This window comes from Acidimicrobiales bacterium (genome assembly GCA_016794585.1).
Taxonomy (GTDB): domain Bacteria; phylum Actinomycetota; class Acidimicrobiia; order Acidimicrobiales; family DATDAH01; genus JAEUJM01.
Genome location: JAEUJM010000014.1, coordinates 1 through 57671 on the forward strand (window position 1 = coordinate 1; position 57671 = coordinate 57671).

The 57671-nt window shown below is 72.0% G+C and carries 53 protein-coding genes (1 of these 53 running past the window's edge); 28 read left to right on the forward strand and 25 right to left on the reverse strand.

Annotated features, from left to right (window positions below; genetic code table 11):
* Positions 1 to 164: 164 nt before the first annotated feature.
* Positions 165 to 1097, forward strand: coding sequence for a DUF559 domain-containing protein (locus JNK12_07420; GenBank protein MBL8775742.1), 933 nt, complete (start codon positions 165 to 167; stop codon positions 1095 to 1097).
* A gap of 117 nt (positions 1098 to 1214) precedes the next feature.
* Here JNK12_07420 and JNK12_07425 read toward each other — a convergent pair whose 3' ends face one another.
* The 4 genes from JNK12_07425 to JNK12_07440 form a co-directional block, all read right to left on the reverse strand.
* Complete coding sequence (locus JNK12_07425) at positions 1215 to 2282, reverse strand: hypothetical protein (GenBank protein ID MBL8775743.1); 1068 nt, start codon at positions 2280 to 2282, stop codon at positions 1215 to 1217.
* On the reverse strand, positions 2279 to 2752 hold the full coding sequence (locus JNK12_07430) for a sigma-70 family RNA polymerase sigma factor (GenBank protein ID MBL8775744.1): 474 nt from the start codon (positions 2750 to 2752) through the stop codon (positions 2279 to 2281). The genes JNK12_07425 and JNK12_07430 overlap by 4 nt, the downstream gene beginning before the upstream one ends.
* Positions 2753 to 2827: 75 nt before the next feature.
* Positions 2828 to 3574, reverse strand: coding sequence for an alpha/beta hydrolase (locus JNK12_07435; GenBank protein ID MBL8775745.1), 747 nt, complete (start codon positions 3572 to 3574; stop codon positions 2828 to 2830).
* A gap of 317 nt (positions 3575 to 3891) precedes the next feature.
* Complete coding sequence (locus tag JNK12_07440) at positions 3892 to 6465, reverse strand: hypothetical protein (protein ID MBL8775746.1); 2574 nt, start codon at positions 6463 to 6465, stop codon at positions 3892 to 3894.
* A 19-nt stretch (positions 6466 to 6484) separates the two neighbouring features.
* Here JNK12_07440 and JNK12_07445 point away from each other — a divergent pair, with 19 nt between their 5' ends.
* Positions 6485 to 8578, forward strand: a complete 2094-nt coding sequence (locus JNK12_07445; protein ID MBL8775747.1) for a S9 family peptidase — start codon at positions 6485 to 6487, stop codon at positions 8576 to 8578.
* A gap of 133 nt (positions 8579 to 8711) precedes the next feature.
* Here JNK12_07445 and JNK12_07450 read toward each other — a convergent pair whose 3' ends face one another.
* On the reverse strand, positions 8712 to 10358 hold the full coding sequence (locus JNK12_07450) for an NAD(P)/FAD-dependent oxidoreductase (protein MBL8775748.1): 1647 nt from the start codon (positions 10356 to 10358) through the stop codon (positions 8712 to 8714).
* Positions 10359 to 10438: 80 nt separating this feature from the next.
* Here JNK12_07450 and JNK12_07455 point away from each other — a divergent pair, with 80 nt between their 5' ends.
* The 8 genes from JNK12_07455 to JNK12_07490 all read left to right on the forward strand — a co-directional run bounded on the left by JNK12_07455 (position 10439) and on the right by JNK12_07490 (position 17150).
* Positions 10439 to 11134, forward strand: coding sequence for a queuosine precursor transporter (locus JNK12_07455; protein MBL8775749.1), 696 nt, complete (start codon positions 10439 to 10441; stop codon positions 11132 to 11134).
* Positions 11135 to 11251: 117 nt separating this feature from the next.
* Positions 11252 to 11944: a LysM peptidoglycan-binding domain-containing protein gene (locus JNK12_07460; protein MBL8775750.1), complete on the forward strand. Its 693-nt coding sequence runs from the start codon at positions 11252 to 11254 to the stop codon at positions 11942 to 11944.
* 1 nt (position 11945) lies between these two features.
* Entirely contained in the window at positions 11946 to 12311 is a 366-nt protein-coding gene (locus tag JNK12_07465; GenBank protein MBL8775751.1) for a DUF4157 domain-containing protein, read from the forward strand.
* A complete protein-coding gene (locus JNK12_07470; protein MBL8775752.1) occupies positions 12290 to 12976 on the forward strand; it encodes a VOC family protein in 687 nt (228 codons plus the stop codon). The genes JNK12_07465 and JNK12_07470 overlap by 22 nt, the downstream gene beginning before the upstream one ends.
* Positions 12973 to 15030, forward strand: coding sequence for a sulfatase-like hydrolase/transferase (locus tag JNK12_07475; protein ID MBL8775753.1), 2058 nt, complete (start codon positions 12973 to 12975; stop codon positions 15028 to 15030). The genes JNK12_07470 and JNK12_07475 overlap by 4 nt, the downstream gene beginning before the upstream one ends.
* 9 nt (positions 15031 to 15039) lie before the next feature.
* On the forward strand, positions 15040 to 15648 hold the full coding sequence (locus JNK12_07480; GenBank protein MBL8775754.1) for a hypothetical protein: 609 nt from the start codon (positions 15040 to 15042) through the stop codon (positions 15646 to 15648).
* Between the two features lie 72 nt (positions 15649 to 15720).
* Positions 15721 to 16215, forward strand: coding sequence for a nuclear transport factor 2 family protein (locus tag JNK12_07485; protein ID MBL8775755.1), 495 nt, complete (start codon positions 15721 to 15723; stop codon positions 16213 to 16215).
* A gap of 140 nt (positions 16216 to 16355) precedes the next feature.
* On the forward strand, positions 16356 to 17150 hold the full coding sequence (locus JNK12_07490; GenBank protein ID MBL8775756.1) for a hypothetical protein: 795 nt from the start codon (positions 16356 to 16358) through the stop codon (positions 17148 to 17150).
* Positions 17151 to 17171: 21 nt separating this feature from the next.
* Here the strand turns inward: JNK12_07490 and JNK12_07495 are convergent, their stop codons facing one another.
* Both JNK12_07495 and JNK12_07500 read right to left on the reverse strand, forming a co-directional pair.
* Positions 17172 to 18026 carry a crotonase/enoyl-CoA hydratase family protein gene (locus JNK12_07495; GenBank protein MBL8775757.1) on the reverse strand — a complete coding sequence of 285 codons (855 nt, stop codon included), beginning with the start codon at positions 18024 to 18026 and terminating at the stop codon, positions 17172 to 17174.
* A 122-nt stretch (positions 18027 to 18148) separates the two neighbouring features.
* Positions 18149 to 19117 carry an adenosine kinase gene (locus tag JNK12_07500; protein ID MBL8775758.1) on the reverse strand — a complete coding sequence of 323 codons (969 nt, stop codon included), beginning with the start codon at positions 19115 to 19117 and terminating at the stop codon, positions 18149 to 18151.
* Between the two features lie 89 nt (positions 19118 to 19206).
* On the opposite strand from JNK12_07500, the gene JNK12_07505 reads away from it, so the two are divergent.
* The gene (locus JNK12_07505) at positions 19207 to 21807 is read left to right on the forward strand and encodes an ERAP1-like C-terminal domain-containing protein (protein MBL8775759.1); all 2601 of its coding nucleotides are present in this window, start codon (positions 19207 to 19209) and stop codon (positions 21805 to 21807) included.
* Between the two features lies 1 nt (position 21808).
* Positions 21809 to 22945 carry a metallophosphoesterase gene (locus JNK12_07510; GenBank protein MBL8775760.1) on the forward strand — a complete coding sequence of 379 codons (1137 nt, stop codon included), beginning with the start codon at positions 21809 to 21811 and terminating at the stop codon, positions 22943 to 22945.
* 42 nt (positions 22946 to 22987) lie between these two features.
* On the opposite strand, the gene JNK12_07515 is transcribed toward JNK12_07510, so the two are convergent.
* From JNK12_07515 to JNK12_07560, 10 genes are all read right to left on the reverse strand, one after another.
* The gene (locus JNK12_07515) at positions 22988 to 23977 is read right to left on the reverse strand and encodes a hypothetical protein (protein ID MBL8775761.1); all 990 of its coding nucleotides are present in this window, start codon (positions 23975 to 23977) and stop codon (positions 22988 to 22990) included.
* A 52-nt stretch (positions 23978 to 24029) separates the two neighbouring features.
* Positions 24030 to 24707, reverse strand: a complete 678-nt coding sequence (locus tag JNK12_07520; GenBank protein ID MBL8775762.1) for a lysoplasmalogenase — start codon at positions 24705 to 24707, stop codon at positions 24030 to 24032.
* A gap of 22 nt (positions 24708 to 24729) precedes the next feature.
* Positions 24730 to 25965: an NAD(P)/FAD-dependent oxidoreductase gene (locus tag JNK12_07525; GenBank protein ID MBL8775763.1), complete on the reverse strand. Its 1236-nt coding sequence runs from the start codon at positions 25963 to 25965 to the stop codon at positions 24730 to 24732.
* Positions 25966 to 26028: 63 nt separating this feature from the next.
* Positions 26029 to 26220, reverse strand: coding sequence for a ferredoxin (locus tag JNK12_07530; protein MBL8775764.1), 192 nt, complete (start codon positions 26218 to 26220; stop codon positions 26029 to 26031).
* 93 nt (positions 26221 to 26313) lie between these two features.
* Complete coding sequence (locus JNK12_07535; protein ID MBL8775765.1) at positions 26314 to 27951, reverse strand: alkaline phosphatase D family protein; 1638 nt, start codon at positions 27949 to 27951, stop codon at positions 26314 to 26316.
* A 57-nt stretch (positions 27952 to 28008) separates the two neighbouring features.
* A complete protein-coding gene (locus JNK12_07540) occupies positions 28009 to 29169 on the reverse strand; it encodes a thiolase domain-containing protein (protein MBL8775766.1) in 1161 nt (386 codons plus the stop codon).
* Positions 29169 to 30227, reverse strand: coding sequence for a thiolase domain-containing protein (locus tag JNK12_07545; GenBank protein MBL8775767.1), 1059 nt, complete (start codon positions 30225 to 30227; stop codon positions 29169 to 29171). The genes JNK12_07540 and JNK12_07545 overlap by 1 nt, the downstream gene beginning before the upstream one ends.
* 88 nt (positions 30228 to 30315) lie before the next feature.
* Positions 30316 to 30840 carry a Zn-ribbon domain-containing OB-fold protein gene (locus tag JNK12_07550; protein ID MBL8775768.1) on the reverse strand — a complete coding sequence of 175 codons (525 nt, stop codon included), beginning with the start codon at positions 30838 to 30840 and terminating at the stop codon, positions 30316 to 30318.
* Complete coding sequence (locus JNK12_07555; GenBank protein MBL8775769.1) at positions 30840 to 31283, reverse strand: OB-fold domain-containing protein; 444 nt, start codon at positions 31281 to 31283, stop codon at positions 30840 to 30842. The genes JNK12_07550 and JNK12_07555 overlap by 1 nt, the downstream gene beginning before the upstream one ends.
* A gap of 33 nt (positions 31284 to 31316) precedes the next feature.
* Positions 31317 to 32399, reverse strand: coding sequence for a zinc-binding dehydrogenase (locus JNK12_07560; GenBank protein ID MBL8775770.1), 1083 nt, complete (start codon positions 32397 to 32399; stop codon positions 31317 to 31319).
* 124 nt (positions 32400 to 32523) lie between these two features.
* Between JNK12_07560 and JNK12_07565 the strand changes: the two genes are divergently transcribed.
* The 3 genes from JNK12_07565 to JNK12_07575 all read left to right on the forward strand — a co-directional run bounded on the left by JNK12_07565 (position 32524) and on the right by JNK12_07575 (position 36685).
* Positions 32524 to 34077 carry an acyl-CoA synthetase gene (locus JNK12_07565; protein ID MBL8775771.1) on the forward strand — a complete coding sequence of 518 codons (1554 nt, stop codon included), beginning with the start codon at positions 32524 to 32526 and terminating at the stop codon, positions 34075 to 34077.
* Positions 34078 to 34164: 87 nt separating this feature from the next.
* On the forward strand, positions 34165 to 35532 hold the full coding sequence (locus tag JNK12_07570; protein ID MBL8775772.1) for a PD40 domain-containing protein: 1368 nt from the start codon (positions 34165 to 34167) through the stop codon (positions 35530 to 35532).
* Positions 35533 to 35719: 187 nt separating this feature from the next.
* Entirely contained in the window at positions 35720 to 36685 is a 966-nt protein-coding gene (locus JNK12_07575; GenBank protein MBL8775773.1) for a TIGR03557 family F420-dependent LLM class oxidoreductase, read from the forward strand.
* 9 nt (positions 36686 to 36694) lie between these two features.
* On the opposite strand, the gene JNK12_07580 is transcribed toward JNK12_07575, so the two are convergent.
* The gene (locus tag JNK12_07580; GenBank protein ID MBL8775774.1) at positions 36695 to 37003 is read right to left on the reverse strand and encodes a type II toxin-antitoxin system Phd/YefM family antitoxin; all 309 of its coding nucleotides are present in this window, start codon (positions 37001 to 37003) and stop codon (positions 36695 to 36697) included.
* Between the two features lie 72 nt (positions 37004 to 37075).
* Between JNK12_07580 and JNK12_07585 the strand changes: the two genes are divergently transcribed.
* On the forward strand, positions 37076 to 37363 hold the full coding sequence (locus JNK12_07585; GenBank protein MBL8775775.1) for an antibiotic biosynthesis monooxygenase: 288 nt from the start codon (positions 37076 to 37078) through the stop codon (positions 37361 to 37363).
* A gap of 48 nt (positions 37364 to 37411) precedes the next feature.
* On the forward strand, positions 37412 to 38449 hold the full coding sequence (locus JNK12_07590; protein ID MBL8775776.1) for a hypothetical protein: 1038 nt from the start codon (positions 37412 to 37414) through the stop codon (positions 38447 to 38449).
* Here the strand turns inward: JNK12_07590 and JNK12_07595 are convergent.
* The 3 genes from JNK12_07595 to JNK12_07605 form a co-directional block, all read right to left on the reverse strand.
* Complete coding sequence (locus JNK12_07595) at positions 38446 to 39042, reverse strand: TetR family transcriptional regulator (protein ID MBL8775777.1); 597 nt, start codon at positions 39040 to 39042, stop codon at positions 38446 to 38448. The two genes, JNK12_07590 and JNK12_07595, sit on opposite strands and share 4 nt — an antisense overlap.
* Before the next feature lie 30 nt (positions 39043 to 39072).
* Positions 39073 to 39357 (reverse strand): hypothetical protein, encoded by a 285-nt coding sequence (locus tag JNK12_07600; GenBank protein ID MBL8775778.1) that lies wholly within the window; start codon positions 39355 to 39357, stop codon positions 39073 to 39075.
* A gap of 133 nt (positions 39358 to 39490) precedes the next feature.
* A complete protein-coding gene (locus JNK12_07605; protein ID MBL8775779.1) occupies positions 39491 to 40807 on the reverse strand; it encodes an alpha/beta hydrolase in 1317 nt (438 codons plus the stop codon).
* Between the two features lie 17 nt (positions 40808 to 40824).
* Here JNK12_07605 and JNK12_07610 point away from each other — a divergent pair, with 17 nt between their 5' ends.
* The 4 genes from JNK12_07610 to JNK12_07625 all read left to right on the forward strand — a co-directional run bounded on the left by JNK12_07610 (position 40825) and on the right by JNK12_07625 (position 44676).
* On the forward strand, positions 40825 to 42225 hold the full coding sequence (locus JNK12_07610) for a wax ester/triacylglycerol synthase family O-acyltransferase (protein ID MBL8775780.1): 1401 nt from the start codon (positions 40825 to 40827) through the stop codon (positions 42223 to 42225).
* Between the two features lie 149 nt (positions 42226 to 42374).
* A complete protein-coding gene (locus JNK12_07615) occupies positions 42375 to 42989 on the forward strand; it encodes a TetR/AcrR family transcriptional regulator (protein ID MBL8775781.1) in 615 nt (204 codons plus the stop codon).
* Positions 42986 to 43744: a maleylpyruvate isomerase family mycothiol-dependent enzyme gene (locus JNK12_07620; protein ID MBL8775782.1), complete on the forward strand. Its 759-nt coding sequence runs from the start codon at positions 42986 to 42988 to the stop codon at positions 43742 to 43744. Before JNK12_07615 ends, JNK12_07620 begins: the two co-directional genes overlap by 4 nt.
* Before the next feature lie 65 nt (positions 43745 to 43809).
* Positions 43810 to 44676: a hypothetical protein gene (locus tag JNK12_07625; GenBank protein MBL8775783.1), complete on the forward strand. Its 867-nt coding sequence runs from the start codon at positions 43810 to 43812 to the stop codon at positions 44674 to 44676.
* A gap of 16 nt (positions 44677 to 44692) precedes the next feature.
* Here the strand turns inward: JNK12_07625 and JNK12_07630 are convergent, their stop codons facing one another.
* The gene (locus tag JNK12_07630; GenBank protein ID MBL8775784.1) at positions 44693 to 45787 is read right to left on the reverse strand and encodes an acyl-CoA dehydrogenase family protein; all 1095 of its coding nucleotides are present in this window, start codon (positions 45785 to 45787) and stop codon (positions 44693 to 44695) included.
* A gap of 256 nt (positions 45788 to 46043) precedes the next feature.
* Here JNK12_07630 and JNK12_07635 point away from each other — a divergent pair, with 256 nt between their 5' ends.
* Positions 46044 to 48524 carry an RND family transporter gene (locus tag JNK12_07635; protein ID MBL8775785.1) on the forward strand — a complete coding sequence of 827 codons (2481 nt, stop codon included), beginning with the start codon at positions 46044 to 46046 and terminating at the stop codon, positions 48522 to 48524.
* 98 nt (positions 48525 to 48622) lie between these two features.
* Here the strand turns inward: JNK12_07635 and JNK12_07640 are convergent, their stop codons facing one another.
* Complete coding sequence (locus tag JNK12_07640) at positions 48623 to 49186, reverse strand: hypothetical protein (protein MBL8775786.1); 564 nt, start codon at positions 49184 to 49186, stop codon at positions 48623 to 48625.
* A 129-nt stretch (positions 49187 to 49315) separates the two neighbouring features.
* On the opposite strand from JNK12_07640, the gene aqpZ reads away from it, so the two are divergent.
* On the forward strand, positions 49316 to 50059 hold the full coding sequence (gene aqpZ, locus JNK12_07645) for an aquaporin Z (protein ID MBL8775787.1): 744 nt from the start codon (positions 49316 to 49318) through the stop codon (positions 50057 to 50059).
* Between the two features lie 27 nt (positions 50060 to 50086).
* Here the strand turns inward: aqpZ and JNK12_07650 are convergent, their stop codons facing one another.
* Complete coding sequence (locus JNK12_07650; protein ID MBL8775788.1) at positions 50087 to 51574, reverse strand: acetyl-CoA acetyltransferase; 1488 nt, start codon at positions 51572 to 51574, stop codon at positions 50087 to 50089.
* A 7-nt stretch (positions 51575 to 51581) separates the two neighbouring features.
* Positions 51582 to 52391 carry an enoyl-CoA hydratase/isomerase family protein gene (locus JNK12_07655; GenBank protein MBL8775789.1) on the reverse strand — a complete coding sequence of 270 codons (810 nt, stop codon included), beginning with the start codon at positions 52389 to 52391 and terminating at the stop codon, positions 51582 to 51584.
* A 143-nt stretch (positions 52392 to 52534) separates the two neighbouring features.
* Between JNK12_07655 and JNK12_07660 the strand changes: the two genes are divergently transcribed.
* The 5 genes from JNK12_07660 to JNK12_07680 form a co-directional block, all read left to right on the forward strand.
* Complete coding sequence (locus tag JNK12_07660; GenBank protein MBL8775790.1) at positions 52535 to 53845, forward strand: MFS transporter; 1311 nt, start codon at positions 52535 to 52537, stop codon at positions 53843 to 53845.
* Between the two features lie 11 nt (positions 53846 to 53856).
* A complete protein-coding gene (locus JNK12_07665; GenBank protein MBL8775791.1) occupies positions 53857 to 55326 on the forward strand; it encodes an aldehyde dehydrogenase family protein in 1470 nt (489 codons plus the stop codon).
* A gap of 22 nt (positions 55327 to 55348) precedes the next feature.
* Positions 55349 to 56299: an LLM class flavin-dependent oxidoreductase gene (locus JNK12_07670; GenBank protein ID MBL8775792.1), complete on the forward strand. Its 951-nt coding sequence runs from the start codon at positions 55349 to 55351 to the stop codon at positions 56297 to 56299.
* A gap of 138 nt (positions 56300 to 56437) precedes the next feature.
* Positions 56438 to 56860, forward strand: coding sequence for a hypothetical protein (locus JNK12_07675; GenBank protein MBL8775793.1), 423 nt, complete (start codon positions 56438 to 56440; stop codon positions 56858 to 56860).
* 84 nt (positions 56861 to 56944) lie between these two features.
* Positions 56945 to 57671: the 5' portion of a phosphotransferase gene (locus JNK12_07680; GenBank protein ID MBL8775794.1), read on the forward strand. The gene runs 203 nt beyond the window's last position; 727 of the gene's 930 nt are visible here — the first part of the coding sequence; its start codon is at positions 56945 to 56947; its stop codon lies off the right edge, out of view.

Below are 57671 nucleotides of genomic sequence, written 5' to 3' on the forward strand. Positions count from 1 at the left end.
CACGTCCCCCCGACTGGTTGGTGCGCGCCGAGGACACGGCCACGAGCCGACAGATCAACTGTCAGGCAACAAGGCCAGTCACACCGAGGGTCAGAACTCGAGCCGGTCCCCGACGAGCACGAGTCCATCATGAGTGTCACACCCCGCTGGTGGACTGGGCGGCCATGGACGAACACCAGCGAGCCCTCCACCGCCTCGGGGCCACCCAGCATGCACTGGTCACCCGGCGACAGCTCGGCACCCACGGGTGGAGCCGGAGTCAGATCGACCGAGCCGTTGCCGCAGAGCGCCTACACGTCGAGTACTCGGGCGTCTACAGGATTCCAGGCGCACCAGTCACCTCACATCAGCGCATCCTCGCCGCCGCCTTGGCTGCCCGAGCGCCCGGATCGCACCGCGCCGCGGCCTCGCTCTGGGGTGCGGACCTCGGGCCGACACCACCGTTGGAGGTCCTCGCCGACGGGTCCCGGCACCCGCGTCCGCCGGGCGTCGTGGTGCACCGATCGGCGACCCTCGATCCGAGGGACGTGACCCGCCGCCACGGCATCCCGGTCACCAACCCGCTGCGGACCCTGGTCGACCTCGGCGCCGTCGCCACCCACGAGCAGGTGGAACTGGCGCTCGACTCGTTCACGTCCCGCAAGCTGATCACTGTCGCCGGCGCCCGGGCCTATCGGGACAAGCTCGCCGGCAGCGGCCAGCGGGGCGTCGGCGTCCTCAGCGAGGTGCTCGACGGGCGGGTGCTCGGCGACCGGGCGCCCGACAGCGTCCTCGAGCCGGTGATGGCCCGGCTCTGCAAGCGGTTCGGGCTGCCGATACCGGCGTTCCAGGTGTGGGTGCTCATCGACGGCGTCTGGCGCCGGCTCGACTTCGCCTATCTCGACGAGCTGGTCAACCTCGAGGTCGACGGCTACGAGCACCACGGCGGCAACTACGAGCGATGGGAGAGCGACCTCGACCGCGACGCCGCGCTGACCGCCGACGGCTGGCGGGTCCTCCGGGTCTCCAAGGCCGGCGTCACCCGCCGCCCCGCAAAGACCGCCGCCCGAATCCGCGCCACTCTCGACCACCGCCGCCGCGAGCTCGAGGCGGCGTGATCGCCCAATCTCGACCCATCGACGCGCGCGTCGCTGCGGCGGCGGTCCATCAGAGAGCGAACCATCGGGTCCTTCGACCGTCGACCGAGCCACCGTGGCGGCCGCGCTGTCTTCTCCTCACGGTTGGCCCTGCGCCAACAAGGCCTCCCAGACCGCTGCATCGATCTCCAGCGACCGGACCAGGTCGAGCGCGTCTTCGTCGGTCACGAACTCGGCCTGCATGATCCCCACGACGTTGTCACCCTCCATCCAGAAGAGTCGGGGACCATCGCTCGACCCAGCAAGGGCTACGACCCGATCCCCGATCTGGTGGATCGTCACGGGATGCTCCGGGTTGTCGAGGGCGAAGCTCAGGAGCTCGTCATAGGCGGTCAGGGCCGTCCCGGACTGCAAGCTGAGCTCGACCTCGCCCGGGCCGGCGAATGAGATCTCCGCCTCGCGGTCTCCGATGATGAACTCGCCGCTCGCCCAGCCCGCTCCGAGCGACTCCCACCCTGCAGGCACTTCCTGGCAACACGGCGCCGCATCCGGGTTGAAGAGCGCGATGCCCCCGATGTCGTCCACGAACGCCCGCACCTCGTCCGGCGACACGTTCAGTCCCTCGACGTCGGCGACCGTGCCGCCGAACCCCACCTCGAATCGCGTCTGGTCGCCCGAGAATTCGCATACTTCAGTCACGACCACGTCCGCCATCGAGTCGACCGTGCACGTGCCCTGGGCCTGGTCGTCGTCCGTCGTCCACGTCTCGACCTCGATGATCGACCAGGGGTCATCGACACTGCGGTAGATGCGCAGGTACCCGGGAACCGAGGATTCGCCGGTGGAGGCCGCACCTGTGGATGGAGGCCCCCCGAAATCGGCCGACTCGTTCGCACTCGTCGCGGTGTAGCCCGGAGCGGTGATCACGAGCGGTGGCAGGCCTTGGGGGGAGATCGCGCCGTCGCGAGGGTCGGGCCAGGTCGGCGTCGTCGGCGCGCTGTCGATTGTGTCGAGACGGTCGTGGTCGCGGACGGCGATCCAGAGCAGCGTGCCGAGCACCGCCGCGAACGCAACAAGGGCGAGTCGCAGGACGTAGCGGGGGCGGCGACTCACCCGGGCCGAGGCGTGGTCAGGGCGTCGCAGTGCGATGCCCTCGACCCCGGAGGCGGCGAGGCCGTCGAGGCGATCGCGCAGGGGCGTAGTCATCGAGATACCTCCTCTTCGTCACCAGGGGCGAGCAAGGTGCCCAACGTCGCACGTGCCCTGCTCAGGTGCTGCTTCACACTGCCGCCTGACACGCCCATGGCGTCTGCGCATCCAGCGACGTCGAGATCGAGCCAGTAGAAGAGGATCACCGCTTCGCGCTGTCGCCGCGAGAGGCGACGCAACGCTTCCAAGAGATCCTGATCACTCACCGAGAACACAACGGGAACGTCGGGCACCACCGCGTCCAGTCGCTGACGCCGCACGCGGCGCCACCGGTTCCGGCACAGGTTGAGTGCCACGGTCCTGGTCCACGCCGCCGGGTCCGTTGATTCGAGGTCGTCCCACCGCTGCCACGCCCGCGTCAGCGCCTCCTGTGCTGCGTCGGCGGCATCGCCCCGGTCGAGCGTCGCGAGCCAGCACAGGCGGAGGATCTGGTCCCGCTGCTCGCTGTAGAAGTCGCCGAAGTCCATCGCCCCTGTTGAACCCCCGACTCCCCCGACTGGTTGACGCGCCGCCGAGCTTTCTCGACTGCAGCGCCGCTGCCGCTACAGCTCTTCGCCGGCGGAGGCCCAGAAGCTGCCGAGGATGGCGGCGACCTCTTCCGGGCGTTGTGCCGGCCACCAGTGGCCGCAGCCCTCGAGGAGCACGAGGCGGCCGTCGACACGGGTGGCGAGGCGCTCCCCGTAGCGGGCGTCGACATAGGGGTCGTCGGTGGCCCACAGCGCCAGCGCGGGCCGGGTGTTGGCCTCCACCGCCTCCTGCCAGTCGTCGCCCACGGTGACGGCCGAGCGGTAGAGGGCGAGGATGGACGAGCGCATGGTGTCGTCGATGCGGCCGGCGGCGGCCAGGGCCTCGTCGGCGGGCACGCCGGCATCGATCAGCACCGGGGCCATCGTCTCGGCGGTCATGGCGGCGACCACCTGCTCCCCCACGTCGGGCGTCTGGAACAGCTGGGCGGCGTCGTGCCACGTGTACTCCACGTCGACCGGCCCGTTGCCGGCCACCCAGGTGCGCACGAGGTCGGGTCGGCTCGAGCCCACGTACTGCACGAGCAGCGACCCCCAGTCGTGGCCGACGAGGTCGACGGGGGCGCCGGTCGACTCGACCACACCTTCGAGCTCGTCCACCAGCCAGGCGGCGTAGGCCTCCTTCGAGCAGTCGAACCCGTCCGGCACCGGGCACCCGAACCCGGGCAGCGCCGGCGTCTCCACGTCGGTGCGGGACAGGTGCGAGCGCACCGCGTCCCACACGTGGAACGTGTCGGGCACGCCATGGACGAGGACCGCGGTCATTGCGACGGTCTACCGCACCAGCGCCGACCCGACGCCCGAACGGTGCCCCGGGCTGCCCGACGATCGGTCTCGACCGGCCGTCGCCCGCCCCCCGGGGCGCCCGCACGGCCCGACGCCGGACCCGGGGACGCCGGCGCCGAGCCGTGATCGCCGCCGGTGAGCGACCGGCGCCGGGTCGCGGCACCCGCCCCACCGGCCGATTGAAGACGCCACCGTTCCGGGGCCGGAACGCGAGCGCGCGGGGGCGCGGACCGATGCACCAGCCGCCCGCCGGCGCGCCGCCGACTGTCGGGGAGCGGGCCCCAGCCGGTAGCGTCCTACCTCTTATGTCGAAGAAGACGGACAAGCGCAAGACCAACGCCCGCCGCAAGAAGGCCAACCACGGCCGCAAGCCCAACGCGGGGCGGTAGCCCCACCCGCCGCATCGCCAGCACCCACTGACGGGCGGCCTGTCGCTTCAGGCCCAAGCCCCGGTTCTTCTGGCGGGCGGCGAAGCGCACGGGCGCGGTGCGCTTGAGACGCACCTCGAGCGGCACCTTGGGCTCGGGCTCGGGCGGCGGTGCCGGGATCTCGAGGCCGGCGGGGCGCCAGCGGCGGCACGGCTGACGACGCAGCGCGTCGAGCGGGGGCAGCTCGGGCGACGGCTGGCCGTCGCGGGGCACCCAAGAGCGCACGACGGGCAGGACCACCGATGACGGCAACAGGTCGTCGACCGCGACGTCCACGACGACCTTGCGACCGTGGTCGTCGACCCCCTCGGGCCAGAGCGCCCCGAGCTCCCAATGGGGCTGGTTGCCGCCGGCGGCGGTGACGGTGATGCCGAGGGACGAACCGGCCCGCACCAGGTGCGCCGCCGAGGGCACCGGCACCCGCACGAGGGCGAACTCCCCGTCGGGCAGCGGCGTGACGTCGTCCCGTCGATAGCTGAGCCACGGCAGCAGCTCGGTGGAGCGCTCGTCGTCGAGGGCCCGGGAGCTGGCCCGGATGGCCCCGACCTGGACGAAGGTCTCCCAGCCGTCGGGGCGGACCTCGCTCACCACCACCTCGAGGTCGATGTCCGGCGCCGTGCTGCGGACCCAGAGGTCGATGCTGCACGTGCCGGCGAGCAGGACGTCGCGGTCGAACGGCGGCGTGGCGAACTGGAGCCCTCGTCCGCCGGCGGGGGGCCGCCAGTCGTACTCGACGACGGGGAAGTTCACGTCGGGGGCGTCACCCTTGGAGGTGCGCGGCCGGGCCGAGGGGTCGTAGTGGAAGCCGAGGGGTCGGGCGCCGGCGCGTGGAGGCGAGGACGAGAGCCGGTGGTCGGGGGCGAGGTACCAGCGCTCGGGACGGGCATCCGCCGGGGGCCAGCGGTCGAACGCCACCGAGAACGCGGCGTAGGGGTACCCCGGCGGCCGACCCGGTGCGGCGCCGTTGTCGAACCAGACGAGGTAGGGCGGCGCCGCCAGGTAGGCCGCGAGGGCGTCGTCGAAGGAGCGCCCGGCAGCGTGGCGGAACTCGACGGGGAGCCCCTCGGGGAACATGTACTCGGTGACCGTGTCCAGGTAGCGGCCGGCGGCCTCGGGCCACGTGGGCAGCTCCTCGCGGACGAAGAACGCCAGGAACTCGAGCCACTGGACCGCCGCCAGCGGGAAGCGGGTCTCCTCGTGGGTGCCGTTGTACGCGGCGAGCCGCACGACGGTGTCTTCCGGATACTTGTCCAGCAGGTCGGTGAACCACGGGCCGGACTCCTGGTCCTGCCACGCGCCCAGGATCAGTGTCGGCACCCGGGTGCGGGCGGCCCACTCCTCGCCGTCGGCGTGGGCGAGGACGCCGCCCTCCTCCTGGTCGACGAACGCCCAGGCCGGCACGGCGTCGACGGCCTGCCCCCGCAACAGCTGGTTGTGCTCGCAGACCTCGTCACCCGCCGCGATGCGGGCCGCGACCCAGTCGTCCCACCCTCCGGGCTCGTAACGGGGCGGCTGCACCTGCGGGACCCCGCCCGGCGGGTCGACGGGGTCGACCTGCCACCCGGCGATGCCGCGGGCGAGGGCCACGTTCAGCACGCCGCCCGGGCGCCCGGCGGCGCCGTAGGGCCGGCCGCCGACCGCGGCGGGGGTGACGGCGGCGAGCGACGGCGGGTTGTACGACGCGACGAGGAGTTGCTCGTAGCCGGGCATCGACCGGCCGATCATCCCGACCTTGGGTGAGCCGTCGCGCTTGCGGGCCACCCACGGCTGCGCCGCCACGGCCTCGATGACGTCGTGGCCGTCGGTGCCCTGGATGGGCTCGAGCAGGAGGAACGAGCCCTCGGAGCCGGCGGACCCCCGGATCGCGGCACCGACCACGGCGTAGCCGCACAAAAGAGCCAGGTTGGCCTCGGTGTTCAGGACGTTCTCGTTGGCGGGGTCACCGGTGGCGAAGTCCGGCTTCGAGTCCTTGTAGCCCGAGTACTGCACGAGGGTGGGGTACGGACCGTCCCCCCACTCGGCGGCGTCGGGCAGGCTCACGTTGATGCTGAGGAGGGCGCCGTCGCGGACCTCGACGTAGCCGTAGCCCGGCTCGAGGCGCTGGCCCCGGACCCGTTCGTCGAAGTCGTCGGGAAGGACGAAGGGGTCCAGCACCGTGACCGGCACGGCCTCCCGGCCGGCACCACCGTCGCCGTCGGTCCCCTCCCCCAGTACGAGCGTGTACGGGCCCGGGTCCAGGTGGCGGAACACCAGACCGCCGAGGCCCTTCAGGCCGTCGGTGACCCCGAGGTCGGCCAGCGTGAGGCGGTCGCCGAAGTGGTCGATGGCCCCGGCGCGCACGACCTCGCCGGTCGCGTCGCGCAGCTCGACGGGCGTGCCCGCCGGCCCGGTCACCGAGACCTGCCGGACGCTGCCCCGGACCGAGAAGGGAGATTCCGTCACGGTGGGGCAAGGTAGTGCCGTGGCGCCCGTCGAACCGACCCCCGCCGGACCGGCGTCCGAGCCGGCCGTCCCGGCACCACCTCCCACCCGCCGCCTCGACCTCGTCGAGACGCTGCACGGCATCGAGGTCGCCGACCCGTACCGGTGGCTCGAAGCCGACGACGACCCGGAGGTGACGGACTGGGTCGCGGCCCAGAACGCCCGTAGCCGAGCGCTCCTCGACGCGCTGCCCGGCCGGGACGCCATCCGGGCCCGACTCCTCCCGCTGTTGCAGGCGCCGGTCACCTCCGCCCCCCGGGTCAAGGGCGACCGCGTGTTCACCGTCGACCGGGGCGGCGACCGGGAACAGGCGGTGCTGTGCGTCCGCCCGGCCCTCGGCGCGACCCCCGAGGACCCGAGGGTGCTGGTCGATCCCGCCGCCCTCCTCGGCGACGCCACCGCCGCCCTCGACTGGTACCACCCCTCCCCGGACGGCCGACTCGTGGCCTTCGGCCTGTCCACCGGCGGAGACGAGCAGAGCACCCTGCACCTCCTCGACGTCGACGAGGGCGAGCTCCTCGCCGACGTGATCCCCCACGCCCGCGCCGCGTCCGTGGCCTGGCTGCCCGACGGGTCGGCGTTCGCGTACGCCCGCTACCCGGACCCTGCCACCGTCGCCGAGGGCGAGGAGGGCTACGGCCGCCACCTGTGCTGGCACGTGGTCGGCACCGACCCGACCCTCGACCCGGTCGTGTTCCCCGCTCCCGAGGACCGCACCGCTTGGCCAGACGGGTCGCTCTCCGACGACGGGCGCTGGCTGCTGGTGCACGTCGCCTACGGCTGGAGCCGGGTCGACGTGCACCTCCACGACCGCGAGGCAGGCACGTGGCGCGTGGTCAGCGAGGGCGTGGAGGCCGTCAACGGATTCGCCGTGGTCGGCGACCGGCTGGTGGGCAGCACCACCGTCGACGCCGACCGGGGCCGGATCGTCGCCGCGGCGCTCGACCAGCCCGGGGTCGAGGACTGGACGACCCTCGTGCCCGAGGGTGATGCCGTGATCGAGGGCTTCGTGGCCACCCCGGCGTCGCTCCTCGTGGCCTCGACCCGCCACGCCGAGGCCTTGCTCACCCGGTACGACCTCGACGGCTCGGGCGGCGAGCCCGTCACCCTGCCCGAAACCGGATCCCTGGCCGGCCTCTCCGGCTCGAGCGAACGCGACGAGGCGTTCTTCGCCTTCACGTCGTTCACCCGCCCTGCGCAGCTGTTCCGTTGGTCCCGGGCCGCGGGCGTGGCGCCTTGGAGCGAGCCGGCCGCCGGTCTGGAGCCGGACGCGTTCACGGTCGAGCGGCTCGAGTACCCGTCCACCGACGGCGCCGCCATCTCGATGTTCGTGGTGCGCCGCCAGGACACCGTGCCCTCCCCCGACACCCGCACCGCGCTGACCGGCTACGGGGGGTTCGGCGTCACCATGAGCCCCGTCTACTCCCCCGCAGCGGTCGAGGTGGCCGGCCAGGGCGGCTGCTTCGCGGTCGCCTGCCTCCGCGGCGGGGCCGAGGAGGGCGAGGCCTGGCACCAGGCGGGCACCCGCGAGCGCAAGCAGCAGGTTTTCGACGACTTCCACGCCGCCGCCGACTGGTTGGTCGAGCAGGGGCGCACCTCCCGCGAGCGACTGGCCATCCGCGGCGGCAGCAACGGCGGGTTGCTCGTCGGTGCCGCGCTGACCCAACGCCCCGACCTGTGCGCCGCCGTCCACTGCGCGGTGCCGCTCCTGGACATGGTGCGCTTCCACCGGTTCCTCATCGCCCGCCTCTGGATCCCCGAGTACGGCGATCCCGACGAGGCCGACGACCTGGCCTGGCTCCACGCCTACTCCCCTTACCACCGGGTCGTGGACGGCACCTGCTATCCCGCCGTCCTGCTCACCTCCGGTGAGGGGGACTCACGGGTCCACCCGATGCACGCCCGCAAGATGGCGGCCCGGCTCCAGCGCGCCACCAGCTGCGGCGAGGCCCACCCCGTCCTGCTCCAGATCGAGGCCCGGGCCGGCCACGGCCAGGGCAAGCCCGTGGGCATGCAGGCCGACGAGCTCGCCGACGTGCTCGCCTTCTTCGGCCACCAGCTGGCCGGGGAGTGACGGCGCACCGCTGACGAGCAGCGGGAGACCCGGGGCGACCCGTCGGCGGCGAGGTCCGCCCCTCTGGCGGCTGGGCGCAGGGTGCTGAGGACTGGGGGCTGAGGGGCTGGGGCTCGGGGCTGGGGTGGGAGACCTACCGCGAGCCAGCGCCTCGGCGGCGCACGGCGCGGGCGGCACCCGCCCCCAGTGCGAGGGAGGCGCCGGCGGCCACCAGGCGCCGGCGGCGCCGGTCGCGCCCGATCGCGGCGTGGGCGGCGTTGGCCCCGCAGGCCCCGTGGACGCCGCCTCCCGGATGGGCCGAGGCCGACGCGAGGAAGAGCCGGTCGATCGGGGTCTCCGGGCGGCCCAGGCCCGGCACCGGCCGGAAGACCAGCTGCTGGTGGAGCTGGGCGGTACCCCCGTTGAGGTCGCCGCCGACGAGGTTGGCGTCGGCCGCCTCGAAGGTGGGCGGGGTGAACACGTGCCGGGCGAGGATGCGCTCGCTGAAGCCCGGCGCCATGCGCTCGATGCGGGCTTCCATACGGGCCACGAAGCGACCCGTCTCCGCTTCGTCCCACCTCCCGGCCAATCCGTCGCCGCCGGCGTCTCCCTTCGCCTCGCGCGGGACGTGGGCGTAGGCCCAGGCCGACTCGGTGCCCGCCGGCGAGCGGCTGGGGTCGGTCGTGGTCATCTGGCCCATGACGAGAAAAGGTTGCGCGGGGAGCAGACCACGGGTGAGCTGCGCGGACATCTCGGAGAGCTCGTCGAGCGAGTCGGCGAGGTGCACGGTTCCGGCCCGCCCGACGTCGGGGTCGAGCCACGGGATGGGACCGTCGAGGGCCCAGTCGACCTTCACCGTGCCCGAGCCGTACTCGAACCGTCGAACGTCCTCCAGCAAGCGCCCCGGCAGGTGCTCGGCGGCCACGAGGTGCGAGTAGAGGGCGGGCGCGCCCACGTCGGCGAGGACCGCCCGGCGGGCGTCGTAGCGGGTGCCGTCGGCGTCGACGGCGGCCACGGCCCGGCCGCCCCGCACCTCGATCCCGGTCACCCGCACGCCGCACTCGATGCGCCCACCCCGTTCGACGAGTCGGCGCACGAGGGCGTCGGTCAGCGACTGGGCCCCGCCCGCGGGCACGGGAAAACCGAGCTGCTGGCCGAGGCCACCCAGCAGCCACCCGAAGAGTCCGCCGCCGGTCGATTCGGGGCTCAAGTCGGTGTGGAGCGCGCAGCCCGCGAGCAGGAGCCCCCCTCCGTCGCCGCGGAACTCTTCGGCGGCGAGCCCACGCACCGACTGGAGGGCGAGGCGGGCGAAGGGCAGTGCGCGGGTGGGCCCCAGCGCAGCCGCCAGGCGGGCCCCCGGCAGGATCGGCGGGAAGGGGCGCAGCAACGCGTCGAGCAGTTCGGCGCCGACCTGCTCCCACAGCGTGTACAGGCGGCGCCAGCCGTCGCCGTCGCCCTCGGCGAAGCGGTCCAGGGATGCCGCCGTCGCGTCCACGTGGGTGGAGAGGAGGGCCGCCGGGCCGTCGGGCGTGGGGTGGGCGACCACCAGCGGGGCCCGGCGCCACTCGAGCCCGTGTCGCTCGAGCGCGAGGTCCCGAAGGACCGGCGACGCCACGCCGAGCGGGTAGAAGGCGCTGAAGAGGTCGTTGCGGAAGCCGGGAGCGGTGACCTCGGCGGTCCGCACGGCGCCACCGGGCCCGTCGTTGGCCTCGAGCACCACCACGTCCCATCCGGCGTCGGCGAGGACGTTGGCGGCGACGAGCCCGTTGGGGCCCGCGCCCACCACCACGGCGTCGCTCACGACGGGACCCCGGCGCTCACGACACCCTCGGCCGCGCGGCGCATGGTCCGGTCGGCGCCCACCACGGCAGGATAGGCGCCATGGCCTTGCGCACCGACGACCTCGCCGCCCCCGCCGGGGGCACACTCACGGCGTTCACGAAGGTGGCCATCGTCGCGGTGGCGGCGTACGCCGGGGCCCAGGTGATCGCCGACGTGGCCAGCCTGAAGATCGGCATCGTCGCAGGGCGGGCGGTGGACATGGGCACGTTCATCTACCCCATCACGTTCACGTTGCGCGATGTCGTGCACAAGGTGCTCGGTCGCAGCGCCGCCCGGACCCTCGTGATCACCTGTGGCGGGGTCAACCTGTTCATGGGTGCCTACTTCGCCTGGACGGCGAGTGTGGCGAGCGACCCCTCCTGGGGGCTCGGCGCCGAGTACTCGGCCATCCTGGGCCCGGTCTGGCGAATCGTCGTCGCCTCGATCGTGGCCGAGGTGGTCAGCGGCCTCGTCGACACCGAGGTGTACCACTGGTTCGTCACCCGGGTCACCACCCGCCACCAGTGGGCCCGGGTGCTCACGAGCAACGCGGTCAGCGTGCCCCTCGACAGCCTGCTGTTCAGCGTGCTCGCCTTCGGCGCCCTCCCCTTCCTGGCCGATGACGCGCTGACCCTGCCATGGAGCGCGGTGTGGGACATCGTCCTCGTCAACATCGCGGTCAAGGGCCTCGTGACCCTCGCCAGCGTCCCCCTCATCTACGTCGCGCCCGACCGCAATCGGGACGCGATCGACTAGACACGACCCGTGGCTCCCCGAAACGCGCCGACTGGCCGACCGGCCACGCCCCGCCCGGGGTCCCCCAGCGGCGAGCCGCCCGCGCACCACCACCGGCTCCATCGGCCATCGCGCCTGGTGATCCTGGTCGCGGCCTCGGTCACCGTCCTGGCCGTCGCCCTCGTCGTCGTGCCCCGCGTGCGCAGCGAAGACGCCGCTCCCGCCGACCGCACGGTGGACACCTACACCGTGCGTCTGGGCGACACGATCTCGTCGGTGGCGCAGCTGCACGGCACCACGAAGGAGGCGGTGCAAGAGGCCAACGGGCTGACCGACTCCTCGTCGATCGATCCGGGCAGCCAGATCGAGATCCCCCACCCCGGCTCGGCCGAGAGCGAGCTCCCCACCTTCCTCGCCGCCGATCCCGACCTCGTGGCCCTCCGCCCCACCTTCGCCACGGTGGCCACGCAGTACGACGTTCCCGTGGCCCTGCTCGAGTCCCTCGCCTGGCAGACGTCCGCGTGGGACGCCGACAAGGTCGGCGAGGAGGGTCGCCAGGGCATCGCCCAGTTGCGGCCGTCGACCGTGGACTACATCAACGACGAGCTGGTGACGGGGCCCGACCTCGATCCCACGGTCGCCGCGGAGAGCATCGAGCTGATGGCCGCCTACGTCGACGACCTGCTCCAGCAGACCGACGGGAGCTGGGCCGCCACCGCCGCCGCGTACCGCCTCGGCCTGTCGGCGGCGACGGCCCAGAACTGGGACGGGGACACGATCGGCTTCATCACCACCGTCCTCGGCGGCGTGGCCAACTTCGAGGCGAGCTGACGTGGCGCGGGCCGAACCGCTCGGCAAGGCCGGGGCCGCCCGCTTCGACCACCTGCCGCCGGCGGTGGTGGCCGGGGCGAAGGTGAAGCTGGCCCGACGGCTCCCCCGCCAGGCCGACGCGATGACCATCGGACGCACCATCTACGTGCGTCCCGGCCACGAGCAGAGCCAGAGCCTCCTCGCCCACGAGCTCGTGCACGTGCGCCAATGGCAGCGGTACGGCGCGTTCGGCTTCCTCCGTCGCTACCTCTGGGCCTACCTCCGCAACCTCGTCGCCCTCCGGGACCACATGGCCGCCTACCGCGCCATCCCCTTCGAGGCCGAGGCCCGAGAGGAGGCGGCGAAGTGGACGGCCCGCCACCGCTGACCCCGGCGCTCGTCGGGCTCGAGGTGGCCGACGACGCCGCCTCGTGGCGGGCCGGCGGGTTCACCGTCGGCGCCGACGACACGTGTCGGATCGGTGCGGTCCTCGTGACCCTGCGCGGCCACGTCCACGGTCGGGGCATCTCGTCGTGGACCCTCACCGGCATCGCCGGGGAGCGCGCCGAGATCGACGGGGTGGTCACCGCCGGCGCCGGCGCCGTCGGCCTCGACGGGGGGCCGCCGTCCACCGAGCGGCCCGCGCACCCGAACGGTGCCCTCCTGATCGATCATGTGGTGATGACCACCCCCGATCCCGAGCGAACCATCGCCGCGCTCGAGGGTGCCGGCCTCGTGCACCGCCGGACCCGCCTCGCCGACGGCTACGCACAGCCGATGCGCCAGGACTTCTTCCGGATGGGCGAGGTCATCCTCGAGCTCATCGGCCCACGCGAGCCCGACGCGACCCATGCCCACCGCCCGGCCCGCCTCTACGGCCTGGCCCACACCGTGGCCGACCTGGACGCGACGGCCGAGGCCCTCCGCGGGCGCATCACCACGCCGAAGGACGCGGTCCAGCCCGGGCGCCGCATCGCCACGCTGCGCACCAGAGACCTCGGCATCACCGTCCCCACCGCGTTCCTCTCGCCGGGGCCGGCAGCGCCCGGATGAGCCGTCGCCGGCCGCTGGACCGCCGCCGCCTGCTCGTCGACGAGCTCCTGCCCCTCCTCGGCCTCGCCGGGTTCGGGTATGCGCTGCCCCTGCTGGATCTCCTCGGCGGCAACCCCGAGTTCCTGGTCGCCCACTACCTGACAGGCGCCTCCCTCGTGCTCGCCGCGCTGGTCCTCGCCCTGCTCCCGCCGCTCGTCGCCGCGGCGTCCGTCGCCGCGGCGGCGTGGTGGCGCCCCCGGGCCGGCCGCCTCCTCTGGTGCGGCTGGGTGCTGATCTTCGCCACCATGGCGGCCGGGTCGCTCCTACGCTCCCTCGACCTGCCCAGCGAGGCGCTTCAACTCCTCCTCGCGCTGGCCGGCGGGGCCGCCGCGTTGGTGGCGGCGCAGGGCTGGCGGGCGGCCCGCACCGGGTTCGCGTTCCTCGCCGCCACTCCCCTGATCGCCGTGGCGGCGCTGGTGGTCTGGTCACCTTCGGCCACCCTCGTCTGGCAGGGCGACGTGGGCGCGATCGAGGGCGTCGAGATGGCCGCTCCGGCGCCCGTCGTCGTCCTCCAGCTCGACGAGCTGCCACTCTCCTCACTGCTCCGGCCCGACGGCTCCATCGACGACGAGCGCTTCCCCAACTTCGCCCGGCTGGCCGGGCAGTCGACGTGGTTCGCCAATACGGTGGCCATCGCCCCCTCCACCACGGCGAGCGTCCCGGCGGCGGTCACCGGCACGGTGCCGGTGGAGGGCGAGCTCCCCACCGCGGCCGACCACCCCCGGAACCTGTTCACCCTCCTGGCCGGGACCCACGAGCTCCAGGTGGACGAGCCCGTGACCGCGCTGTGCCCGAACTCGCTGTGCGGAGGGTCGGTGGACTGGAGCGGCCTCGCCAACGACGCCCTGGGCGTCGCCGGGCAGCTCTGGTTGCCGCCGGGGCTGCGCGACCGCCTGCCCTCGGAGATCCAGGAGGCCGCCGACTTCGAGAACGTCGACGCCCTCGGCGGCGACTCGGCGCTGGACCGGCAGACCCGAGTGGAGCGTCACATCGACGAGATCGACGGCGGCGGCGACCGCCCGCCCCTCTGGTACGCGCACGTGGTGCTCCCCCACGTCCCGTGGTCGCTCGGCCGCGGCGGCGCCCAGTACCGCACCGACGCCGCCCTCGCCAACGGTCCGACGGACCTCGGCGATTGGGGTGACGACCCGGTGCTCGCTCGCGTGGGGCTCCAACGCCACCTGCTCCAGGTGGGGGCCACCGACCGGCTCCTCGGCCGGCTGATGGACCGCTTGGAGGACGAGGGCCTCTGGGACGACGCCCTGGTGGCTGTGGTCGCCGACCACGGCGCCGCCTTCGACCCGAGCCGGCCCTACCGCGAGCCCACGACCCCCACCGCCCACGAGGTGTACCGCATCCCGATGTTCGTCAAGGTGCCCGGACAGAGTGTGGGCGACACCCGCTTCGACCTGACCTACAACGTCGACCTCCTGCCCACGATCCTCGACGTCGTGGGCGTCGAGGTCGACGACGGCCTGAACGGGCGGTCGATCGTCGATCCGGTGCCCGACCGGGCGATGGACGCCGCGCTCTACGTCGCCGACGAGGGCGAGGCCATCCACCCCGAGATCTCCTTCTCCCAGGTCACTGCGGTCGCCCGCCGCAACGCCGAGCTCCTCCCCGCTGGGCCGGGCTGGCACGGGGTCGTCGCCGGCGGGCCGCTCGGGCCACAGGTCGGGCTCGCGCTCGACGATCTCGAGGTGACCGGGTCGGGCCCCTTCACGTTCAGCCTCGAGCAGCAGGAGGACCTCGCCGCCGTCGACACCGAGGCCACCGACGCGCTCCCCTCCTTCGTCTGGGGCACCCTCAGCGGGTCCGAGGGCGCCGACGCCCCGACCGATCTCCTCGTCGTGCTCAACGGCACGGTGGCCGGGGCTCTCAGTCGCCTCGCCGGCGCCGGGACCTACGTCGGCGTGCTCGACGAGGACCTCATCCAGCAGGGGTCCAACGACGTCGTCGTGCTCGCCCCCGACGGCTCCGGGGGCTTCGCGACGCTCCCGACCGGGAACCCGTAGCCTGCGCCCGTGCTCGATCACGTCTTCACCGACGCCATCGGGGCCCTCCGGGAAGCCCTGGTGAGCGCCATGCTCGAGCGCCAGGCCTTCGAGGAGCGCTTCCAGGCCGACGTCCTGCTCGGCGACCTCACGTGGGAGACCAGCTACGGCCTGCCCGGCGAGGGGCTCCCGCCACGCATCCGGGCCGACATCACCTTGGACTGGCCGACGTGGGCCCAGAGCGCGTACCGCTCCTGGTTCATCGGCGAGGACTTCGACGAGGGCCCCCACATCGAGGTCGAGATCGTCCTGCGCATCCAGCGGCTCTCGAGCCAGCCCGACCTGCGGGCGGTGCTCTCGGTGCTGCCCGAGGCCAGCCCGACCATCGGCGACGAGCGCCTCGAGCGGTCCAGCCCCACCGTGGAGATCGTCTACGACCGCGAGCTCGAGCACCCGCAGTACGCGCTCGAGATCTCGTACGACGGCTCCTACGAGCTGGGCGAGGCGGCCCTCAGCGACGGCTCGATCCTCGACGACCACTTCAAGGACATGGGCGGCTGGATCGCGTCGATGCTCGTGGGCCTCGGCGACGTCAAGCTGTCGTACCTGCCCCCCGACGTGGAGGACGACGAGCTCTAGGGGCACCCCGGCTCGGCGGGCCGGCGCACCGGGCTACCGTGCGGCCGCACACCGACCGCAGGGGGATCCGAGATGGCGAACACCGACGACCGAAGCGCCGAGGCCCGCGCCGCGTACGAGCGCTACGTGGCCGAGCGGGGCCGGGTGGAGCGCGGCGAGCGCACGTGGGGCTCGCTGGCCGAGGAGTTCTTCACCGAGGACGTCGTGTTCATCGACCCGGCGTGGGGGCGCTCGGAGGGCCGCGCCGCGGTGACCGAGTTCATGGACAATTCGATGCTCGGTCTCGAGGACTGGACCTTCCCCGAGGAGTGGATCATGGTCGACGGCGACCGGGTCGTGAGCTTCTGGTGGAACCGCCTGCCGGGCACCGACGCCGAGGGCCGCCCGTACCAGGCGCCGGGCGTGTCGATCATGCGCTACGCCGGCGACGGCCGCTTCGACCACGAGCTCGACATCCTCAACATGGCTGAGGTCATGGAGATCATCACCAACAGCGGGTGGGTGCCCCAGGGGCCGATGAACCTGCCCCCCAAGGAGCCGATCCGCCACACCACACCCCCCGGATAGGCCATGGAACGCCGGGGGCGGAGCACGTATCCTCTCCGCCACCGACGAGCACCAGTGGAGGGCGGGGCATGGGGCACGGAGTTGACGCAGCCGGTCGTGACGGGGGCACGGGGCGACGGCGCGCCGCACGGCTGGTCGCCGTGTGCGCGCTCGTGGTCCTCACGGCGTCGGCGTGCAACGTGCCGAGCGGTCCGCCGCCCGTCCTGAGCCAGTTCAAGTGGTTCCTGCGCAATTCGAACAGCGCCGGCAACCCATCGGTGAGTTTCCAGTACGGCTCACCGAACTCGGCCAGCGTCCCCATCGTGGGTGACTGGGACGGCGACGGCGACGAGACGATGGGCCTGTTCAACCAGGCCACCCGCACGTTCGCGTTGCGAAACACCAACGGCGCCGGCGCCGCCAACCTCACCTTCGTCTTCGGACCGGCGAATCGCGCACTGTGGCCGGTTGCCGGCGACTGGGACGGCGACGGCGACGACACCATCGGTGTCGTCGACTATCAGAACGCCACTTGGTACCTGCGCAACACCAACAACACGGGCGGGTCGATCGGACCATTCACCTTCGGCGCCGCAGGTGACTTCCCGCTGGTCGGTGACTGGGACGGCGACGGAGATGACACCGTCGGCATCGTGCGGCCCAGCACCCGCAAGTGGTCGCTGCGCAACTCGAACACGCCGGGGGGCGGCAGCATCCCCGCGTTCACCTTCGGCCCCTCGACCGGCTACGCGATCCCCGTGGTGGGCGACTGGGACGGCGACGGCGACGACACCGTCGGCCGTTGGGTCCCCCAGACGCAGACCTGGTACCTGCGCAACTCGAACACGACAGGTGGCTCCAGCATCGCTCCGTTCGTCTACCGCACCGGCGCGAAGGTGCCGCTCGTGGGTGATTGGGACGGCAACGGCACCGACACCGTCGGCTACGGGACCTGACCCCCGGGGCGCCGCCGGCGGTCAGATGCCGAAAGGGCGGGGCGGGAGGTCCTGGAACTCGGGGAGGCGCTTCTCGGCCTTCGCCGCGAAGGTCTCGAGCATGTCGGTGGGCTGGAACATGCCGGTCTGCCAGGTGGCGATGTAGTTCAGGGCGTCGGCGACGGTGTGGTCGCGGCCGTAGTTGACCGTCTCCTTGGTGCCCCAGATGGCCAACGGCGACTTGCTGGCGATCTCTGCCGCGATCTCGAGCACGCCGGCGAGCATCGTGTCGTGGTCGGCGAAGACCTGGTTGACGAGGCCGACCTCGGCGGCGCGGTCCGCGGGCATGCGCCGGCCGGTGTAGGCGAGCTCGCGGGCGACGCCCTCGGGGATGAGCTTGGGCAGCCGCTGGAGGGTGCCCACGTCGGCGGTCATGCCGATGTTGATCTCCTGGATGCAGAAGAAGGCGTCCACGGTGGCGTAGCGCATGTCGCAGGCGGTGACCATGTCGACCGCGCCGCCGATGCAGCCGCCCTGGATGGCGGCGAGCACGGGCATGCGGGCCCGTTCGAAGCAGGTGAAGGACTCCTGGAGCGCGAGGGCGGTGAGGCGCAGCTGCGCCCGCTGGCGGCCCATCTCGACGGGCGGGGCGTCGGGGTCACCGCCCCCGGTGAGGCCGTTGCCGGAGAAGACGCTCAGGTCCATGCCGGCGCTGAAGTGCTTGCCGGTCGACGACACCACGATGGCCCGCGCCGAGCCCTCGGCGTCGATGCGGTTCACGATCTCGGGCAGCTCCCGCCAGAAGGCGGGCGTCATGGTGTTGAGCTCGTCCCCCCGGTTCAGGCGGATGTGCGCCACGTGGTCGGCGATGTCGACGTCGAAGCAGTCGTAACCCATGGGCCGCGACGCTACCGCGGGCGATCGCGTCGACCCGCCGCCGCATGGCGAGGCAGCGCCGCGGAGCGGTGCCGCGAGAGCGCGAACCGGATGCCGGAGGCGCTCCGACGAAGGAGGAGGAGCTAGTCCAATGTGCCGGCGAGCTCGGCGAGGGAGGTCTCGGGGCGGGCGCCGTAGTGGCTGATGACCTCGCCGGCGGCGAGGGCGGCGAGACGACCGCAGCGCTCGAGGTCCTGGCCCGTGGTCAGGCCGTGGAGGAAGCCGGCGGCATAGAGGTCACCGGCGCCGGTGGTGTCGACCACGCCGCCATGGGGATGGATCGGGATCACGTGCTCCTCGTCGGCGGTGACGATGACGGAGCCCTTCTCGCTGCGGGTGAGACAGGCGATCTCGCAATGGCCCCGCACCTGGTCACGGGCGGCCTCCCACGAGTCGGCCTGGTAGAGCGACGTGATCTCGGCCTCGTTGGCGAAGAGCACGTCCACCCGCTCCTGCACGAGGGCCAGGAACTCGTCGCGGTAGCGGTCCACGCAGAACGAGTCGGACAGGCTCAGGGCGACCCGGTTTCCGGCGCCGCGGGCGTGGTCCATGGCCTTGACGATGGCGTCCTTGGCCGACGGCACGTCCCACAGGTAGCCCTCGGCGAGCACGACCTTGCCGCGGGCGACCAGGGCCTCGTCCACGTCGTCGGGCCCGAGGAGACCGGCCGTGCCGAGGAAGGTGTTGAGGGTGCGCTCGGCGTCGGGAGTGACGGCGATGAGGCAGCGGGCCGTGGACGGGCCCTCCGTGGCGGGGGTCGACGAGAAGGCGATGCCGAGCGACGTGATGTCGTGGGTGAAGATCTCCCCGAGCTGGTCGTCGCGGACCTTGCCCACGAACCCGCCCGTGCCGCCGAACGAGGCCACGCCGGCGATGGTGTTGGCCACCGAGCCCCCGGAGCTCTCCTCGGCCGGCGGCATGGCCGCGTAGAGCGCGTCGGCCCGCTCGGCGTCGATCAGGCCCATCGCGCCCTTCACGAGCCCGTGCTCGGCGAGGAAGGCCTCCTCGACGGGGCTGATCACGTCGACGATGGCGTTGCCGATGCCGACCACGTCGAGGGGGCCGGCGGAGGGTGCGAGGTTCTCGGTCACGAGGCGGGGAGGTTACTGCGACCGGTGGTGCGCACCCCTAACCTGCCCGGATGGACCCGTACCGCCTGCCCCGCACGGTCGTGCCCTCCCACTACGACCTGCGCCTCACGCCGACACTCGACGCCGGCACCTTCACCGGGGCCGTCGCCATCGAGGTCGACGTGGCCGACGAGATCGACGAGGTGATGCTGAACGCCGCAGAGCTGACCATCGGCGAGGCGTGGCTCGAGAATCCCGAGGGCATCCGCCGCAACGCCACCGTGACCCTCGACGAGGAGGCCGAGCGCGCCACCCTGGCCCTCGAGGAGCCGGCGGCGGCCGGGCCCTGGACGGTCCACCTCGCGTTCGCGGGGATCCTGAACGACAAGCTGCACGGGTTCTACCGGAGCACGTTCGTCGACGACGAGGGTGTCGAGCGGGTCATCGCCACCACGCAGTTCGAGGCCACCTCGGCCCGCCGGGCCTTCCCCTGCTGGGACGAGCCCGACTTCAAGGCCACCTTCGGGGTCACCCTCGTGGTCCCGGACGACCTGTTCGCGGTGTCGAACGGCGCCGAGATCGGGCGCGAGCCCGCCGGCGCCGGCACGGTTGCGGTCACCTTCGCCGACACCATGGTCATGTCCACCTACCTCGTGGCCTTCGTGGTCGGCCCCCTCGAGGCCACCGAGGTGGTCGACGCCGGCGGCACGCCACTGCGGGTGGTCCACCCGCTGGGCAAGGGACACCTGGCCGACTTCGCACTCGAGGTCGGGGCCTTCGCCCTCGCCTTCTTCGAGGAGTACTACGGCATCCCCTATCCCGGCGACAAGGTCGACCTCGTCGCCGTCCCCGACTTCGCCTTCGGGGCCATGGAGAACCTCGGCTGCATCACCTTCCGCGAGGTGCTGCTGCTCGTCGATCCCGACGCCGTCACCCAACCCGAGCTTCAGCGGGTGGTCGACGTCATCGCCCACGAGCTCGCCCACATGTGGTTCGGGGACCTCGTCACCATGAAGTGGTGGAACGGCATCTGGCTCAACGAGGCCTTCGCCACCTTCATGGAGATGCTCTGCACCGACGCGTTCCGGCCGGAGTGGGAGCGCTGGGTCGACTTCGGCCTGTCCCGCACCGCCGCGTTCGACGTCGACTCGCTGGCCTCCACCCGCCCCATCGAGTTCGAGGTGGTGTCCCCCGCCGACTCCGAGGGCATGTTCGACGTGCTGACCTACGAGAAGGGCGCCGCGGTCGTGCGCATGCTCGAGCAGTGGACCGGCCCCGACGACTTCCGAGCGGGCATCCGCAGCTACCTCGAGACCCATCGCTACGCCAACACCGAGACCACCGACCTCTGGGACGCCATCGAGGCCGCCAACCCCGGTCTGCCCGTGCGCAAGGTGATGGACAGCTGGATCTTCCAGGGCGGCTACCCCCTCGTGACCGTAGAGCGCACCCCCTCGGGGGTCCGCCTGAGCCAGCAGCGCTTCTCGTTCGAGGGCGGCGACGAGGTCACCCCGACCACGTGGTCGGTGCCCGTGCTGGTGCGGGCGGGCACCGACGAGGTCACCGCCGACGCCACGGACGGCGGCGGACCCGACGCAGACGCCACCGCGGTCAGCGGAGAGCGCGTCGAGCGGGCCCTTGTCGAAGGTGCCCCGATCGACCTCGAGCTGGGCGAGGTCGCCTGGGTGCAGGCCAACGCCAGCGGCAGCGGCTTCTACCGGGTCGACTACGACGCCGAACTGCGCACCGCCCTGGCCGCCCGCGCCCAGGAGGTCCTCGCTCCGATCGAGCGCTACGGCCTCGTCGACGACACCTGGGCCTCGGTGCTCGCGGGGCGCACCACCACGCCCGAGTTCTGCGAGTTCGTGGGCGGGTTCTCCGGCGAGACCGATCTCGCCGTGTGGCAGCGCCTGCTCGGGGCGCTCGACGCCCTCGACCGCCTCCTCGAAGGCGCGCCCCGCCAACGCTTCCAGGGCTTCGTGCGCGACCTCGTCGGGCCGGCCGCGGCCCGCCTCGGCCCCTCCGGCGCCGCCGGTGAGCGCGACCGGGACCGCGAGCTGCGCGCCGCCCTCTTCACCGCGCTCGGCACCACCGGCGCCGACGCCGACGTCCGCGACCGTGCCCGCACCCTGCTCGCGAGCCACGACGCCGACCCGGGCGCGGTCGACCCGAGCCTCGCCGCGGCCGCGGTCGCCGTCATCGCGGCCACCGGCGACACCACCGACCGGGACGACTTCCTGGCCCGTTACCGGGCCGCCACCACGCCACAGGACGAGCAGCGGTACCTCCGGAGCCTGCCGGACTTCAACGACCCGGGGTCCTTTGCCGACACGTTGACCATGACCCTGAGCGAGGTGCGCAGCCAGGACGCCCCGTTCGTCCTCCGGCGGGCCCTCATCAACCGCGAGCGCGGTGCCGAGGCGTGGGCGTTCCTGCGTGACCATTGGGACGACGTGGGCCAGCGACTCCCCTCGAACAGCATCGCCCGCCTCCTCGAGGGCGTGCGCTGGCTCTCCGACCCGGAGGTGGCCGCGGACGTCACCGCCTTCCTGGGCGACCACCCGGTGCCCCAGGGGGCACGCACCATCGCCCAGCACCTCGAGCGCCTGGCGGTCAACGTCGCTCTCCGCCGCCGCGAGGCCGACCGCCTCGCCGCCGTGTTCGGCGGCTGAGGTGCCAGGCTCCCGACCCCGGGCCGTCCGCCTGGGGGTCTTCGCCGTCGACTCCGACGCCGTGCAGATCGCCTGGGGCAAGCTCGGCCCGGGCCGCGTCGAGATCACCGTCGGCGACGACGCCAAGGAGGTGCACGCCGACGGCGGGCCCGGGGTCGTCTCGTTCCGGGGCCTCGCGCCCGACTCGCCGGGCGTGGTCGAGTTGACCGGCCCGGGGGTCCCGGGCGGCGCGCGCTCGCTTCCGTTCCGCACCCTGGCCGAACTGCCGGGCGCCGAGCGCTACCGGTTCGCGACCGTCAGCGACACCCACATCGGCTGCCGGGCCTACGGCATGTTCCACACGATGCGCGAGAAGCCCCAGCCCGACGAGCCCTACACGGTGCGCATGGCACGGGGCGCGTTCGCCGAGGCCAAGGCCTGGGGGGCCCAGCGCCTCATCGCCAAGGGCGATGTCACCCACCACGGCGAGATCGAGAACTGGCTCACCTTCCGTGACCTGCTGGACGAGGCCGGCCTCGTGGGCGAGGCCATCCCCGGCAACCACGACGTCGAGGACCGTCGCGAGATCGATCCCGACGACGCGCTCGAGAAGATCGGCCTCACCCCCATCCCCGAAGGCTGCCGGTGGTTCGACGTGCCCGGCCTGCGGGTCGTGCTCGTCGACTCGACCGTGCTCGAGGTGCGCCGCGGGTACGTCGACCACCTGCACGACGTCGTCCGCGAGGCCGTGGGCTCGACGGGCCTCCCGGTGTGGATCGGCCTGCACCACCACCTCGAGCCGCTGCGGTGGTCGTACTTCTACCCGCCGGGCGTCCGCGGCGAGCACACGAACCGCTTCCTCGCCGAGATCGTCGCCGCCAATGCCAACGCCTTCATCACCAGCGGCCACACCCACCGCAACCGCCGTCGCCAGGTGGGCTCGGTGGTGCTCACCGAGGTCGGCTCACCCCAGGACTACCCGGGCACCTGGGCGGCGTACACGGTGCACGACGCCGGGATCCGCCAGGTCACGTGGCGCACCGAGGACCCGTCCTGCACCCCGTGGATCGAGTACTCGCGTCGCGCCGCCGGGACCCTGTGGGGGCGCTGGTCCCCGGGCCGTCTCGACCAGCGCTGCTTCAACCACCTCTGGGTCTGAATCCGACGCCGCCCCCGAGCTCCGGGCGCCCCTCCACCGCGGCTACTGGCAGCGGAGCGGGAGGGTCGACCGCACCTGGCCCGAGTTCGGGCCGACCTGGAGGCACGACGAGTCGACCGCCTCGAAGTCCGCCCCGGTGAAGTCGGCCAGGGCCCGCAGCGCGTCGTTGTCCCAGTTCCCGTTGGGAGCGCCGCTGAGATACCAGGGCGACCCGTTGTCGGCCAGGATCATGCCGTGCACCTTGAGGGCATCGAGCACGGCCCGCACCTCGCCCGTGTAGCCGCTGATGTCCACCCCGGCCTTCATCCGGAACCAGGTGCCCATCGGGGGAAGGGCCGGGTCGCTGTCGCTCGATGCCCGATGGCGGGCCGGCCAGACGTAGGCGTCCTGGGTGGCCGGGGCGGTGAAGCGGATGGCGTGGTCGATCGACCCCCGCCGGGCCTCGTTGTAGCGGACGAGACCCGGGAAGATGGGGAGGCCGGCGGCGTCCGCCGAGGTCCAGCCCGCCGGGCGCACGGCGTTGCTGCGGAGGTCGAAGATGGCCCCGGAGCCGGCCCGCCAGTTACGCCGGCCGCCCGCCTTGTGGGCGTCGTAGAGCTCGTAGAGGCGGCAGGCCTGGGTGTCCACGGCGATGATGTGGCGGTCGCCGTCGCCGTCGGGGCCGCCCTCGATCTTGGGGTTCACCCGCACCGGGTAGGGGCCCGGGTCGCTCTCGTCGGCGTAGCGGAAGCTCACCCGGACCCGCCGGGTGGCGGCGTCCTCGCGCATGTACGGGATGCCGATGGGACCGCCGTCCCAGAGCCCGCTGCCGAAGTCGGCCTTGAGCGTGGCGTTGCGCCCGATGCTGCGGACGTAGGCGTCGGACTGCGGGAGCACGGGCAGATCGGACACGTCGGCGTGCCAGTAGTTGTCCGCCGGGAAGATCGAACAGGCCGACAGCGGGGGCGCCGCTTGCGCCGGAGCGGAGGGCGAGACCGCCATCACACCCGCGGCCGCGGCCAGCGCCCCGAGCACGGCCACCAGTCGCTTCATGGCCTCCAGTATCGACCCTGACCGGCGGACGCTTGATGCAGGACCCGTCGCCTCAGACCAGCGACAGGACCAGGCCGGCCTGAGCCAGGTGGTACGTGACCATGATGGCCACCGAGCCCCAGGCGTAGAGCTTGACGAACTTGTTCCAGCCGATGAGGGCGTCCGACAGGTAGAAGAACGAGGCGCCGACGATGGCGAGCGCCGACGCCGTGCCGAACGCGCAGGCGACCATCACCGAGATGACGGTCATGTAGGCGGCCACGGGCACCGCCAGCTCGGGCTCGTCGCCCGTTCGCACGCCGTTGACCACCCGGCGCCCGACCACCGCCATCGCCACCAGCACGACGGCGATGCCCACGGCCAAGGGGCCGCCTTCGATGCCGGCAGTGATCAGTCCGACGATGTAGGCGACGTGGCCGACGAGGAACGATCCCAGGCCCAGGATGAACCAGCGCTCGCTGGCGGCGTCATCCACGCCATCTTCGGGCTCAGCGTCGCCGCCGATCATCAAGAAGACGTCGCCGCCGAGCGAGAACACCAGCGCCACCACGAACCACGCCCGGGTGGTGGCGTCGGCGGGGTCGAGAGCGAGTGCCACGGCCAGCAACCCGATGGTCGTGGCCGGCTTGCACAGGAACTCCAACCGGCGATTTTCGGTGGCACGGGACACCCAGTCCCCCACCGCGAACACCCCGGTCACCGCCAACAGCGCCCACGCCAGTCCCGTCACGCCGCCATTCTCCCCCGCCCCGTCAGGGCTCGCTGCGGGCGAGCTCGAGGGCGTCCTGCCAGTCCATCCCCTCGGTCAGGCGCTGGCGCCACTGCATCACGTGGCGGGGGCGGTTCCACCCCAGGGCGCCGACGAGGCGACCAGCGCGGCCGTAGAGCGCCACGAAGCGGCGCTCGGCCACGTCGCCGGTGACGACCTGCACCTCGTCGTCGGGGCCGGAGCGGCCCGCGAGCTGGATCTTGCGGTCGTAGAGGTCGGACCAGAACCACGGCACCGGCTCGTACGGCAGGGCGACCTCGTCGCTCGCCGCCAGCAGCCGGGCGGCGGCGGCCTGGGCCATCTCGATGGCGTTGTCCCAGTGCTCGACCCGCATGACCTCGCCGCCGAAGCGGGGGTTGGGCCACCGGGCGATGTCGCCGGCGGCGACCACGCCGGGTGCGGCCTGCGTGGTGGCGTCGCAGAGGACGCCGTTGTCGAGGGTGAGGCCCGAGCCCTCGAGCCACTCGGTGTTGGGGATCACGCCGATGCCGACCACCACCACCTCGGCATCGACGGTGGTGCCGTCGGCCAGGCGGACGCCGGTGACCCGCTCGGCGCCGTTCGCCCCTCCTACCGCCGACGTGAACCCGTCGACGCCCACACCGAGGCGGAGGTCGACGTCGTGCTCGCGGTGCAGATCACCCACCAGTGCGCCCATGTCGGCGCCGAGGGCCCGCTCGAGTGGTACCGGCAAGGCCTCGATCACGGTCACGTCGAGGCCCCGGGCCCGGCAGGACGCGGCCACCTCCGAGCCGATGAAGCCGGCGCCGATCACGGCGACCCGGGACGGCCCACGCTCGAGGTCGGCCCTCAAGGCGAGCGCGTCGTCGAGGGTGCGCAGCACGTGCACGCCGGCGAGGCCCTCGCCGCCGATCGTCCGGGGCCGACAGCCCGTGGCGATCACGAGGCCGTCGAAGCCCAGGCGGCCACCGTCGGCGAGCTCGACCTCCCGGGCGCCGAGGTCGAGGCCGACGGCGCGCTCGCCGAGGCGCCAGTCGAACGGGTCGGCGCCGTCGTCGTTGGGGGCCGCCGACGGCAGGACGATGCGGTCGACGTCCCAGTCACCGGTCAGCACCTGCTTGGACAGGGGCGGCCGGTCGTAGGGCTGGTGGGGCTCCTCGCCGACCAGGGTGAGGGCCCCGTCGAAGCCCTGGGCGCGCAGGGCCTCCGCGGCCCGGAACCCGGCCAGGGACGCGCCGACGACGACGATGCGGTCCATCACGGGGACGTCAGCCGAGGAGCCGTGGTCGGTGGATCAGGGAGCGGGATCGACGGGAAGCCGTCAGTCCTCGATGGCGATGGCCTGCTTCGGGCAGCGGCGGACCGCCTCCTCGAGCTTCGGGCGCATCTCCTCGGGCGGGTTCTCGTCGAGGACGTAGAGGAAGTCGTCGTCGCGCACCTCGAAGACCTCGGGGAGGATCCCCATGCACACGGCGTTGCTCTCGCACAGATCGAAGTCGACGACGACTCGCATGTTGTGTCCCTCCTGCGGGATCGGGCGGCTTGCCCCTCATCATGCCCCACTGCCGGGCCCCGCACGGACACGCAACGGCGGCGGCGCCGGCGTTCAGACCTCGGCCGCGGCGGGGTCGCCGGCGTCCACCCGCCAGGTGGATGCGGTCTCGATGCCGCTGTCGGGGTCGCGCACGTCGTCGAGCATCCGGAACTCGGCGGTCAGCGCCTCGGGGGTGGCCTCGATCACCAGATAGCCGTGGCCGTCGAGCTGCTGGCGCAGCTGCGGGGTGCGCTCGCTGACGTCGTCGCTGAACAGGACCGACGAGATCGGCGGCGCCATGAACTCGGTGGCCACGAGCGGGCTGTCGGTGTCGAAGGGCACCTCGTTCACGGCGAGCACCATGCCCTGGTGGTAGTCCCCGCTGATCACCACGGGGTTGTCGACCTCGGCGAGGAGGTCGATGACCTGCTGGCGGGCCACCGGGTAGCCGTCCCAGAGGTCGAGGAAGAACTTCGGCTCGTCACCGGTGCCGGCGTCGATCCCGGCCAGCGCCACCGGGGTGCCGAGCAGGTTCCACGACACCCCGCCCTGCCGCGCGGTCTCGTCCAGCCAGGCTTCCTGGTCGGCCCCGAGGCGGGTCCGCTCGTCGCCCACGGCGTCGCAGTGGCCGTAGTCGTAGGGCACGGTCTCCCCCCGGCAGGGCGGCTCGTCGGCGTACTGGCGCTCGTCGAGCAGATAGAGCCGGGCCAGGTCGCCGAACACCACGTCGTGGTAGATGTCGAGGTCGGGGCCGTCAGGAGGATCGAGGCGCACCGGCAGGTTCTCCCACCACGCCTGGTAGGCAGCCGTCCGCAGCTCGAGCACCGCCGCCGGCGGGTCGCCGTTGGGGAGGGTGTCGCCCATGTAGTTGTCGGACACCTCGTGGTCGTCCCACACGAGGGCGAAGGGTGCGGCGGCGTGCGCGGCCTGGAGGTCGGGATCGACCTTGTAGGACGCGTAGCGCAGGCGGAACTCCTCCAGCGTCTTCGGAGGGAGCGCGGGCAGGCTCGACCGGTTGCCGTCGGGGCCACCGGTGGCCGGCAGCTCGTAGATGTAGTCACCCAGGTGGACCACGAGGTCGACGTCCTCGTCGGCGAGGTGGCGGTAGGCGGCGTAGAAGCCGGCCTCGAGGTGCTGGCAGTTGGCGATGCCGAGGCGCACCTGCTCCGGCGACGCGTCCGCGGCCGGCAGGGTGCGGGTGCGCCCGACGGGGCTGGTGAAGTCGCCGACGCGGAATCGGTAGAAGTACTCGCCGGCAGGGTCGAGGCCCGTGGCGTCGACGTGGACGGAGTGCCCGAACTCGGGTGCGGCGGTGGCGACGCCGCTGCCGATCAGCTCGGTGAAGGCGTCATCGGTGGCGACGTCCCACGCCACGTCGACCGGCCCGCTCCCCATCCCGCCGGCGCCGTCCCGGGCCAAGGGGTCCGGGGCGAGGCGGGTCCAGAGGATCACCGAGTCGGGCCGCGGGTCGCCGGAGGCGACGCCGAGGGTGAAGGGGTCGGCGCGCAGGCTCGACGGCCCCGTCACCGCAGCGGTCGTCGGCGTCGGGGTGGCCCCGCCGCTCCCGGACGCGCCTCCCCCGCCGTCGCCACCATCGCCGCCGCTCCCGCAGGCACCGAGCGCCACCATCGAGGCGGCCCCGAGCAGGAAGCCCCGCCGGGTGACGCCACCGTTCAGGAGCCGTTCATCGCCTGTTCCCCGCGCGTTCACGCGGCGATTCTGGCACGCCACCGCCCCGGGGCCGGGGCGATGGCGTGCCGGCTCGACTCAACCCGGCTTGTTGCCCGACACCACCCACATGGCGAAGAACTGCGAGCCGCCGCCGTAGGCGTGACCCAGCGCCGTCTTGGCACCGTCGATCTGGTGCTCGCCGGCCTGGCCCCGCACCTGCATGGCCGACTCCGCGAAGCGGATCATCCCGGAGGCGCCGATGGGGTTGGTGGAGAGCACGCCGCCGGAAGGATTGATCGGCAGGTCGCCGTCCATCGCGGTGGCGCCCTCCTCGGTCATCTTCCAGCCCTCGCCCTGGGCCGCGAAGCCGAGGTTCTCCATCCACATGGGCTCGTACCAGGAGAAGGGCACGTAGATCTCGGCGACGTCGATCTCGGCCCGACGGTCCTTGATGCCGGCCTGGGCGAACACGTCGTCGGCGCACTGCTGGCCGGCGAGGGGGTTCACCGCGTCCCGGCCGGCGAACATCGTCGGCTCCGAGCGCATGGCCGTGCCGAGGATCCAGGCGGCGTTGCCGTTGGCGTCGCCACCGGCCTCGTTCGAGATGACCAGCGCCGCGGCGCCGTCGGACGACGGGCAGGTCTCCGAGTACCGGATCGGGTCCCAGAGCATGATGGACTCCTCGATCTTCTCGAAGGTCACGTCGTGCTCGTGCAGGTGGGCGTACGGGTTCTTGAGGGCGTTCTGGCGGTCCTTCAGGGCCACCAGACAGCCGATGTGGGGTGGCGCGCCCGACCGGTGCATGTAGGCCCGGATGTGGGGGGCGAAGAAGCCGCCGGCACCCGCCACCAGCGGCGGCGAGAACGGCATCGGCAGCGACAGGGCCCACATGGCCTCACTCTCGGACTGCTTCTCGAAGGCCACGGTGAGCACCCGCTCGTGGATGCCCGCCTGCACCAGCGACGCGGCGACGATGGCGGTCGACCCGCCCACGCTGCCGGCCGTGTGCACCCGGAGGAGCGGCTTGCCCACGCACCCGAGGGCGTCGGCAAGGTAGAGCTCGGGCATCATCACACCCTCGAAGAAGTCGGGGGCCTTGCCCACGACCACCGCGTCGATGTCGTCCCACGTCATCTCGGCGTCGGCGAGGGCGCGCTGTGCGGCCTCTCGCACGAGACCGGCGATGGAGACGTCGCCGCGGGTGGCGGTGTGGTTGGTCTGGCCGATGCCGACGATTGCTGCGAGCTGCTTGGCCATCAGCCTTCTCCTTCCAGGACGCACACGAGGTTCTGTTGCAGGCAGGGACCCGAGGTGGCGTGCGCCACCGCCCGGTCGGCGCCGCCGGCGGTGATGCGCTCGGCGGCCTCGCCGATGCGGATCAGGCCGGCGGCCATGACGGGGTTGGCCGCCAGGGCGCCACCGGAGGGATTGACCGCCACGTCGTCCCCCAGCCCGAGGGCGTCGGCCAGGATCAGCTCCTGGTGGGTGAACGGTGCGTGCAGCTCGGCGATGTCGATCTTGCCGTCGCCGACGCCCGCCTTCTGGCCCGCCAGGCGGGTCGACGGCGAGTCGGTGAGGTCGCGCACCCCGAGGGCGTGCGCCTCGACCCGGTGGTCGATGCCGCGGATCCACGCCGGCCGTTCGCACAGCTCACGGGCGAGGTCGCCGGCGGCGATGATCATCGCCGCGGCACCGTCGGTGATGGGCGGGCAGTCGTGCTTGCGCAGCGGGTTGGCCAGGTACGGCTCGGCCAGGATCTGCTCGACGGTGAAGTCGCCGGCGAGCTGCGCCTTGGGGTTGGCCTTGGCGTTGCCCCGGCTGCGCACCGCCACCTCGGCCAGGTCGGCCTCGGTGGCCTTGCCCGAGTCGAGCAGAGCGCGCGCCTGGAGACCGGCGATGCTCACCGCGTCGGGCCACAGCGGCGCCGTCACGTACGGCTCGAGCTGGGTGGTGAGCACCTTGGGCAGGTCGCCCGGGGACGACTTGCCGTAGCTGTAGATCAGCGCGGAGTCGATCTCGCCCATCTGGAGCTTCACCCAGGCCTCGTAGAGCGCCCACGCCCCATCGGCCTCGACGTGGCTCTCGCTGATGGGCGGCCACGGCCCGATGGCGTCGAGGATGGTCACGAACGAGAAGGCCTGGCCGGCCAGGAAGTCGGTGCTCCCCGAGCAGGTGAAGCCGACGGTGTTGGCGCTGAGACCGGTGCGCTCCCAGAGCTCGCCGACCACCGGCATCATCATCTCGATCTCGTTGTAGCCCTCGATGCGTCGCTCGTGCTTCGACTGTGCGAAGGCGACAACCGCAACGTCTCGCATCACACTGGCACCTCCTTCGTCGGTGCGCCTTCGGCATCCGGTTCGTTGGGTGCCGCAGTTCCGCTCCGCTCCGCTGCCTCGATCGTCATCACATCTGCCCTTCGTAGGTCGAGGGGTCGGCGTCGGGCTCACCCGTCGGCCGCCACCACTTGATGTTCTCGAGGCTGGTCTCCAGCTCGTCGTCGTCCTTCCAGACCGCCTCCACCCGCAGGCCCATGCGCACGTCGTGGGCGGGCATCTCCTGGATCAGGCCGAACAGCGGGAGGTCGGCCCCGTCGACGAGCACGTTGGCGCTCACGTAGGGGATCTCCATCTGCTGGCCGTGGAACGGGACGTTGACCACGCAGAAGGTGGTCACGGTGCCCGTGTGGGGCAGCTCCACCTCGTCGGTGGTGGGCACGCCGTCGGTCGGGCAGGCGCCGCGCGGCGGCAGGTAGACCTTGCCGCACTTGGGGCAGCGCTGGCCCATGAGCTTCTTCTCCTTGACCGCTCGCAGGAAGCGGCTGGAGGCGGCGCCGGCCGTGTACTCGTAGTCGAGGTGCAGCGGCGTCTTGGTGCTGCGCACCGGCTCGACGTCGGCCAGCGCCGGGATGGTCGTCAGATCGATGCCCATCAGCTCTTCTCCTCCGGGACGAAGCAGGCGATGTCGTTGATGTGGCCTTCGCGCTCGTCGGCCCACTTCACGGCCACCCGCATGCCGGTCGCCATGGCGGACTCGTCGGCGTCCACCGCGTGGAGGAAGCCCACGTCGGCGCCGTCGAGCTTCACCAGGGCGAAGGCGAAGGGGTGGTCGAGCGGGTGCTCGGGACGGGGGTCGGCCACCCACGACCAGGTCAGGACCTCACCCGAGGTGCCCACCTCGACGAGCTCGGAGAGCTCCTCGGCGGTGACGGGGTCGTACTCGACCGGCGGCACGATCACCCGGCCGTCGGCCCCCCGCACCCCCAGCACGATCTGCTCGCGCAGACCGGTGAGGAAGGCGCTCATCGCCGGACCCACCGTCCGGGAGAACGGGTACTCGATGACCAGTGGTGCGCGTAGGACTTCCTGCTCCATGGGCTGAGCCTTTCGTCGCGTGAGCGAGGTCGATCAGAAGGTGAGGACGGTGCGGACCACTTCGCCGCTGGTCATGGCGGTGAGGGCCTCGTTGACCTCGCCGATGTCCTTCTTGGCGCTGATCATGCCCTCGAGGTCGAGCTTCCCGGCCCGCCAGAGGCGCAGCAGGCGGTGGAAGTCGCTGCGGACGTCGGTGGAGCCGTAGTACGACCCCATGAAGACCTTCTCGGCGTAGAAGATCTCGAAGGCGTTGAACTCGACCATCTGGTCCATCTTCCCGACACCGACCACGACGGCGGTGCCGCCGCGGCGGACGGCGTCGAACGACGCCCGCATGGTGGCCGGGAGGCCGATGGCCTCGAAGGCGTAGTCGAACCCGTCGCCACCGGTGAGCACGCCCTGCAGCTCCGCCAGCTCGTCGGGCTTCACCGCGTGGGTGGCGCCGAAGGTCTTGGCGGTCTCGAGCTTCGAGTCGATCATGTCGACGGCGACGATCGTCGCGGCACCGGCGATGCGGGCGCCCTGGATGACCGAGATGCCCACGCCACCGCAGCCGAACACCACGACCGAGGAGCCGGGCGTGACCTTGGCGGTGTTGATGGCCGCGCCGACGCCGGTCATGACCGCGCACCCGACGAGCGAGGCCACGTCGAAGGGGATGTCGTCGTCGACCTTGATGGCGCCCTGCCAGGGCATGATCGTCTCGCGGGCCCAGGTGCCGGCGCCGGCCATGCCGAACACGCCGACGTCGCCGCGCTGGAACTTCTGCTGCACGGCCCACTCGAACTGCAACATCACACACAGGTGCGGGGACTTGTGGTCCACGCACATCGTGCACTTCCCGCACGGCGGCGACCAGGCCACGATCACGTGGTCACCCTCGGCGAGGTTGTCCACGCCGGCACCGACGGCGGTGATGACGCCGGCACCCTCGTGGCCCAGCACGACGGGGGCGGGCTGCGGGAGCGAGCCGGTCATGGCGTGCAGGTCCGAGTGGCAGACGCCGGTGGCCTCGATCTGGATCTTCACCTGGCCCGGACCGGGATCGGCGACGGTCAGGTCGTCGACGACCTCGAGGGTCTCGTCACCGGTGTTGTGCAGCAGTGCTCCTCGCATCGGAGGCTCCTTCGTGGCGTGTCGTGGTGGTCTGGCGCGTGCGGTCGTGCCGTGGCGTTGCGGACTGTAGTGGAACGCGTTCTACTCTGGCGCGAGCAGGTCAGCCAACGAGGGGAAGATCGACGTGGCCAGTCTCGGGTTTTGGAAGATCGGACAGGAGCAGCCGGACCGGCCGGCGCTGGTGACGCCGGACGGCACCGAGTACACGTTCGGTGAGCTGCTCGCGGCCACCAACAAGGTCACCCACGGCCTGCGTGCTCTCGGGCTCACCAAGGGCGACGCCATCGCCACGGTGCTGCCCAACGGCGCGGAGATGGTCGAGCTGTACATGGCCTGCCTTCAGGCCGGGCTCTACATCACGCCCGTCAACCACCACCTGGTGGCGGACGAGATCGCGTACATCGTCCAGGACAGCGAGGCCAAGGTCCTGGTGGGCCACGAGCGCTTCGCCGAGGAGACCGCGAAGGCCGCCGACCAGGTCGACTTCCCCGCGGAGTGCCGCTTCGCCATCGGCGACGTGCCCGGCTTCCGCCCCTTCTCCGAGCTGACCGACGGCCAGCCCGACACGCTCCCCGAGGAGCGGTCGTCGGGTGCGGCCATGCACTACACCTCCGGCACGACCGGCAAGCCGAAGGGCGTCAAGCGCCCCGTCGTGGACATCGACCCCGACGTGTTCGGCGAGCTCTTCGCCGGCTTCCCGCAGATGTTCGGCATCACCCCGCTCGGCGACGGCGTCCACATCACGGGCTCGCCGCTCTACCACACGGCCGTCCTGCACTTCACCGGCAACTCGCTGCACCTCGGCCACCGCGTGATCCTCATGGACAAGTGGACGCCCGAGGGGATGCTCGAGCTCATCGACCGCTACAAGGTCACCCACAGCCACATGGTGCCGACGCAGTTCAACCGGCTCCTGGCCCTGCCCGACGACGTCAAGGCCAAGTACGACGTGTCGTCGACCCGCAACATGGTCCACGCCGCCGCTCCCTGCCCGCCCGACGTCAAGCGGGCGATGCTCGAGTGGTGGGGTCCGTCGATCTACGAGTACTACGCGGCCACCGAGGGTGGCGGCACCATCGTCACCCCCGAGGAGTGGCTCGAGAAGCCCGGCACCGTGGGCAAGGCGTGGCCCAACTCGGAGGTCGTCATCATGGACGACGAGGGCAACGAGCTCCCGGCCGGTGAGGTCGGCACGGTCTACATGCGCATGGGCACCGGCCAGGACTTCGAGTACAAGGACGACCCCGAGAAGACCGCCGAGAACCGCAAGAAGGGCTTCTTCACCGTCGGTGACATCGGCGTGCTCGACGAGGACGGCTTCCTGTTCCTGCGCGACCGCAAGAGCCACATGATCATCTCGGGTGGCGTGAACATCTACCCGGCCGAGATCGAGAACGCCTTGCTCGGCCATCCCAAGGTCGCGGACGCCGCCGTGTTCGGCATCCCCCACCCCGACTGGGGCGAGGAGGTCAAGGCCGTGGTCGAGCTGGTCGACGGCGTCGAGCCCAGCGACGAGGTGGCGCAGGAGATCCTCAGCTACTGCGGCGAGAAGCTGGCCAAGTTCAAGATCCCCCGCTCCGTGGACTTCACCGACGAGATGCCCCGGGACCCCAACGGCAAGCTCTACAAGCGCAAACTGCGGGACCCCTACTGGGAAGGCCACGACGCCAAGATCTGACGCTCGGCGGCGGCTTTCGTCGGAGGAAATAGCCCCCCGATTCCGGGGGCTATTTCCTCCAACAGCAGGGTGTGGCAGGGTCACGCCGTGCAATGGGCCGGGAAGGTGGGGATGGTCGGCCTCACCGTCGCAGTGCTCGCCGGTGGGTGCGGCAGCGCCGGCGACGAGAGCGACACCGGCGCTCCGGCGGAGCTGTGTTCGGCGTACGAGCAGTTCGTCGAGCTCGAGGACGAGCTGCTGGCCCCCGAGGTCTTCGACCTGAGCGCCGGCGAGCTGCAGTCCGTCCTCGCCGACCGCAGCCGCGTCGCCGCTTCGATGGCCGAGGTGGCCGACGGTGACCTCGGCGAGGCGTTGCGGCCGACGGCGCGGTTCGACCCGGCTGCGGACGAGATCCTCGTCGAGGCATGGCGCGAGGACCGACAGGGGCTGCCCGCCGCCGGCGACAGCTGGACGACGAAGGCGCTCTCGGACCAGGACGAGCTGGTCGCGGACGACGGGGCCCGGATGGCCACGGGCGACTGGTTCTCTCGGAGCACCCAGCGCCGGGAGCTCCTCTATGTCACGTGCGTCGAACCCGGGCTGGCCGACGGACCGGACCAGGACCGGGCGGAGCGAGCACCGGACGGACTGATCAGCTACTTCCGGTTCGCCGATGTCGCCACCGCCACCGGGGAGCGACTCGCGGTCACGACCAGGGGCGACGAGGCCGAGTCGCCCTTCAGGCTGCCCACGGGATGGCGGTCACCGTTGTACGGCGACGCGGTGGGCGATCGGGTGGTGTTCAACGCGGCCCACGGCGATCGAGTCGGACTCCTGTCGTTCGACCTCTTGTCGTCCGACTCCCAGAGCGACGCCGAGGTCGCCTACGACGGCGACGTCCCGCTCTCGTGCCCGTCGCTCTCGAGCGACGGCCGGTCCATCCTCGCTCCTGAGCAGTCCTTCAGCGGCGACGACCGAGGGGTGTTCGAGGTGCGCGCCGAGGACGTCGAGCCGCTCGGTCTCGACCTCGCGTTGCAGGGGTGCACCGCGGCGGTCGGCGACGACCACCTGCTGGTGGCCCCTGCCGCTGCGTCCCTGGCCGATCCCGTCACCGCCTCGCTGATGACCCGGGAGGGCTCGGACCTCCGGTCCATCGATCTGCCGGCCCACTGCAACGTGACCCTCGGTGACGTGCACGGCACCGCCGACCGAGCGGCACTGTCGCTGCGCTGCGCCGACCCCGGCGACAGCGGGCTGTGGACCGTCGACCTGGAGTCCTTCGAGGTCGCGCACCTGGTCACCGGAGCGGTCGGCACCCCCAAGTGGTCGCCAGACGGCGAGTGGCTGACGTTCGCCTACGCCCCCGTCGAGACGCTATCGGGCCACCTGGACATCTGGCTGGTGAAGGCCGACGGGACCGGCGCCCAAGAGCTCGTGGAGGGCGGCGCTTTCCCGATCTGGCTGCCCGAGCGGTGACTTCGACGCGGGCCGAGCGTTCCGGGAGCCCTCGAACCGCCGGCAACCGCTCGACGCTTCTCAGAATCGTCAGCCTGGGCGGGCCACCGGGTTCTCGGAACACGGCGGCCGCCTGAGGCGGCTTGACGCTTCCGAGAACCAGACGATCGGGGCGCGGCGCCGGCGGTCGAGCGGGTAGGGCCCGGGCATGGTTGCCATCGGGTACACGATCATGAGCGAGCAGGCGGGGCCGGCGCAGATCGTCGGCGACGCCCTCCAGGCCGAGGCGCGGGGGTTCGACTTCCTCGCCGCCTCCGACCACCACGCGCCGTGGCTGGAGGAGCAGGGCCACTCGCCGTACGTCTGGTCGGTGCTCGGCGCGGTGGCCCAGGCCACGGACGAGATCGGGATGATGACCTACGTCACGTGCCCGACCATGCGGTACCACCCGGCGGTGGTGGCGCAGAAGGCGGCGACGATCCAGCTGCTCTCCGAGGGGCGCTTCACCCTCGGGCTCGGCGCCGGCGAGAACCTGAACGAGCACGTGGTGGGCCTCGACTGGCCGCCGGTCGACGTGCGCCACGACCGCCTCGAGGAGGCCCTCGCCATCATCCGGCCGATGCTCGACGGCGAGACCGTGACCTTCCGGGGCGAGTACCTCTCGGCCGAGGCGGCCGGGCTCTGGGATCTGCCGTCGACGCCGCCGCCCATCGGCCTGGCCGTCTCCGGGCCGGCGTCGTGCACCCTCGCCGGCGAGCAGGCCGACGTGATGATCGCGGTCGAGCCGAAGGCCGACCTCGTCGAGCGCTTCGAGGGCGCCGGCGGCGCCGGCAAGCCCAAGGTGGGCCAGCTGGCAATCAGCTACGACCCCGACCCGGCGCTGGCCCGCAAGCGGGCGCGCGAGCAGTTCCGCTGGTTCCTCGGCGGCTGGGACGTCAACGCCGAGCTGCCCGGCCCCCGCCACTTCGCCTCCGCGTCGCAGGCCGTGACTGAGGACGACGTGGCCGAGCAGATCCCCTGCGGCGACGACGTCGACGCCGTGGTGGCGGCCGTCCGCGAGTTCAGCGACGCCGGGTTCACCCACGTGGCCCTGGTCCAGATCGGCGGCGACCACCAGGAACCGTTCTTCGACTGGGCCGAGTCCGACCTCCTCCCCGCACTCCGGGAGATCTGAGCGGCTCCGTCACCCGCCAGGAAGCGGGTCCGCGTCGCGGTCAGCCCGGATCTGAGCCACCAGCTCCTCGGCTCGGCCAGGAGCAAGGCCGTTCGTCGAGGACAGCGGTCGTCGGCGTGCGTCCTCCATGCGCTCGCGCAGCCGCTCCGCTTCCTCGAGAGCAGGAGCCCCACGCCGGAACCGCAGCCGATCAGGTCGGATCACCACGGCGACGGCCCGGCCGTTCCGTGTGATCGTGATCTCGTCACCCTCCACGACCCGGTCCAGGATCGCCGCCAAGGAGGCGCTGGCCTCGGAGACGCTCATCGTCAACGCCATGACGGAGATGTTGACCGAAGCAGAGGTCTGATGAACGGTGATTTCCCGGACGCCGGCCCTAACGTCGGCGCCGTGATCATCGTGACCGGGAGCGTCGTCGTCCGACCCGAGGATCTCGACGAGGCGGTGGCCGTGTCGCTCGAGCACGTGCGCCGCTCGCGCACCGAGCCGGGGTGCCTGCTGCACTCGGTGCACCACGACGTGGAGGACCCGAACCGGCTCGTGTTCCTCGAGCAGTGGGCCGACCGGGCCGCGCTCGACGCCCACTTCGCCGTGCCCGCATCGCTCGAGTTCGTGACCCGGCTGTCCGCGCTCGCCACCGAGCCGCCGACGATGGAGATCCACGACACCGCCGGCTGACCGGCGCCCGACTTCACCGCACCCCCGATCGGCGACGACACTGACACCGTGGCCGACGAGGAGGCGCCTGCCGAGGACGAGCAGCCGAGCGGGCTGAAGGCGACCTACCTGCACCGCCGTGCCCAGGTCGAAGAGCTCCTCGAGCTGGCCGCCACCACGGCGTGGGCGCCGGTCGTGCTCGCCCGCGAGGCCTACCAGCGCGACCGGGACATCGGCGGCGCCGTGCTCGCCGGCGCCATCGCCTTCCGGGTCTTCGTCTGGCTGCTGGCCGCCTCGCTCGTCGCCGTCGCCGGCCTCGGCTTCGCCGCCGCCGCAGGCGAGGACTCCGGCGAGGTCAGCACCAACCTCGGGGTGACGGCGTTCGCGGCCAGCTCGGTGGCCAAGGCCGCCAACGACGTCCAGCGCAGCCGGTGGATCCTGTTGGGCCTCGGCCTCTGGGCCCTGTACTCGGCCAGCAAGCACGCGCTGCGATCGATGTGGGTGACGAGCGCGCTCGTGTGGCGAGTGCCGATGACCAAGCCCCCGACGGTCGCCGGCGTGGCCGGGTACAACGTCGTGTTCCTGGGCATGGTGGCAACCACGGCGGTCGCGAACCGCCTCCGCGACCTGCTGCCCGGACCAGGGCTGGTCATCACCCTCGCCGTGGTGCTGATCTTCGGCCTGCTGATGTGGGCCGGCCTCCTGGGCCTCCCCCGACCGAACCTCCCGTACACGGCGGTCCTCCCGGGCGCCACGGTCCTGGCCCTCGGCCTCCAAGCCATGCACCTGATCTCACTGTTCTGGCTCCCCCACGCGGTCGAGAGCTCTTCGGAGACGTACGGCACCATGGGGATCGCGGTCGCCATGCTCCTGTGGCTCTACTTCTACGGGCGCCTCGTCGTGTTCGCCGGGGTCCTCAACGCCACGCTGTGGGAGCGCTACAACGAAGCCGGCGACGCGCCCGACCTGGTGGGCGCCGGCGCCGACCCAGTGATGGCAGCGGGCCTCGCCGCGCTCACCGACCTCCGGGAGCGGGCCCGCACCCGGAGGGAGCGAAAGGCCGAGGCGACGAGGGCGTCCGCCGCCGAGGAGGACCCGGGACCCTAGGCCTCGTGGGGCTCGATCAACAGGCGGGCGGCGAGCTCGAGCTCGTCGCCGACCTTACCGATGCCGGACCAGCCGTTGACCCACCCCACGAGTGCGGCGTACCAGATCCACCCGAGCATGCGGACGATGCCGGCACGGGTGTCGACGTCGAAGTCGTCGGGGAAGGCCCGGTCCTGGATGCGGGCCATGGTCGTGCCGACCACCTGCTGGCACTCGATCACCTTCGGGTCGGCGGCGGCCAGCGCGGTGATCACCGCCTCGCTGAGCTTCGGCTCGCGCTCCATGGCGCGGGTGGCCCGCCGCAGGATGTCGACCATGCGGTCGGCGGTGGTGGCCCCCGTCGGCGGCCGCCGGGCGATCTGGCCCTCGAGGTCCTCGACCCACTCGACCAGCGCCTCGGCGAGGACGTGGTCCTTGGACGAGTAGTACCGGTAGATGGTGCCCAGCGCGACGTCGCTGCGCGCCGAGAGGTCGCGCATCTGCACGGCGTCGTAGCCGCCGCCGGCGCCGAGGTCGATGGCCGCGCCGATGACCCGGCGACGGCGCTCGGCCTGGCTCTTGCTGAGGGCGGTGCCCGGTTCGACCGTGGTCACCCGGGCGAGGCTACGCGGATTCGGCCCCCGCTAAGCAGGTTGCCAGCGCGAGGGGTGCTTCGCCGCCGCCTCCGCCGCCTGCGCGGCCCGTTCGGCCCGGCGGGCGGTGAGGTCCACGACCGTGGACGGGTCGGGCGCCGACGGGTCGAGGAGGATCACGCCGTTCGAGGGGTGGAACTCGGCCGGGTCGCTCCTCGTCACCCGACGGAGGGCGGCGCGGCGCCGTTCGTAGGGGCTGATCCAGTCGGGGCCGTACAGGAGGCGGTTGCGGTGGTGCTTCGACGCCCCGACGCCATCCGAACGTGCAGCCAACATGGCTCGACCCCCCTTCAGGATCTCCTACCTGCCCCTCCATCGGTGAGTACGGCACGGTCCTGAGCGATCGTCACGCGCCTGCAACACCAGGCACGCGATCGCAATCCGAGGGGGGAGACCGGGAGTGTCGGGGTCAGGTGGAGGTGGCGGGGGCGTGCTCGGTCAGCGCGTCGTCGTCGGCGAGGCCGTCGGCCACGATCGTGCCCTCGGTGACCGAGCCCTCGCCGCTGCCCTCGAGGCCCCGCAGCCAGTCGCGGTGGACACCGTCGAGGAAGCGCTCGACGCCCTCGATCACCGGCGCGGTGCGGGGTGACACGAAGATGTCGAACGCGTGCTGGGCACCGTGGAGCTCGGCGTAGACGACCGGCTGGGTCGAGGTCGCCCGCAGGCGCTCGACGAAGAGCCGGGCGTCCTCGAGCGGGGCGAGCGTGTCGCGGTCGCCGTGGATCACGAAGAAGGGCGGGGCGTCGGCCCGGACGCAGTCGATGGGTGAGGCCTTCGCGAACTTCTCGGGGTCGTCGGCCAGGTAGGCCTTCATCACGTAGGGCTCGATGAACATCGGGAGGAAGCCCTTGGTCTGGGTCTTCAGCCGATCGGTGAAGTCGTAGACGCCGTAGAACGGCACGGCCGCCTGCACGGACGTGTCGGCGTCCTCGAAGCCCGGCTGGTACTCGGGGTCGCCCATGGTGAGGGCCATCAGCGCGGTGAGGTGGCCGCCGGCCGAGCCCCCGGTGACCGCGATGAAGTCGGGGTCGATGCCGTACTCGTCGGCGTGCTCGCGGATCCACGCCAGCGCGGCCTTGAGGTCGATGAGGTGGTCCGGGAAGGTGGCCGCCGGGCTGAGGCGGTAGTTCACGTTGAAGCCGACCCAGCCGTTGGCGGCGAGGTGGCCGAGGAGAGGGATGCCCTGCTCGCGCTTGTCGCCGATGACCCAGCCGCCGCCGTGGATCTGCATGATCGCGGGGCGCATCTTGCCGGCGGCGCCTTCCTCACGCGGCAGGAAGACGTCGAGCTTCAGCGTGCGGCCCCCCGCCCGGCGGTAGACCACGTCCTTGATGACCCGCGCCTCGGGGCGGCGGAACAGGAAGGGGACGAACACGTGGCGGCGGGGCACCCGGGGGGCGCCGTCGTGGTCGTCGACGAGCTCCTCCATGGCGTCGCGCACGGTGACCGCGGCCCGCCGGCCCCGCACCACGAGGACCCAGAGCCCGACCCAGGAGAGGAAGGTGAGGCCCAGCGCCACCCAGCCCGGCCAGGCGTCGAGGGCGCCCGTGTAGATGAAGAACAGCGTGGCGAGCGCCTGCCAGACCAGGTGGTGCCCGGCCAGCTCGATGGTCATCCACGAGGCGAAGAACGTGGGCACCAGCAGCACGCGGTTGTTGGTCGGGAGGAAGGCGTTGACGGTGAAGGCGAACCCGACGACGCTCACGAGCAGAAAGAGCCACGACACGCCTCTATTGTGCCAGCGTGCAGCGACTGTCCGGACTCGACGCGACCTTCCTCTACCTCGAGACGCCGACGCTGCACATGCACGTCGCCATGACCGCGGTGTTCGACCCCTCGACCATGCCCGGGGGCTACTCCTTCGAGAAGGTGAAGGAGTTCATCGGCAACCGGGTCCATCTGATCCCGCCGTTCCACCAGCGCCTCGTCGAGGTGCCGTTCCGGCTCAACCACCCCCTGTGGGTCAAGGACCCGGAGTTCGACCTCGACTACCACGTTCGGCGCATCGGGGCGCCGTCGCCGGGCGGCCCCGCCGAGCTGGGCAAGGTCGCCGGGCAGATCGCCAGCACCCCGCTCGACCGCAGCCGCCCGCTCTGGGAGGCCTGGGTCGTGGAGGGCCTCGCCGACGACAACGTCGCGCTGGTGGCCAAGGTGCACCACTGCGGCGTCGACGGCAGCGCCGGTGCGCAGTTCATGGTGCACCTCTTCGACCTCGAGCCCGACGCCGAGGGTCCCGACGGCCCCACGCCCATCGAGACCGAATCCGTCCCCTCCGACGGCGAGTTGATGTACCACGCCGCCGCCTCGCGCATGCGCCAGCGGCTCAACATCGTCCCGCTCGTGGGCAAGACCCTTTCCTCGGCCGCCTCGCTGATCGCCTCGCGGAACAGCGCCGACCGGCCCTCGGGCGCCCTGCCCCTCACCGCGCCCGCGACGCCGTTCAACGCCGCCATCTCCTCCAAGCGCAACGTGGCCTTCAGCCGGGTGCAGCTCGCCGACATGAAGGCCATCAAGAACGCCGCCGACGCCACGGTGAACGACGTCGTGCTCGCCATCTGCTCGGGCACCCTGCGCCGCTACCTCGAGTCGCGCGACGCCCTGCCCGACACGCCGCTGCTCGCGGTGTGCCCCGTCGCGGTCACGCCCGATGAAAAGGCCGGCAGCAGCGCCAACTCGGTGTCGGCCATGTTCACCTCGCTGGCGTCGGACATCGCCGACCCGGCCCTGCGCCTGGCGGTGATCTCCGAGAACACGAAGGGCGCCAAGGAGGACCACAACGCCATCGGCGCCGACATGCTCCAGGGCTGGACCGAGTTCGCGGCGCCGAACACCTTCGCCCTCGCCGCCCGGCTGTACTCGTCGATGAACCTGGCGGACCGGCACCGGCCCATTCACAACCTGGTGATCTCGAACGTGCCCGGCCCGCCGTTCCCGCTCTACTTCGCGGGCGCCGAGCTCCAGGCCGCCTACCCCATGGGGCCGGTCATGGAGGGCGCCGGGCTCAACATCACGGTGATGAGCTACCGGGACTCGGTCGACTTCGGCTTCATGGTCTGCGACGAGCTTCTGCCCGACGTGTGGGACCTCGCCGACTGCGTCGAGCCCGCCTTCCAGGAGCTGTACGAGGCCGTCGTCGGCCGCTGAGCACCGGGCGCCGTGGCGATGCCCGGCGCTCCTCGACCGTGATCCAGAGCGGCGGGGCGGACGAACGAGGGCGGTGAAGCCTCCGCCCTGCCCGCACCACGCCGGCCCGCCCCTTGACGGGCGCCCGCTCGCCTGTCATTCTCCGAACAGTGTCAGGAACTACTAACAGTCCTCGGATTGCAGCACGCCGTCAGGCGACGCGCGCCGAGATCCTGGCCGCGGCCTGGACACTGGCCCAGGAGCAGGGCCTGGCCGGCCTGTCGCTACGCGAGCTGGGCAACCGCGTCGGAATGCGGGCCCAGTCGCTCTACGGCTACTTCGGCTCGAAGAACGACATCTACGACGCGATGTTCGCCGACGGCTGGCGCGCCCTGCTGGCTGAGGGCATCTGGCCGGGCCCCGAGGCTCCCGTCGACCGGGAGCGGTTCAAGGCGGGGGCGCGCCAGTTCGTGGCGTTCTGCCTCGCCGACCCGGTGCGTTTCCAACTCCTGTTCCAACGCACGATCCCCGGCTTCGAGCCGTCGGCCGAGTCCTACGCCGTGGCCCTGGAGGTGCTCACGGGTGTCGAACGCGCGTCGGCCGCGCTCGGCATCACCGACCCGGCCCACCTCGATCTCCAGACCGCCCTGATCAGCGGTCTGATCTCGCAGCAGATCGCCAACGACCCCGGCGGCGACCGATGGGTGCGCCTTCTCGACGAGGCCCTCGACATGTACCTCGACCACGTCCTCACCGACGACCGACCCGACAGGAACGCCTCATGACGACGAGCACCCCCACCGACGTCGCCTCGATCGATCCGATCGACCACCGCGCCGCCATGGCGCTGGCTGCGGTGGAGTTTGAGCGCTTCGGCGCTCTCCTCGCCGCCCTCGGACCCGACGACTGGACTCGATCGACCGACTGCCCCGCCTGGGACGTGCGGGCCATGGTGGCCCACGTCGTCGGCGCGATGGCGGGCAACGCGTCGATGCGGGAGAACCTGCGCCAGCTGCGCCTCGCCCGCAAGGGCGACGGCCCCCTCGTCGACGAGCTCAGCGCCCTGCAGGTCGCCGACCGGGCCGCCGACGGCCCCGACGCCCTCCTCGCCGAGTACGAGCGACTGGTGACCCCGGCGGTCAAGGGCCGGACCCGGGTGCCCGGCCCGGTGCGCTCGCTCGCCCGCATGGACGTCGAGATGCCCTACGGCACCGAGCGCTGGACCCTCGGCTACCTGGTGGACACCATCTACACCCGCGACGTCTGGATGCACCGCGTCGACATCGCCCGCGCCACGGGGCGCCCCCTCGAGCTGACCGCGGACCACGACGGTCGCCTCGTGGCGGACGTCGTGGCCGAGTGGGCCCGCCGCCACGGCAGCGCCTTCACCCTCGTCCTCGACGGGCCGGCCGGTGGCGCCTTCGTCTCGTCGGGCGAGAGGCCCGCCGAGGAGCTGTGCCTCGACGCCGTCGAGTTCGCCCGCACCGTCGCCGGCCGCGAGCCCGGCGTTGGCCTCCTCGCCACCGCCGTCGCGTTCTGATCCGACCAGCCCGTCCCGCCCGAATCCCCCCAGACCCCAGCACCACCGACCGAGGAGTGCCCGTCGTGCACCACTGCTTCCCCCTCCGCCCCACCCACCTCGCCACCCTCGCTGCGGTCCTGGTGCTGCTCGTCGCTGGCTGCTCCAGCAGCGGCGACGCCGATCGCGCCGACGACGCGACCGGGGTGGAGACGTCCACGAGCGCGGTTCCCGAGACCGCACCCGACACGTTGAACGTCGTAGCGACCGACTACGGCTACGCCCTCGACACCGAGCAGGTGGCCGCGGGCCTGGTCACCGTGAACCAGGACAACCAGGGCGCGGAGAACCACCAGGTGACCCTCGTGCGCCTGGAGGACGGCCAGACCCCTGCCGCGGTCGCCGACGGCCTGAGCGCCCAGGGTGACGGCTTCATCGACGCCGCCAATTACGCGGGCGGGCCGAACAACACCATCGCGGGCGAGACCGGCTCGGCCACCGTGCCGCTCACCGAGGGCAGCTACGCGCTGGTCTGCTTCATCCCCAACCAGGACGGCGAGTCCCACTACGCCCTCGGCATGCTGGGCGAGGTCGAGGTCGTCCCGGCGGCGGACGAGGCGGCCCCCGCGGACCCGCCAGCGGCCGACGCGTCGGTGTCCCTCGTCGACTTCGCCTTCGAGGGCGACGACGACCTCCCGACTGCCGGCACCATCGAGGTCACCAACGACGGCACGCAGGCCCACGAGTGGACGGTCGGCAACCTCGACAACACCGTCGGGACCGGGCTGTCGGCCATCGCCCCCGGGGCCGTGGCCTACGTCCCCATCGACGTCGCCCCCGGCGACTACAGCTACAACTGCTTCGTGGCCGACCCCGAGACACAGGCCCCCCACATCGCGCTGGGCATGACCGCGCAGGTCACGCTCCCCGGCCAGGGTGCAGGGTCGGGCTGACCCCCGAGGTCTCCTGTCAGATCAGACCGGACTCCTCGGCCCGCTTCTGCAGGCCGCGGGCGATGACGATGCGCTGGATCTCGCTGGTGCCCTCGCCGATGATCATCAGCGGCGCGTCCCGGTAGTACCGCTCGACCGGGAACTCGGTGGTGTACCCGTACCCGCCGTGGATGCGCAGGGCCTCGGTGGCGATCTCGAAGGCCGACTCGGAGGCGAACAGCTTGGCCATGCCCGCCTCGACGTCGGCCCGCTCGCCCCGGTCGAACTTCTCGGCCGCGCTCTTCACGAGCAGGCGTGACGCCTCGAGCTTCGTGGCCATGTCCGCCAGCTTGAAGGCGATGGCCTGGTGCTTGGCGATGGGCACCCCGAAGGTCTCGCGCTGCTGTGCGTACGAGAAGGCGGCGTCGTAGGCGGCACGACCCACGCCGACGGCCCGGGCGGCGATGTTGATGCGCCCGAGCTCGAGCGAGCTGAGGATGAAGTGCATGCCGCGCCCCAGGCCCTCGGGCCCTCCGAGGACGTTCTCGGCCGGGACGCGGTGGTCGGTGTAGGTCATCTCGACGGTCTCGATGCCGCGGTAGCCGAGCTTGTCGATGTGGCGGCTGACCCCGATGCCCTCGAAGGAGGCGCCGGGCTCCTTCTCGACGATGAAGCAGGTGATGCCCTCAGGCGTCCGCGCCGCCAGCGCCACCAGGCCGGCCCGCTCGCCGTTGGTCACCCACATCTTCGTGCCGTTCACGACGTACTCGTCGCCATCGGGCACCGCCTTGGCCCGCAGGGCCTGGCTGTCGCTCCCCGAGTCGGGCTCGCTGAGCGAGAACGCCGCCCGCACCTCGCCCTCGGCCATCGCGGGCAGCCAGCGGGCCTTCTGCTCGTCGGTGCCGAACCGCTTGATGAGGTTGGCGGCGATCATGTGGGTGTTGAGCACCCCCGAGAGCGTCATCCACCCGTACGCCAGCTCCTCGATGACGCGGGCGTAGGTGATGACGTCGAGGCCGAGGCCGCCGTGCTCCGGCGGGATCGTCGCCCCGAACAGGCCGAAGGCCCGCATCTGGGCGACCATGTCCTCGGGGTACTCGTCGGCGTGCTCGAACGCCGACGCCTGGTCCATGACGTCCTTGCGGATCCAGGAACGGATGGCGCCGACGAGCTCGTCGGCCAGCTGCGGGTCGGTGGCGGCCGTCACCTTCGCACCTCCTTCGTCGGTGCCCCTTCGGGATCCGGTTCGCGCTCGTGCTGCTCCGCTCCGCTCCGCAACGTCTGGAAGTTCACCGCCCGATCGTAGGCAGGTGTACGGATGGTGAACGGCTCCGGGCGCCCTCTACTACTGTCCCCCACCTCACCCGGGGGACGCGCGGAGGAACGTGATGCAACGGTTCTGGATGAAGTTGGCGGTGTGGCTGGGCAAGCACGCGGGCGTGGTGGCCGTGGGCGGCCTGTTGGTGACCCTGCTCTTCGGGTTCGGCATCACCCAGCTCGAGTTCCAGACCGGCCAGGACAGCTACTTCAACAAGGACGACCAGGTCTACAAGGACTCGGTCGCCTACCAGGACCTGTTCGGCGGCCAGGCCATGCTCACCCTCGTCACGATGGACGAGGGCCACACCATCGACGAGCTCTTCACCGAGGAGAACCGGGCGAAGTTCACCGAGGCCGCCGAGGAGCTGCGGGCCGACGAGCACATCGAGGGGGTGATCACCCCGGTCGACATCATGGACTTCAACGCCGCCCTGGTCGACAGCGAGTCGGGCAATCCCCTCGACAGCGTCGCCGGCGCCGCGCTGTTCCGGGCCACCACCGACGATCCCACCGAGGAGGGGCGCGCCGCCCGCACCGCCGACGCGGCGGTGACCCTCGAGCGCCTCGAGGCCATCCCGCCCGAGGACCGCAACCTCGACAACCCCGAGTGGGTCGACTTCCTGCTCCGCGACAACGAGGGCAACATCCGCGTCGCCCTGCTGTCGTTCTTCCCCGACGACACCCACGCGCAGATGATCACCCGCCTCCCGGGCAACGCCTCGATCGAGGAGGAGGGCAACGGTGCCACTGTCACCAAGGAGGTCACGGCGGACCTCGAGTTCGACGGGGCGACGGTGACGACGACGGGCGCGCCCGTCCTGCTGCAGGACATCAACGAGTACCTGACGGGCGGCATGTTGACCCTCGGGGCCATCGCCGCCGCGATCATGGTGCTGATCCTGCTCATCTTCTTCAACGTGCGCTGGCGGCTCCTCCCGCTCGGCGTCATCATCGTCGGTCTCATCTGGGCCTTCGGCGCCGCCGGCTTCCTCGGCATCCCCCTCACCATCGTGACCATCGCCGGGCTGCCGGTGATGATGGGCATCGGCATCGACTACGCGATCCAGATGCACGCCCGGGTGGAGGAGGAGGTGGTCATCGACCACATGCGCCACCCGATCCAGGAGACCGCCCGCAACCTGTGTCCGGCGCTGCTCGTCGTCACCTTCGACGCGGTGTTCGCCTTCTGCGCCCTGCAGTTCGCCAAGGTCCCCATGATCCGCGACTTCGGCCTTCTGCTGGCGGTCGGCATCGCCGTCATCTGCTTCGCCAGCATCATCATCCCGCTGGCCGCGCTGGGCATCCGTGAGTTCAAGTCCCCCACCAAGGGCCGGGACTTCCGCGAGGGCCCGCTCGGTCGCCTCGTCGTGTTCATGGGTTCGGTGCCGGCGTGGTCGGCCATCCCCCTCGCCATCGCCAGCGTCGCCATCTTCTTCGGCGGCATGGCCGTCGAGGACGACCTCACCCTGCAGACCGACCCCATCAAGTGGGTGAACCAGGACACGCAGGTGATCCGCGACATCAACACGATCGACGAGGAGACGGGCTCCTCCAGCGAGCTCGGCATCTTCATCCAGAGCGACGACGTCTTCACCCAGGAGAACGTCACGTTCATGCACGAGTTCACCCAGGAGCAGCTGGCCGAGCACCCCGAGGACCTGCTGACGCCGTCGAGCATCGTGGCCACGGTCAGCGACCTGCTCGTCGTCCCCGGCGGGGCCTCGGTGCCGCCCACCGCCGAGGAGGTCCGGGCGGCCTACGAGGTGGCGCCGCCCGACATCCAGCAGTCGCTCGTGTCGCCCGACGGCGACGCCATGAACCTGATCTTCCGGGCCGGGCCGAGCTCGCTCGAGGAGCGGGCACTGGTGGTCGACGAGATCGAGGAGTCGGTCGACCCGCCCTCTGGCGTCTCGGCCACCCCGTCCGGCCTCGCCGTCGTCGGCGTGGGCCTGCTCGAGAACCTCGAAGCCAACCGCATCGAGCTCACCTACCTGGCGCTCGCCTTCGTGTTCATCTTCCTCACCGTCCGGATGCGCAGCGTGGTGCGGTCGCTGCTGTCGCTGGTGCCGGTGCTGATCGCCGTGGGCGCGGCCTCGTTGGTCGCCTTCGTGTTCGACCTGAAGCTCAGCCCGATGACCGCCATCGGTGGGCCCCTCGTGATCGCGGCGTGCACCGAGTTCACGTCGCTCATCCTGTTGCGCTTCGTCGAGGAGCGCGAGCGGGGGGCCTCGCCGCGCGAGGCGGTCGACGTCGCCGCCGGGCGCACCGGCCGGGCCTTCATCGTGTCGGCCATGACCGCCATCGCCGGCGTGGCCGTCATCGCCACCTCGTCGCTCCCGCTGCTGCGGGACTTCGGCATCCTCGTGGCCATGAACGTGGCGGTCGCCCTGTTCAGCGCCCTCGTGGTCCTGCCCCCGATGTTGGTCTGGGCGGACAGCCGCAAGCACGCCTGGGTGTCGAAGGGCCTGGCCAAGCCCGACCGGGTGGTCGAGTACGTCCCGACACCGCCCGGCCCGCACGACCCCGAGGGCGCCCACGCCCGGGTCTGACCCCGACCGCCCGGCCGGCGCCGCCACGCCCGGCCGGCAGCTGCTGACCGTCCCCGACGTCGGCCCCCACCGGGCCGGCGCCGGGGACCGTCGCAGGGCTAGGGCGCCAGCGTCGTGGTGGTGGTGCTCGTCGACGTCGTGGTCGGAGGCGCCGTCGTGGTCGTGGGCGCCGCCGTCGTGGTCGTGGGCGCCGCCGTGGTCGTGGTCGGCGCCGCCGTCGTGCTCGTCGTGGTGCTCGACGTGGTCGACGACGTCGTGGTCGAGCTGGACGAGGTGGTCGTCGTGGGCGAGTCGTCGTCACCGCCGCTCGCGAACACCGCCACCGCGATGGCGATCAGGAAGACCAGCACCAGCACGATGGCCACGATGACCGAGGTCTTCTGGTACCACGGCGGCTCGTCCTCTTCCGGGCCGTAAGGTCCGCCGGGCCCGCCCGGGCCCCCGGGACCGCCACCGTCGGGGGGCAGCGGCGGCTGGGGCGGCACGTCGTAGTGGACCGCTTCGGTGCCGCCGGCGGGGGTGACGGCGCCCCCGACCTGCGTCGGGTCGGCGCCAGGCCCGGTGGCGCCGGTCGCGCCCGTGGGCGCCCCGGCGGGCTGGGTCGGGGGCCCCGCCGGGTCACCGAAGACGGAGTTGCCCGGTTGGGTCGGGTTGTCGCTCATGGCTGGCTCCTGGCCGCGTCGGTGCAGGGGACGGCATCGACGGTAGTCCGACGCCCCCGCCCCTGGGTCGACCCTGCGTGACCCCCCGGTGACTACGGTCGCGGGACAGGGAGACGAAAGGGGAGCCCGATGGGCAACGCACGTGCACTGGGAGCCGAGGCGCTCGGCACCTTCTGGCTGGTACTCGGCGGCTGCGGGTCGGCGGTGCTCGCAGCCAAGTTCGGTGAGGCCGACGGGCTCGACGGCATCGGCATCGGCCTGCTCGGGGTGTCCCTCGCGTTCGGTCTGACCGTGGTCACCGGGGCGTACGCCCTGGGCCACATCTCGGGCGGCCACTTCAACCCGGCGGTGACGGTCGGGCTCTGGGCCGCGAAGCGCTTCGAGGCCCGCAACGTCGTGCCGTACGTCGTCGTGCAGGTGATCGGGGCCATCGCCGCCGCCGGCGTGCTGCTGCTCATCGCCGACGGCCGACCGGGGTTCGAGACCGAGGGAAACTTCCTCGCCGCCAACGGCTTCGGCACCACGGGCTCACCCGGCCAGTACTCGATGCTGTCGGGCATCGTCGTCGAGGTGGTGTTCACCGCCGTGTTCCTGTGGGTGATCCTCGGCGTCACCGACCGCCGGGCGCCCGCAGGGTTCGCACCGCTGGGCATCGGTCTCTCGCTGGCCCTCATCCACCTCGTCACCATCCCGGTGACGAACACCTCGGTCAACCCGGCGCGGTCCACCGGACCGGCGCTGTTCGTGGGTGGCGACTGGCTGGGCCAGCTCTGGTTCTTCTGGCTCTTCCCGATCGTCGGTGCGCTGGTCGGCGCCGGTCTCCACCGGGCCCTGTCGGGGCACCACGAACCGGGCGACGCCGAGATCAGCTGACGCTGACGGGGGTCACGCCCGGGCGCCTCAGGGCCGGACGGTGTTGACCCCATCGGTGGACACCAGGTCCACGCCGGCGCCCACCCATTCGGTGGCCTCCATCTCGGCCAGCAGGCCCGGGTCGTCGACCCGGGCGTAGCAGCGGTCGCCCTCGAGCAGGTCGGCGATGACGAGGCCCCACTCCGCAGCGCCGTCGCGCCCGTGGGCCACCGTGTAGCTGGCGACGACCGCCGGGCCGGACGCCTCGTCACGGATGGCGCGCTGGGGCGCCTCGTCCACCGCCCCCTGCACCTCGGACTCGGCCGGCCAGTCGAGAGGCCCGGGCGTCGTGGAGTACACCCCGAAGGCGTGCTTCGTCATGTGCATGCCCACGCCCGAGACCATCCCGTAGGAGCCCGGGTCCTCGCGGAGGGTCTGAGCCATGGCGGCCAGGGACTGGGTGACGTAATTGCTGCCGGCGCCACCGGCGAAGGGCAGGCCGCCGGTGACCGTGAGCGCGCGCTCGTCGTCGGCGGCGATGCCGAGTGCGTCGGTGGCGAAGTGCAGGGAGCTGGCGAAACAGGAGTACAGGTCGAGGTGGGCCACGTCGTCGATGCCCACCCCGGCGACCCGCAAGGCCTCGGCCCCGGCGCCGGCCATGGCGGGCGAGCGCCAGAGGTCCTCGCGCTCGGCCACGTAGATCGGGTCCGACGCGTAGCACCAGCCCCGCAGGTAGACCCGCTGCTCCGGCGGCACGCCGAGCTCGTCGGCCTTCTCGTGGCTGGCCACGATCACGGCGGCGCCGAGGTCCACGTCCATCACCGACACCGTGAGCTTCGTGTACGGGTAGCCGACCATGCGGTTCTCGGCCGTCGGGGTGATGAGCTCGTCGGCGGTGCGGGCGGTCGGGAACCAGGCGAAGGGGTTGGACGCGGCGACCTCGGTCATCGGGGCCATGAGCGCGCCGATGCCGGCCCGGTAGTCGTCGGGCGCCACCCCGAGATGGGCGCGCCGGGCGACGTCCCAGACCGGGAAGGTCAACCACGCCTGGAACACCTGGTGGGCGATCTCGGCGGGATGGAACGGGTCCTCGAAGGGGAAGGGGTTGCGGTCCGTCGCGGGGTGGCTCCACTCGGGCTTGCGGCCGTCCTTCTTCATCCGCCGCTTCGTGGCGAGGGCCTCGGCTCCGACGATCACGCCGACGTCGATGTCGCCGGACGCGATGACGTCGGCCAGGTGCTGCACCAGGAGCTGCGGGGTGGTGCCACCCATGCCCGAGTAGTGGCCGTGCCGGCAGGCGACACCCAGTCGCTCGGCGAGGCGGGCCGCCGGATCGTCGTACTCCCAGCTCTGGCAGTGGACGACGTTGAAGCTGTCGATGGCCTCGAGCACGCCGCGCCCCCGACTGTCGGCGGCGGCATCTCGAACCGCCTGCTCCCAGATCGCGAGGGGCTCGGGCGACTCGCCGTCTTCCGGGCGCACGACCGACTGGGCGACGCCGATGAGACAGGCCGAGCGGGGGTCGGGCCCAGTCACCGCGACGTCACCGCCCCGTCCACTGCGGCGGACGCTTCTCGGCGAAGGCACGCGGGCCCTCCTTCGCGTCCTCGGACGAGAACACGACGCCGCTCAGCTCCTCCTCGACCTTGTACGCGGCCTCGAGGTCGAGGGCCAGCCCGCGCAGCACGCTCTCCTTCGTGGCCTGGACGGCCAGCGGCGCGTTGGCGGTGATGCGGTGCGCCCACTCCCGGGCACGGTCGAGCAGTTGGTCGGGCTCGACGATCTCGTTGAGAAGGCCGACCTCCAGCGCCCGCTGGGCGGGAAAGGCCTCGGCGGTGAGCAGGAACTCCATGGCCGCCGGGAACGCGAGCTGGCGGGGCAGCCGCACGGTGGTGCCACCGCCGGCGAACAGGCCCCGCTTCGGCTCCATGACCCCGAAGGTGGCGTCCGGTGTGGCGATGCGCAGGTCCACGCCACCGAGCATCTCCATCCCGCCGGCCACGCACGGACCGCCCACCGCGGCGATGATCGGCTTGTAGATCTTGGCGTTGCGCAGGACCGCGCGGGTGCCGTCGCTGAGCCGGCAGCCGTCGATCTCGGTGACCTCACCGCTGGCGATCTTGGTGTGGAGCTCGGTGATCTGCGGGATGTAGGTCTTGAGGTCGGCGCCGGCCATGAAGGCCCCCTCCACCCCGGTGACGATCGCCACCCACGCCTCGTCCTCGTCCTTGAACCGGCGCCACGCGGCCGCCAGGTCGCGGAAGTGGTACATGTCGAGGGCGTTGCGGGTCTCGGGCCGGTCGATGGTGATGAGCGCGACGTGGTCGTCGCCGAGGTCGTAGTGGATCGGCATCGAGCGACACCGTAGCCAGGGCGGCATCTAGGGTCGGCCCCATCGCCACCGTCGCCCCGAGCATCGAGACCATCCCACGCCGAGCCTGGCTCGTCCTCGCCGTCGCGAGCATCGCCGGGTTCGCCGGGGCACTCGACCTGTCGATGCTGTTCGTCGCCTACCCCGCCATCAGCGACGCGTTCCCCTCGACGCCGGCCGCGCTCCTCTCGTGGGTGGTCACGATCTACAGCATCGTGCTGGCGTCGCTGCTGATCCCGAGCGGGCGCCTCGCCGACCGGCTCGGACGGCGCCGCATGTTCCTCGTCGGCACCGCCGTGTTCGGCGTCGGTGCCCTGGCCTCCGGTCTCGCGCCCGGCCCCGTGTGGCTCATCGCCGCCCGGGCGGGCCAGGCCGTGGGTGGAGCGCTCATCCTGCCCGCCTCGATGGGCGTGCTCCTCTCCGAGTTCCCGGCCTCGCGCAGGGGGACGGCCATCGGCACCTGGGGCGGGGTCGGCGGTATCGCCACGGTGGCCGGCCCGGCCATCGGATCGGCGCTGCTCGCCGCCGGCGGGTGGCGCTGGGTCCTGCTGATCAACGTGCCGTTGGCCCTGATCGCGTTCGTCGGGGGCGCCCGGACGTTCCGCGAGTCCGTGGACGCCGACGCCCGGGTGGGCGACCTCGCCGGATCGGCCATCCTCATGGTCGCGGTCGCGGCGATGGCGCTGTCCATCACCCAGGGCCCCGAACGGGGCTGGACGGACCCCGTGGTGCTCGGGTCGGCCCTCGTCGCCGTGGTCGCCGCGGCGGCGCTGGTGCGCCGCTCGTCCCGCCAGGCCGACCCGGTGCTGGACCTCGACCTGCTCGCCGACCCTCTGTTCCGCGCCTCGAACGTGGTGGCCTTCACCTTCTCCACCGCCTTCTTCGCCATGTTCTTCGGCCTCGTGCTCTTCGCCACGGAGGTCTGGGAAACGCCCCACTCACGAGCCGGGCTCTACGTGATCCCCGCCCAGATCACGGCGGCGACGCTGTCGTTCGCCGGGGGCAAGCTCGCCGACCGGGTGGGCCACCGCCGCGTGATGGTCCCCGGTGCGCTGTCGTTCGCCGCCGGCAGCCTGCTGCTGTTGCTCGCCGTCGGTGACCGGGACACCTTCGGGGTGTGGGTGGTCGCCCTCGTCTTGATGGGGGCGGGCATCGGCGCCGTGTTCCCGTCGTTCCAGAGCGGCGCCGTGCACGGGGTGGCCAGCACGAAGTTCGGGATCGCCGCCGCGACGACCCAGACCAACAGCCGCATCGCCGGCACGTTCGGCGTCGCCGTGGCGGTCGTGCTCGTGGGCGGTGCCACCACCGGCGACGCCGCGGGGTTCGACCGCCTCTGGCTGTTCCTCGCCGCGCTCGCCGTCGTGTCCGCGGTGGCTTCGTGGCGGGTCGACACCCGGGGCGCGACCACCCCCGATCCGGTGCCCCTGATCCCCTAGTGTCCCTCTCCATGGGGGATCTCTGGCACGAGACGGATCTGTTCATCGACGGGGCGCGGGTGGCGGCCGAGGGAGGCGCCACCTACGACAACGTCAATCCCGCGACCGGTGAGGTCATCGGCGTCGCCGCCGACGCCTCCGAGGCGGACCTCGACCGCGCCATCGGCGCGGCGCGGCGGGCCTTCGACGAGACGGGCTGGGCCACCGACGTCGAGCTCCGCGTGCGCTGCCTGCGCCAGCTGCACCAGGCCCTCGTGGACCACCAGGAGGAGATCCGGGCCATGACGGTGGCCGAGGTGGGCGCCCCGGTCGCCCTCACCTACGGGCCGCAGCTCGACGTCCCCCTCGAGTTCCTCACCTACTACGCCGACCTCGCCGAGCAGTACGCCTGGAGCGAGGACCTCGGCAACGCCGAGCCCATGGGCATCCCCTCGCACCGCTGGATCGAGAAGGAAGCCGTGGGCGTGGTGGGGGCCATCACGGCCTGGAACTTCCCCCACCAGCTCAACCTCGCCAAGATCGGGCCCGCCTTCGCGGCCGGCAACACCGTGGTGCTCAAGGCCGCGCCGGCCACGCCCTGGTCGGCACTGGTGCTCGGGCGCCTCGCCCAGGAGCACACCGACATCCCGCCCGGCGTGCTCAACATCATCACCGCCGAGCGCAACGACATCGGCGAGGCCATCACCACCGATCCTCGGGTCGACCTCGTCACCTTCACGGGGTCGACCGCCGTGGGGCGACGCGTCATGGCGGCCGCCGCCGACACCGTGAAGAAGGTGTTCCTCGAGCTCGGCGGCAAGTCGGCGTTCGTGGCCTTGGACGACTGCGACATGAGCGGCGCGGCCGGCGCCGCCGCCTTCGGCGTCTGCACCCACGCCGGCCAGGGGTGCGCCATCCCCACCCGCCTCCTGCTCCCCCGCTCCCGCTACGACGAGGGCGTCGAGATCGCCAAGAGCGTCCTGGAGTCGATGCCCTATGGCGACCCCACCGACCCCGCCAACTTCATGGGCCCGCTCGTCACCGAGCGCCAGCGCGAGCGCGTGGGCGGCCTCGTCAAGGGCGCGGTCGACGAGGGTGCCACCCTCGTCACCGGCGGCAAGGTCCCCGAGCACCTCGACCGGGGCTGGTTCTACGAGCCCACGCTCCTGATCGACGTCGATCCCGACGCCACCATCGCCCAGCAGGAGGTGTTCGGGCCCGTGCTCGCCGTGATCCCCTACGACGGCACCGACGACGAGGCCGTCCGCATCGCCAACAACTCCGTCTACGGGCTGTCGGGCGCGGTGATGTCCGCCGACAACGAACGAGCGAAGGCCGTGGCCCGACGCATCCGCACCGGCACGCTCATGATCAACGGCGGCATCTACTACAGCCCCGACGTGCCCTTCGGCGGCTACCGCCAGTCCGGGGTCGGCCGCGAGATGGGCGTCGCCGGCTTCGAGGAGTACCTCGAGACCAAGGCCTTCGCCGAGCCCGCCTGATCCCACCGAGGCGACCGCCGACGTGACCGAGCTGCCCTTCGTTCCGGACCTGGGCGGACCTCGCACGCGCCGGGTGCAGGTGGGGCTCTACCTGCCGCAGCTGCGCATGGACTACGCCACCATCGAAGAGCGCGTGCTCATGGCCGAGAACCTCGGCTTCCACTCGGTGTGGTTCATGGACCACCTCGCCGCACCGGCGATGCCTGAGGCGGACACGCTGGAGGGGTGGACGGTGGCCGCCGCGCTCGCGCGACGCACGTCGCGCATCCGCCTCGGCCACCTGACCCTGTGCACCTCGTTCCGCCACCCCGCCCTGCTGGCCAAGATGGCCGCCACCCTCGACGTCATCAGCGAGGGGCGCCTCGACCTCGGTCTCGGGTGGGGCTCGGTGGAGGAGGAGCTGCGCACCTTCGGCTTCCCTGACGAGCCCGCGAAGGTGCGGGCCACGCGCCTCGTCGAGTCCCTCGAGGTGCTCGACCGGATGTTCACGGGCGAGCCCTTCTCGTTCAAGGGACGGTTCCACCAGCTGCGCAACGCCATCGGGCGCCCCGTGCCGGTGCAGCAGCCGCGCATCCCCATCCACATCGGGGGCGGCGGGAAGCGCTTCACCCTGCCCATCGCCTCGCACTACGCCGAGTGGTGGAACTGCCCGTCCTACGCCGTCGACCGGCTCGAGGAGCTGATCCCCCTCGCCCACCCCGCGCACGTCTCGGTCCAGCACGTGGTCGCCCTGGCCTCGAGCAGAGCGGATCGGGACGAGGTCGTCGAGGCGGCCGAGCGCCGCTTCGGCGGGTGGGGCGGGCTGATCGTGGGCACGCCGTCCGAGGTCGCCGAGGCCCTCAACCGCGAGGTCGAGATGGGGGTGGAGATGTTCATCTGCCAGTTCTCCGACTTCGGCAGCCCCAAGTCCCTGCGCCTCTTCGCCCGGGAGGTCCTGCCGGCCCTGCGTTCCACCCTCACGCTCGAGCGCTGACGCCGGACGCCCAGGCGCGGGGCAGGCGACCGCCACGACTCACAGGTAACCGAGTGGTCACGTTCGCGGGCACGGCGAGTCACAGGGTGCTAGCCATGGCGCGACGCCGGCGGCTTCCCGGCCACGTTCTTCGCGATCGTGTCCCTCGGGGTGATCGGGCTCTACATCTCGTACATCATCCCGGTGTTCCTGCGCCTCCGGCAGGGGGAGAACTTCGAGCGGGGACCCTGGAACCTGGGGCGCTGGAGCTACATCGTTGGCTGGGCGGCCGTGATCTGGGTGGTGTTCATCTCCATCCTCTTCCTCGTCCCGCAGTTCAGCCCGATCACCTGGGCGAGCTTCAACTACACCCCGGTGGCCCTCGGGGCGCTGATGATCTTCGTCTTCGGGTACTGGCTGCTCTCGGCCCGCAGGTGGTTCAAGGGACCACAGGTCATGGGCACGCCCGAGGAGCTGGCCGCGCTGGAGGCCGAACTGGAGGCCGTGGCGGCCGGCAAGGCGCCCGCCTCGGAGTTCACCGCCATGGAGGACGAGATGGAGCGGCGCCCCGACGAGCGGTAGCACCGGTTCTGACGTGGCAGGGTGGGGTCGGCCGTGGCCGGCCCCACCCTGCCCACGGCCGTCCCGACGGGCGGAGGGGAATGCGTGCACGACGAACCGGAAGAGCTCACGGCCTTGCTGGACCAGGTGCCCGGCTGGGCCGGGCGGCGGCGGAACGTGCGCCCGCTCGTCGGCGGCATCACCAACCGGAACTGGCTCGTCTCCGTGGGCGACGAGCGCTTCGTGGTCCGCTCCCCCGGCGCAGGCACCGACCTGCTCGGTATCGACCGCGACCACGAGTACGAGGCCGCCCGTCAGGCGGCGGCCCTCGGCGTGGGACCCGAAGTGGTGGCCTTCGTGGACGATTCACTGGTCACCCGATTCATCGACGGCGCCTCCACGCTGACCCCCGAGGAGGCACGGGACCCGGCCACACTCGCAGCCGTGGCCGAGACCCTGCGCACCGTGCACGACGCCGCGCCCATCACCGCGGTCTTCGACTGGTACGCGATCCCTGCCGCCTACGCCGCGACCGCCCGGGCCCACGGCGTCGTCGTCCCCGCGGCCGACGACCTCGCGATGGCCCAGGCCGCCGAGCTGCACCGGGCCTTCGCCTCGGCACCTGATCACCCCGTCCCTGCCCACAACGACCTGCTCGGGGCCAACTTCCTCCTGGACGGCGATGCACGGATCTGGATCGTCGACTGGGAGTACGCCGGCATGAACGACCGCTTCTTCGACCTCGGGAACTTCGCGGTCAACAACGGCCTCGACGACGCCGGTGACGAGATCCTCCTCGAGGGGTACTTCGGCGAGCTGACCAACGGGCGCC

What these genes read in the sequence shown, in the direction of transcription:
- JNK12_07640 (MBL8775786.1), bottom strand. Translation starts at nt 49,186, where the DNA reads ATGAGCGACAACCCGACCCAACCGGGCAACTCCGTCTTCGGTGACCCG.
- JNK12_07485 (MBL8775755.1), top strand. Translation starts at nt 15,721, where the DNA reads ATGGCGAACACCGACGACCGAAGCGCCGAGGCCCGCGCCGCGTACGAG.
- JNK12_07620 (MBL8775782.1), top strand. Translation starts at nt 42,986, where the DNA reads ATGACGACGAGCACCCCCACCGACGTCGCCTCGATCGATCCGATCGAC.
- JNK12_07630 (MBL8775784.1), bottom strand. Translation starts at nt 45,787, where the DNA reads ATGGACCAGGCGTCGGCGTTCGAGCACGCCGACGAGTACCCCGAGGAC.
- JNK12_07435 (MBL8775745.1), bottom strand. Translation starts at nt 3,574, where the DNA reads ATGACCGCGGTCCTCGTCCATGGCGTGCCCGACACGTTCCACGTGTGG.
- JNK12_07425 (MBL8775743.1), bottom strand. Translation starts at nt 2,282, where the DNA reads ATGACTACGCCCCTGCGCGATCGCCTCGACGGCCTCGCCGCCTCCGGG.
- JNK12_07555 (MBL8775769.1), bottom strand. Translation starts at nt 31,283, where the DNA reads ATGGAGCAGGAAGTCCTACGCGCACCACTGGTCATCGAGTACCCGTTC.
- JNK12_07515 (MBL8775761.1), bottom strand. Translation starts at nt 23,977, where the DNA reads ATGAAGCGACTGGTGGCCGTGCTCGGGGCGCTGGCCGCGGCCGCGGGT.
- JNK12_07420 (MBL8775742.1), top strand. Translation starts at nt 165, where the DNA reads ATGGACGAACACCAGCGAGCCCTCCACCGCCTCGGGGCCACCCAGCAT.
- JNK12_07430 (MBL8775744.1), bottom strand. Translation starts at nt 2,752, where the DNA reads ATGGACTTCGGCGACTTCTACAGCGAGCAGCGGGACCAGATCCTCCGC.
- JNK12_07505 (MBL8775759.1), top strand. Translation starts at nt 19,207, where the DNA reads ATGGACCCGTACCGCCTGCCCCGCACGGTCGTGCCCTCCCACTACGAC.
- JNK12_07580 (MBL8775774.1), bottom strand. Translation starts at nt 37,003, where the DNA reads ATGGCGTTGACGATGAGCGTCTCCGAGGCCAGCGCCTCCTTGGCGGCG.
- JNK12_07635 (MBL8775785.1), top strand. Translation starts at nt 46,044, where the DNA reads ATGCAACGGTTCTGGATGAAGTTGGCGGTGTGGCTGGGCAAGCACGCG.
- JNK12_07540 (MBL8775766.1), bottom strand. Translation starts at nt 29,169, where the DNA reads ATGGCCAAGCAGCTCGCAGCAATCGTCGGCATCGGCCAGACCAACCAC.
- JNK12_07575 (MBL8775773.1), top strand. Translation starts at nt 35,720, where the DNA reads ATGGTTGCCATCGGGTACACGATCATGAGCGAGCAGGCGGGGCCGGCG.
- aqpZ (MBL8775787.1), top strand. Translation starts at nt 49,316, where the DNA reads ATGGGCAACGCACGTGCACTGGGAGCCGAGGCGCTCGGCACCTTCTGG.
- JNK12_07475 (MBL8775753.1), top strand. Translation starts at nt 12,973, where the DNA reads ATGAGCCGTCGCCGGCCGCTGGACCGCCGCCGCCTGCTCGTCGACGAG.
- JNK12_07560 (MBL8775770.1), bottom strand. Translation starts at nt 32,399, where the DNA reads ATGCGAGGAGCACTGCTGCACAACACCGGTGACGAGACCCTCGAGGTC.
- JNK12_07660 (MBL8775790.1), top strand. Translation starts at nt 52,535, where the DNA reads ATGCTGTTCGTCGCCTACCCCGCCATCAGCGACGCGTTCCCCTCGACG.
- JNK12_07665 (MBL8775791.1), top strand. Translation starts at nt 53,857, where the DNA reads ATGGGGGATCTCTGGCACGAGACGGATCTGTTCATCGACGGGGCGCGG.
- JNK12_07530 (MBL8775764.1), bottom strand. Translation starts at nt 26,220, where the DNA reads ATGCGAGTCGTCGTCGACTTCGATCTGTGCGAGAGCAACGCCGTGTGC.
- JNK12_07495 (MBL8775757.1), bottom strand. Translation starts at nt 18,026, where the DNA reads ATGGGTTACGACTGCTTCGACGTCGACATCGCCGACCACGTGGCGCAC.
- JNK12_07550 (MBL8775768.1), bottom strand. Translation starts at nt 30,840, where the DNA reads ATGGGCATCGATCTGACGACCATCCCGGCGCTGGCCGACGTCGAGCCG.
- JNK12_07545 (MBL8775767.1), bottom strand. Translation starts at nt 30,227, where the DNA reads ATGCGAGACGTTGCGGTTGTCGCCTTCGCACAGTCGAAGCACGAGCGA.
- JNK12_07455 (MBL8775749.1), top strand. Translation starts at nt 10,439, where the DNA reads ATGGCCTTGCGCACCGACGACCTCGCCGCCCCCGCCGGGGGCACACTC.
- JNK12_07525 (MBL8775763.1), bottom strand. Translation starts at nt 25,965, where the DNA reads ATGGACCGCATCGTCGTCGTCGGCGCGTCCCTGGCCGGGTTCCGGGCC.
- JNK12_07600 (MBL8775778.1), bottom strand. Translation starts at nt 39,357, where the DNA reads ATGTTGGCTGCACGTTCGGATGGCGTCGGGGCGTCGAAGCACCACCGC.
- JNK12_07655 (MBL8775789.1), bottom strand. Translation starts at nt 52,391, where the DNA reads ATGCCGATCCACTACGACCTCGGCGACGACCACGTCGCGCTCATCACC.